35 protein-coding genes and 1 pseudogene (2 of these 36 cut by a window edge) are annotated in these 57,671 nt (G+C 60.9%); 12 read left to right on the forward strand and 24 right to left on the reverse strand.

The window, feature by feature from the left end; genetic code table 11:
- The 6 genes from KDX39_RS03675 to KDX39_RS03700 form a co-directional block, all read right to left on the reverse strand.
- On the reverse strand, positions 1-830 hold the 5' end (the start) of the coding sequence (locus KDX39_RS03675) for a methyl-accepting chemotaxis protein (protein WP_442964521.1). Its footprint begins 832 nt before the window's first position; the window shows 830 of its 1,662 coding nt (coding positions 1-830); it begins with the start codon at positions 828-830; its stop codon lies off the left edge, out of view.
- A gap of 213 nt (positions 831-1,043) precedes the next feature.
- Positions 1,044-2,255, reverse strand: a complete 1,212-nt coding sequence (locus KDX39_RS03680; RefSeq protein ID WP_231659425.1) for a multidrug effflux MFS transporter — start codon at positions 2,253-2,255, stop codon at positions 1,044-1,046.
- A 132-nt stretch (positions 2,256-2,387) separates the two neighbouring features.
- Positions 2,388-3,668: a beta-ketoacyl-ACP synthase II gene (gene fabF / locus KDX39_RS03685; RefSeq protein WP_231659426.1), complete on the reverse strand. Its 1,281-nt coding sequence runs from the start codon at positions 3,666-3,668 to the stop codon at positions 2,388-2,390.
- Positions 3,669-3,670: 2 nt separating this feature from the next.
- Positions 3,671-6,781, reverse strand: a complete 3,111-nt coding sequence (locus KDX39_RS03690) for an efflux RND transporter permease subunit (RefSeq protein ID WP_231659427.1) — start codon at positions 6,779-6,781, stop codon at positions 3,671-3,673.
- Positions 6,778-7,884 carry an efflux RND transporter periplasmic adaptor subunit gene (locus tag KDX39_RS03695; protein ID WP_231659428.1) on the reverse strand — a complete coding sequence of 369 codons (1,107 nt, stop codon included), beginning with the start codon at positions 7,882-7,884 and terminating at the stop codon, positions 6,778-6,780. Before KDX39_RS03695 ends, KDX39_RS03690 begins: the two co-directional genes overlap by 4 nt.
- 75 nt (positions 7,885-7,959) lie before the next feature.
- On the reverse strand, positions 7,960-8,574 hold the full coding sequence (locus KDX39_RS03700) for a TetR/AcrR family transcriptional regulator (RefSeq protein WP_231659429.1): 615 nt from the start codon (positions 8,572-8,574) through the stop codon (positions 7,960-7,962).
- Between the two features lie 87 nt (positions 8,575-8,661).
- Here KDX39_RS03700 and KDX39_RS03705 point away from each other — a divergent pair, with 87 nt between their 5' ends.
- The 4 genes from KDX39_RS03705 (at position 8,662) to KDX39_RS03720 (ending at position 12,760) form a co-directional block, all read left to right on the forward strand.
- Positions 8,662-10,119: an efflux transporter outer membrane subunit gene (locus KDX39_RS03705; RefSeq protein WP_231659430.1), complete on the forward strand. Its 1,458-nt coding sequence runs from the start codon at positions 8,662-8,664 to the stop codon at positions 10,117-10,119.
- A gap of 156 nt (positions 10,120-10,275) precedes the next feature.
- Positions 10,276-11,022 carry a substrate-binding periplasmic protein gene (locus KDX39_RS03710; protein WP_231659431.1) on the forward strand — a complete coding sequence of 249 codons (747 nt, stop codon included), beginning with the start codon at positions 10,276-10,278 and terminating at the stop codon, positions 11,020-11,022.
- Between the two features lie 98 nt (positions 11,023-11,120).
- Positions 11,121-12,053 carry an NAD(P)-dependent alcohol dehydrogenase gene (locus KDX39_RS03715; protein ID WP_231659432.1) on the forward strand — a complete coding sequence of 311 codons (933 nt, stop codon included), beginning with the start codon at positions 11,121-11,123 and terminating at the stop codon, positions 12,051-12,053.
- A 2-nt stretch (positions 12,054-12,055) separates the two neighbouring features.
- Positions 12,056-12,760 carry a helix-turn-helix transcriptional regulator gene (locus KDX39_RS03720; RefSeq protein WP_231659433.1) on the forward strand — a complete coding sequence of 235 codons (705 nt, stop codon included), beginning with the start codon at positions 12,056-12,058 and terminating at the stop codon, positions 12,758-12,760.
- Between the two features lie 17 nt (positions 12,761-12,777).
- On the opposite strand, the gene gcvA is transcribed toward KDX39_RS03720, so the two are convergent.
- Positions 12,778-13,653 carry a transcriptional regulator GcvA gene (gene gcvA / locus KDX39_RS03725; protein WP_231659434.1) on the reverse strand — a complete coding sequence of 292 codons (876 nt, stop codon included), beginning with the start codon at positions 13,651-13,653 and terminating at the stop codon, positions 12,778-12,780.
- A 147-nt stretch (positions 13,654-13,800) separates the two neighbouring features.
- Between gcvA and KDX39_RS03730 the strand changes: the two genes are divergently transcribed.
- A complete protein-coding gene (locus KDX39_RS03730; RefSeq protein WP_231659435.1) occupies positions 13,801-14,643 on the forward strand; it encodes an EamA family transporter in 843 nt (280 codons plus the stop codon).
- Here KDX39_RS03730 and KDX39_RS03735 read toward each other — a convergent pair.
- From KDX39_RS03735 to KDX39_RS03770, 8 genes are all read right to left on the reverse strand, one after another.
- A complete protein-coding gene (locus KDX39_RS03735) occupies positions 14,640-15,335 on the reverse strand; it encodes a tRNA (adenine(22)-N(1))-methyltransferase (protein WP_231659436.1) in 696 nt (231 codons plus the stop codon). The two genes, KDX39_RS03730 and KDX39_RS03735, sit on opposite strands and share 4 nt — an antisense overlap.
- Positions 15,336-15,496: 161 nt before the next feature.
- On the reverse strand, positions 15,497-15,865 hold the full coding sequence (locus KDX39_RS03740; protein WP_231659437.1) for an antibiotic biosynthesis monooxygenase family protein: 369 nt from the start codon (positions 15,863-15,865) through the stop codon (positions 15,497-15,499).
- 401 nt (positions 15,866-16,266) lie between these two features.
- Positions 16,267-17,508, reverse strand: a complete 1,242-nt coding sequence (locus KDX39_RS03745; RefSeq protein WP_231659438.1) for an OprD family porin — start codon at positions 17,506-17,508, stop codon at positions 16,267-16,269.
- A 150-nt stretch (positions 17,509-17,658) separates the two neighbouring features.
- On the reverse strand, positions 17,659-19,395 hold the full coding sequence (locus tag KDX39_RS03750; RefSeq protein WP_184319526.1) for an ATP-binding protein: 1,737 nt from the start codon (positions 19,393-19,395) through the stop codon (positions 17,659-17,661).
- Positions 19,392-20,993, reverse strand: a complete 1,602-nt coding sequence (locus KDX39_RS03755; RefSeq protein WP_231659439.1) for an urea amidolyase family protein — start codon at positions 20,991-20,993, stop codon at positions 19,392-19,394. Before KDX39_RS03755 ends, KDX39_RS03750 begins: the two co-directional genes overlap by 4 nt.
- A gap of 9 nt (positions 20,994-21,002) precedes the next feature.
- Positions 21,003-21,797 carry a putative hydro-lyase gene (locus KDX39_RS03760; RefSeq protein WP_099228234.1) on the reverse strand — a complete coding sequence of 265 codons (795 nt, stop codon included), beginning with the start codon at positions 21,795-21,797 and terminating at the stop codon, positions 21,003-21,005.
- A complete protein-coding gene (locus tag KDX39_RS03765) occupies positions 21,794-22,564 on the reverse strand; it encodes a LamB/YcsF family protein (protein ID WP_231659440.1) in 771 nt (256 codons plus the stop codon). Before KDX39_RS03765 ends, KDX39_RS03760 begins: the two co-directional genes overlap by 4 nt.
- An 18-nt stretch (positions 22,565-22,582) precedes the next feature.
- Positions 22,583-23,815 carry an NRAMP family divalent metal transporter gene (locus KDX39_RS03770; RefSeq protein WP_231659441.1) on the reverse strand — a complete coding sequence of 411 codons (1,233 nt, stop codon included), beginning with the start codon at positions 23,813-23,815 and terminating at the stop codon, positions 22,583-22,585.
- 253 nt (positions 23,816-24,068) lie between these two features.
- On the opposite strand from KDX39_RS03770, the gene KDX39_RS03775 reads away from it, so the two are divergent.
- Positions 24,069-24,737, forward strand: a complete 669-nt coding sequence (locus KDX39_RS03775) for a GntR family transcriptional regulator (RefSeq protein WP_099228231.1) — start codon at positions 24,069-24,071, stop codon at positions 24,735-24,737.
- Between the two features lie 45 nt (positions 24,738-24,782).
- Positions 24,783-26,141, forward strand: coding sequence for a chromate efflux transporter (gene chrA / locus KDX39_RS03780; RefSeq protein WP_231659442.1), 1,359 nt, complete (start codon positions 24,783-24,785; stop codon positions 26,139-26,141).
- A 149-nt stretch (positions 26,142-26,290) separates the two neighbouring features.
- Here the strand turns inward: chrA and KDX39_RS03785 are convergent, their stop codons facing one another.
- Together KDX39_RS03785 and KDX39_RS03790 are read right to left on the reverse strand one after the other, a co-directional pair.
- Positions 26,291-27,079, reverse strand: a complete 789-nt coding sequence (locus tag KDX39_RS03785; RefSeq protein ID WP_231659443.1) for a hypothetical protein — start codon at positions 27,077-27,079, stop codon at positions 26,291-26,293.
- An 82-nt stretch (positions 27,080-27,161) separates the two neighbouring features.
- A complete protein-coding gene (locus KDX39_RS03790; protein WP_231659444.1) occupies positions 27,162-27,359 on the reverse strand; it encodes a hypothetical protein in 198 nt (65 codons plus the stop codon).
- On the opposite strand from KDX39_RS03790, the pseudogene KDX39_RS03795 reads away from it, so the two are divergent.
- The 3 genes and pseudogenes from KDX39_RS03795 to KDX39_RS03805 all read left to right on the forward strand — a co-directional run.
- Positions 27,358-27,544, forward strand: a pseudogene (locus KDX39_RS03795) (hypothetical protein); the annotation flags it as partial. The gene KDX39_RS03790 and the pseudogene KDX39_RS03795 overlap by 2 nt on opposite strands.
- 299 nt (positions 27,545-27,843) lie before the next feature.
- Positions 27,844-28,080: a hypothetical protein gene (locus tag KDX39_RS03800; protein WP_231659445.1), complete on the forward strand. Its 237-nt coding sequence runs from the start codon at positions 27,844-27,846 to the stop codon at positions 28,078-28,080.
- Positions 28,025-29,398 carry an IS1182 family transposase gene (locus KDX39_RS03805; protein WP_231659446.1) on the forward strand — a complete coding sequence of 458 codons (1,374 nt, stop codon included), beginning with the start codon at positions 28,025-28,027 and terminating at the stop codon, positions 29,396-29,398. Before KDX39_RS03800 ends, KDX39_RS03805 begins: the two co-directional genes overlap by 56 nt.
- Positions 29,399-29,639: 241 nt before the next feature.
- On the opposite strand, the gene KDX39_RS03810 is transcribed toward KDX39_RS03805, so the two are convergent.
- Positions 29,640-30,122, reverse strand: a complete 483-nt coding sequence (locus tag KDX39_RS03810) for a GNAT family N-acetyltransferase (RefSeq protein ID WP_231659447.1) — start codon at positions 30,120-30,122, stop codon at positions 29,640-29,642.
- 756 nt (positions 30,123-30,878) lie between these two features.
- Between KDX39_RS03810 and KDX39_RS03815 the strand changes: the two genes are divergently transcribed.
- On the forward strand, positions 30,879-33,878 hold the full coding sequence (locus KDX39_RS03815) for a type III effector HrpK domain-containing protein (RefSeq protein ID WP_231659448.1): 3,000 nt from the start codon (positions 30,879-30,881) through the stop codon (positions 33,876-33,878).
- Positions 33,879-33,945: 67 nt separating this feature from the next.
- On the opposite strand, the gene KDX39_RS03820 is transcribed toward KDX39_RS03815, so the two are convergent.
- Positions 33,946-34,917: an alpha/beta hydrolase gene (locus tag KDX39_RS03820; protein ID WP_231659449.1), complete on the reverse strand. Its 972-nt coding sequence runs from the start codon at positions 34,915-34,917 to the stop codon at positions 33,946-33,948.
- A gap of 216 nt (positions 34,918-35,133) precedes the next feature.
- On the opposite strand from KDX39_RS03820, the gene KDX39_RS03825 reads away from it, so the two are divergent.
- Positions 35,134-35,676, forward strand: a complete 543-nt coding sequence (locus KDX39_RS03825; protein ID WP_231659450.1) for a GNAT family N-acetyltransferase — start codon at positions 35,134-35,136, stop codon at positions 35,674-35,676.
- Positions 35,677-35,726: 50 nt separating this feature from the next.
- Here the strand turns inward: KDX39_RS03825 and KDX39_RS03830 are convergent, their stop codons facing one another.
- The 5 genes in view from KDX39_RS03830 to KDX39_RS03850 are tightly spaced (at most 55 nt apart) and all read right to left on the reverse strand, a layout consistent with a single transcriptional unit that may run on beyond the window.
- Positions 35,727-36,596, reverse strand: coding sequence for a TauD/TfdA dioxygenase family protein (locus tag KDX39_RS03830; RefSeq protein ID WP_231659451.1), 870 nt, complete (start codon positions 36,594-36,596; stop codon positions 35,727-35,729).
- A 55-nt stretch (positions 36,597-36,651) separates the two neighbouring features.
- Positions 36,652-36,840: an MbtH family protein gene (locus KDX39_RS03835; RefSeq protein ID WP_184319474.1), complete on the reverse strand. Its 189-nt coding sequence runs from the start codon at positions 36,838-36,840 to the stop codon at positions 36,652-36,654.
- Positions 36,827-46,030, reverse strand: a complete 9,204-nt coding sequence (locus tag KDX39_RS03840; protein ID WP_231659452.1) for a non-ribosomal peptide synthetase — start codon at positions 46,028-46,030, stop codon at positions 36,827-36,829. Before KDX39_RS03840 ends, KDX39_RS03835 begins: the two co-directional genes overlap by 14 nt.
- Positions 46,030-50,142 (reverse strand): non-ribosomal peptide synthetase, encoded by a 4,113-nt coding sequence (locus KDX39_RS03845; protein ID WP_231659453.1) that lies wholly within the window; start codon positions 50,140-50,142, stop codon positions 46,030-46,032. The genes KDX39_RS03840 and KDX39_RS03845 overlap by 1 nt, the downstream gene beginning before the upstream one ends.
- On the reverse strand, positions 50,139-57,671 hold the 3' portion of the coding sequence (locus KDX39_RS03850) for a non-ribosomal peptide synthetase (RefSeq protein ID WP_231659454.1). The gene runs 2,175 nt beyond the window's last position; only the last 7,533 of its 9,708 coding nucleotides appear in the window; its start codon lies off the right edge, out of view; it ends in the stop codon at positions 50,139-50,141. The genes KDX39_RS03845 and KDX39_RS03850 overlap by 4 nt, the downstream gene beginning before the upstream one ends.

Below are 57,671 nucleotides of genomic sequence, written 5' to 3' on the forward strand. Positions count from 1 at the left end.
TGCATGATCGTGGTACGAAGGTTTGTCTGCATCTGCGCCAGCGCTTTCAACAGTCGCCCGGCTTCATCAGTCCCGCTGACCAACACCTCCCTGGAGAGGTCACTGGCTGCAATGCGTTCTGCGACAGACAAGGCATCGTTGATGGGCGAAGTAATGCTTTTTGTCAGCAGCAGTGCAAAACCGATCGTCAGGATAACGACAACCGTGATAAGCCCGATAACAAGCCAGAGGCCACTCTCATAAAGATCAGTTGCGGTTTGGCCGGCCTGAGCGGCACCTTCGTTGTTGAAGTTGGTGAGGTCTTTGATCTGATCCTCCATCGCATTGGTGAGAGGACGAATACCTGTTCTGACCAATTGCACGGCCCCTGCAATATCACCCTGCTTCATCAACGGTTCTAGAAGATCCAATTGCCTGGAATAGGCATCGGCACTGTTTTTCACCGGTGTGTAGAACGAACGTTCCTTTTCGCTTGAGATGAGGGGTTCATAATTTGTCACCGCATCCGTGAACGCTTTACGGTAGCCAGGGAAGTCGTCAATCGTTTTCTGAATGGATTGAGGGTCAGCAAGGCCACGCTGTGTTTCAAGCCTCAGGCGAAGGACAGAAGAGTTCATCAACGCCGTTTGTCGGATGCTGGCCATCCAGTTGAGTTCGACATCTTTTTCAGCGTCCCTCAGCTTGCCCATTTGCACCACGGCAAATGCACCGAGCACAAAAACAAGGGCAATGATCAGTGCGAAAAACAGGGCAGCTCGGGGAACTACGTTGAGATTTCTTAGGCGCATGCTGGATTCCTGTCTTTCGTCGAATGAATGACACTTCATCATGCTATCGACTCAACGCTGGAAACTTTAGGCAAGCTTCAACGGTCTGGCACCGGGTGGATCACTAAAGGCGCCTCTGGCCGCGTCTCCCCTTCAAGGCGTGATTGCGCAACGAAGTACTCAGCGCGTACCGGACACGCATGGCAGATCTGGACCGGCGCGTTGAAGTGTGCAAACGCTTTGCAGCCTGCTGGCAGAACTGAAGAAACCCAACGATCAGGCAGAGCCCTTCATTCCTCTGCCACTCACCACAAATACCCCCAACGCCACACCACACACCACCACCTGAATTCCACCCAGCGTGGTCACCGCCGGAAAGGTCAGTGCCGATCCCAGCCAGGTGGTAACCGCCGCGCAGCCCATGGTCAGGAACCCCAGCAGCGCGGAGGCGAGACCGGCCTGTGCGCCGTAAGGCCCCATGGTGACGGCGGTACCCAGCGGATTGGCCAGGCCCATGCCCCACAGGAAGATGACCATCGAAAGGGTGTAGCGACTCAGGCTCGGGTTCACCGGGCCCAGCAACAGCACCAGTCCGCCGATCAATGCGATGGCGAAGCCTGTCGCAGTTACGGTTCGAATGTCGAATCGATGGACCAGTCTGGGGGCTGCGATGCCTGCAGTGAAGACCACGAAAACGGTCGCGGCGAAGTAGAACCCTGCTTCCAGAGACGTCAGCCCTATCCCGTTCATCAAAATCGCAGGTGCAGCGCCGAAAGAGGCGAACAGCCCGCTCATCAACAGGCTTACCGACAGACCGGACAGGATAAATCGACGGTCCCGCATCAGCTTGCCGTAGGCGACACAGACTTCAGGCACAGAGCGTGAAACGCGGCTGGCAGCCGGCAGCGTTTCGCCCAGCGTACGGCTGTAGATCAGCGCGACCAATAGCGCGGCAAGCGCGACGATGACGAAGATCGCCCGCCACCCCAGCGCAGTCGTCAACACGCTGCCCAGCAGCGGCGAGAAGCCAGGCGCCGCTGCGGTGGCGACCATGATCAGTGACATCGCTCGCGCCAGGGCCTCGCCCTGAAAAAGGTCCCGCGCAATGGCTCGGGCCAGCACTGCGGCCGCGCATATCCCGAGGGCCTGGATCACACGCCCGGCGATCAGCATGTCGAACGACTGAGCAAAGCCACACACGGCGGTGCCGATCACGAAGACTGAAAGACCACCCAATACCAGCTTCTTTCGTCCGTAACGATCTGCCAATGGGCCGACGACCAGTTGGGCCAGAGCGAAGGTGATGAAGAAGCTGGAAAATGTCAGCCCCAGCTCGCGTGACGAGACGCCCAGTCGGGCTGCCATCTCCGGAAAGGCAGGCAGGATGATATTGGTGGACAGGATGCTGAGCGCCGACAGGCCCGCCAGCAGTGCAATCACCTTGCCCGTGTGTGCCACGTTCACATCGTTATCCGTCACGCGGGTCATTGATGGCTCTCTTATCAAAAAAGGGCTTGCCGAGTTACCGCCATTCCCTGCAGGAGGCGGCTCGCCGGCGATCTGCCGGGAACCGGCATAACGCTTCGCTGTGGATCAATGCGGCGTTCCATACAGCAGTTGCTACCACCGCCGAAACAACGCACTGGCATTAACGCCACCAAAACCAAACCCGTTCGACAGCGCATGGGTGATGGGCATCTTGCGGGCGGTCAGGGCCACCAGATCCAGGCCTTCTGCCGCTTCATCCGGATGGATGAGGTTCAGGGTCGGCGGCACGATCTGGTCGCGCAGTGCCAGGACGGTGAACACCGCCTCGATCCCGCCTGCAGCACCGAGCAGATGCCCGGTGGCAGACTTTGTCGAGGTGATTGCGACCTTCGCACCGGCACCGAACACCGCCCGAATGGCAGCAAGTTCGCCTTTGTCACCAACCTGTGTCGAAGTGGCGTGGGCGTTGATGTGTTGCACGTCGGCCGCATCGACGCCGCCCTGACGCAGCGCCTGTTCCATGGCCCGACGTGCGCCATTGCCGTCTTCGGGGCCTGCGGTCAGGTGATGGGCATCGGCGCTGGTGCCGTATCCCACCAGTTCCGCAATCGGCGTCGCGCCTCTCGCCAATGCGTGTTCCAGCGATTCGATCACCAGCAGCCCTGCCCCTTCAGCCATGACGAACCCGTCGCGGTCACGGTCGAACGGGCGCGAGACCTCTTGAGGCCGGTCGGCAACCCCGGTAGACAGTGCCCGCGCAGCGGCAAAACAACCCAGCGTGACGCGATCGATTGCCGCTTCAGTTCCTCCGCAAATCGCAACGTCCGCCTCGCCACTTCTGATCAGCCGTGCTGCATCGCCAATCGCTTGCACGCCGGCTGCGCAAGCCGTCACCGGCGCGCCCAGCGGCCCCTTGAAACCGTAGCGGATCGAGACATGTCCCGCCGCCATGTTGGCCAGAAAGGCCGGAGCCGTGAACGGCGACAGACGACGTGGCCCGCGTGCGTCAGTGGTGCGCACGGCATCGGCAATCACACCGAACCCGCCGACGCCGGAGGCGATGATGGTGGCCGTGCGTTGTTGCTCTGCTTCGGTTTCGGGATGCCAGCCCGCCTGCTCCAAAGCCTCATGGGCAGCCACCAGCGCGAACTCGATAAACCGGTCCATCTTCTTGCGCTCTTTGGGAGCGATGACGCGATCCGGGTCGTAACCCGCGATCGGGTCCTGCTCAAGCGTTGGCACCTGGCCTGCGACCGAAACACCTGTGCCGTCACTGACCGCATCATCAAGCGGACGAATACCTGACTGTCCCTCCAGCAACCTGCGCCAGACTTCCTCGGCACCGCAGCCCAACGGCCCGACTACTCCGCAGCCGGTGACGACAACGCGCTTTTGTCCTTGGTGATGATTCATGCTCAGGTCCTCGTCATGGGTGAGTCAGTGGAGATGTGTTGCGCGACTTGCGGCTGTTGATCGGGGTGGATCTTGTACCAGATGGAATACATGGCTGGCAGGAACACCAGGGTCATGACCGTGCCGCCCAGCGTGCCGCCGATCAGTGTGTAAGCCAGCGTGCCCCAGAACACCGAATGCGTGAGCGGGATGAAGGCCAGGATGGCGGCCAGCGCCGTTAGCAACACCGGACGCGCTCGCTGCACAGTGGCTTCCACCACGGCATGGAAAGGGTCGAGCCCTTCCTTTTCGTTCTGATCGATCTGTCCGATCAGGATCAGGGTGTTGCGCATCAGAATGCCGGACAGCGCGATCAGCCCGACCAGAGCATTGATGCCGAACGGTTGGTTGAACAGCAGCAAGGTCGGCACCACGCCGACAAGCCCCAGCGGCGCGGTCATGAACACCATGACCATCGCCGACATCGAGCGCACCTGCAGGATGATGATCAGCAGGGTGACCGCGATCATGATCGGGAACAGCGGCAGCAACGCCACAGTCGCCTTGGCCGACTCCTCGATCGACCCGGCCTGATCGATGCGGTAACCGGCCGGCAGGCTGTCAATGATCGGCTGCAACTCCTTGATGATTGTCGATGACACATCCGGCGGCTGCAGATGCTCGGCAATATCACCGCGCACAGTGATGGTGGGCACACGGTCGCGACGACGCAGAATCGGGTCTTCCATGCGCACGCCGACTTCGCCGATCTGCGAGAGCGGGATGCGCTGGCCGCCGGAACCCACGAGGGTAAAGCCTGCAATTTTCGCCGGGTCCAGACGGATATCACCTGCCGCCCTGCCCATGACTTCGACCGAGCGAATGTCTTCGCGCACCGAAGTGATCGGCACACCGGAGAGCAGGAACTGCAACTGCTGGGCGGCTGCGCTGGAGGTCAGTCCGACCGCCTGCAGGCGATCCTGATTCAGCGAGAAATGCAGCGTCGGGACGCGCGAGCCCCAATCCGTGTTGACGGTGCGCATCATCGGGCTGTTCTGCATGACAGTCTGTACCTGCTGCGCAATCTCGCGCAGTTTTTCAGGGTCAGGACCGGCAACCCGGTACGCGACCGGAAACGGCGAATAAGGCCCGAACACGAGTTGCGTCACCCGCACCCGCGCTTCGGGTGCAAGCCCCTGCGCGACCGCTTCGCGAATGCTGTGCTTGAGCGCCTCACGCGATTCCTGACTGTCCGTCAGCACGACAATCTTGGCGAACGATGGATCAGGCAACTCAGGCGCCATGGCCAGATAAAAACGCGGCGAGCCCTGGCCGATATAGGCCGTCACGATCTTCGCCGCGTCCTGCTTTTGCAGCCAGGCCTCAACCTTGGCCGTGGTGGCGCTGGTCTGCTCGATAGAGGTGCCGTAAGGCATCTGCACTTCGATCAGCACTTCCGGGCGATCCGACGTGGGGAAGAACTGTTTTTTGACCAGCCCCATGCCCAGCACCGCGACGACAAACGTAACGATTACCACAATTGCGACCAGCCATTTGCGGGCGATGACACGAGCCAGAATCCGGCGAAAACGATTGTAGTGTGGCGTGTTGTAAATCGCGGCGTGACCGCCTTCGACCGGCTTTATGTCAGGCAGCAGTTTCACGCCCAGGTAAGGTGTGAATACGACCGCGACGACCCAGGAAGCAATCAGCGCGATGCCGACGATCCAGAACATGTTGCTGGTGTATTCGCCCGCCGTGGACTGGGCAAAACCGTTGGGCATGAAGCCCACTGCCGTGACCAGCGTGCCTGCAAGCATGGGCGCTGCGGTGTGGCTCCAGGCGTAGGCCGACGCCTTGATACGGTCGTAGCCTTCCTCCATTTTCACCACCATCATTTCGATGGCGATGATCGCGTCATCCACCAACAGGCCCAGCGCCAGAATCAGCGAGCCCAGGGTGATGCGGTCGAAGTTCTTCCCCGTGGCCTCCATGACCACGAACACAATCGCCAGGGTCAACGGTACTGCGGCAGCCACCACCACCCCCACTCGCCAGCCCATGCTGAGGAAGCAGACCAGCATCACCACCAGCAGCGCGACAAAGAACTTGATCATGAACTCGTCGACCGATGAAGCGATGTTCACAGACTGGTCAGTGACCTTGGAAAGCGTCATGCCCAGCGGCATGGTCGCGTTGATGCTGGCGGTCTCGGCATCCAGTGACTTGCCAAGGTCCAGCCCGTTCCAGCCGTCGCGCATCACAACGCCCAGCAACAAGGCAGGCTCGCCCTGGCTGCGGACCATAAACGTTGCCGGATCCTCGTAACCGCGCTCGACGGTCGCGACGTCCGACAGCTTGAGGGTTCTGCCCTGCACGACAATCGGCGTATTGCGGATTTTTTCGAGCTTGTCGAATGCGCCGTCCAGACGCAGAAACACCTGAGGACCATGGGTCTCGATGGAGCCCGCCGGCGTCAGCACGTTCTGCGTATTGAGCGCAGCGAAAATGTCCTGCGGCGAGACGCCCAGCGTCGCCAGACGCTCGTGGGAAAACGACACGAAAATGCGCTCGGCCTGTTCGCCGACGATATTGATCTTCTTCACACCGGGCACGTGCAGCAGCCGTTGGCGAAGGGCTTCGGCATCGCGCACCAGCAGCCGCTGCGGCTCACCCTTGGCCTTCAAGGCGAAGAGCGCAAAGGTCACGTCCGAGAACTCATCGTTGACCATCGGACCGATGACGCCTGCCGGCAATGTCTTGGCGGCATCGTCGATTTTCTTGCGTGCCTGATAGAACTCTTCCTGCACTTGGGACGGCGGAGTCTTATCCAGCAGCGAGACCATGGTGAACGCCAGACCGGCGCGAGTGTACGTCTCGCTTCGGTCGTACCACTTCAGCTCCTGCATGCGCTTTTCAAGCGGCTCGGCAACCTGATCCTGCATTTCCTGCGCGGTCGCGCCGGGCCATGCCGAAATGATCGTCAGTTGCTTGACCGTGAACGGCGGGTCTTCCGCACGCCCCAGCTTGAAGAATGAGAGCGTCCCGGCAACGCCGATCAGGAAGATAAGAAAGAGCGTGATGGACCGCTCGCGAACGGCCAGCGCCGAGAGGTTGAAACGGCCCGTGCTCATGGCTTCGCTCCGGCAACGACATCACGCGGCTGCAGTATCAGCACTTCTTCGCCTTCGTGAAGCAGATGGGCACCGAGCGCCACGACGTGCTCGCCTGGCTTCAAGCCACCTGTCACCCGGGCTGAATCGTCGCTCAGGCCCAGCAACTGCACGCCGCGCCACGACACTTTTGCCGGTGTCCCGGCGATCACCCACACGCCCGCCCCCTGCCCAGCGTCATGCAGCGCGCCAATGGGCACCGCGAGCGCTTGCACGGAGGTTTTGCCATCATCGATGTCGAGCGTGACAGTCGAACCCAACGGAGCGACGGCATTGGCACCGTCGAGCACGTACCGCGCCTCAAAGGTCCGGGTCAGCGGATCGGCCGAATCGGACAGCAGCCGCAGTTTCGCGGGGACCATGTCGGCGTCGTTTCCGTACATCCGCGCCTGCGCCTGAGAACCGACGGCAGGCCGCACTGTTTCCGGCAAGTGGACAATGGCCTCACGCTGGCCCGACCTGGCCAGTCTGACCACCGGTTGCCCTGCGCTGACGACCTGTCCGGGCTCGGCCAGCGTATCAACCACAACCCCGTCGGCATCGGCCAGCAACACCGCATAGCCGGTGGCATTGCGTGCGACAGCAGCCTGGGCCTGCGCAGCGCTGAGCTCGGCCCTGGCCGTATCAGCCAGCGATTTGATCCGGTCGTAAGCCGACGCAGAAATGGCGCCGGCAGCGACCAGATCCCGGTTACGCGCTTCGTCGTCCGCCGTCTGTCTGGCACGCGCCACGGCAGCTGCCACAGACTGTTGCTGGGCTTGCGCTTGAAGGCCGAGGTCGACCGGGTCCAGACGCATGAGCGGCTGGCCGCGCTTGACCGTCTGCCCCGTGTCTACCAGACGTTCCAGAATCTTCCCGGAGACGCGGAACCCCAGATCGCTCTGCACACGAGCGACCACCACGCCTGTGAACGAACGAGCGTCGTCACTGGCGTTCGCGACGGCAGCGCTTCTCACCAACGGAGGTTGCGTACGAGGATCGCGCACGCCCGAAGAGTCGCCACACGCGGTCAGAACGAAAGGCAGAGCACAAACGGCGAGCGTTGCAGGTATGAGCCGGAGCATGGGATCCCTAACTTTTAAAAGTGAGCAGGAATCCGATTCTCTATATAGTGACCAATTTAGTCAATAGTCACAAACTCAAGGAGCGAGACTTCTCAGTATCAACGCGGACAGGTGAACAGGCGCTGTGGCGACGATTTCTAGGTTGTACTGCAACTGGACCGGGCTGATGTAAGGGCGCATGACCAGATGAATGGCCTGAACAGTTTCATCGAGTGGCGTCTTGCGCTCGAACTCACCGGACTCACGCCCTTCGAGGACGATCTGCTGGATCAGCTCTCGCAACCGGGCGTCGTGCGCTTGTGCGGACGGCCACTTGTCACGGGTGGCGACGGCGGCAATGTCGTGCAGCTTGCGGTCGTGAAAGAACAGATCGCTTCCCGCCTCGACCACTGCGCGGAACAGGCGCCGCAGCTTTTCCGAGGCCGTTGGCGCGTCTGCGATGGCCGCGTCGACGATGGTCATGATCATGGCCAGGCGATTGGAGCAGATCACCTCACCGATAGCCTGCTTGGAATCGAAGAACTTGTAGATATAGGCCTTGGAAAAGCCAATGGCCTTGGCCAGGTCGGATACTGTGGTTTTCTCGAAACCGTAGTGACCGAAATGCTCGGTGGCCGCTTCCACGACCTGATCGCGAACGCTGTGCTCTGACGGTCCGCGTGATGGGGTCGAATCAATGTGCTTAGTCATGTTTCCAGCTTAGCTCCGCAAGCCTTGATTGACAACAAGTGACCAAATTGTAATATGGTCACATCCGTTCATTCCAAGGAAATCTCAATGCGCCCGCTCTCCACGTACGCACTATTGATGAGTGCCAGCCTGATGGCGGGCTGCGCTGTAGGTCCGGATTACCAACGTCCGGACGCTCCTGTGTCGGCTCATTATCTGGCTCGACCTGATGCAAGGCCGGATTCTACAGCGCTCCCGCTGGATAATGCGGCCTGGTGGCAGGGTTTTGCCGACCCGTTGCTGAATGAATGTGTTTCCAGTGCGCTGGCGCAGAACCTCACTCTGGCTCAGGCCACCGCGCAACTCACTCAGGCGCGTGCAGGACTCAGCGCCGCCACGGCAGCGCTATTGCCATCGGGCAATGTCAGCGGTCAGGCTTCGCGCGCGTATCAGTCAGTCGAAACGCCACTCGGGCAGGTGTTGGACTCAGCCCCGGGCTTTGACCGCTATGGCAATGCGTACGAAGCCAACCTCAATGCAGCCTGGGAACTGGACGTGTTCGGCGGATTGAGGCGCGGCCGCGAAGCCGCACTGGCTGACTATCAGGCATCCGAGGCAGGCGTTGCGGCCACACGGTTGGCGGTTGCCGCGCAGACGGCCGACACCTACATCACGATTCGCGGGCTGCAGACACGACTGGACATTGCGCAACGGCAGGTCAAGACCCGGCAGGATCTGCTGGAGAAGGTGCAGATGCTTTATGACAGAGGCCTGTCGCCCGAGTACGAACTGCGCCAGACCGAAGGCGAACTTGCTCAGGTTCAGGCAACCGTACCGGTTCTTCAGTCGGGACTGGACGCCGCCATGAACGCCCTCGACGTCATGCTGGGCGTGCCGCCCGGCACCAACCGCACGAAACTGGCGGCGGCCAAATCGATCCCGACCGCCCCGCAACTGACCGCGACCGGAACACCTGCCGATCTTTTGCGCCGTCGACCAGACCTCATGGTTGCTGAACGTCGCCTTGCCGCTTCCAGCGCCCGTATCGGTGTGGCGGTCAGCGAGTACTACCCCAAGCTCTCGCTGAGCGCCCTGCTCGGCAGTGCGACAGCGGTGTCCAGCGGCAACCTGTTCAGCAGCGGTGCCAGCCAGTCGGCAGGCGTACTCGGGCTGCGCTGGAGGCTGTTCGATTTCGGTCGCGTAAATGCGCAGATCAATCAGGCCAAGGGCGCCGAAGCAGAAGCTCTGGCTGCTTATCGACAGTCCGTTTTGCGAGCCACCGAAGATGTCGAGAATGCGTTTTCGTCGCTGATCAATCGCAGCACTCAGACGAACATTCTCAGCCGGGGCGAAAAGGCTCTGACTGCGGCGAGGCAATCGTCCTTCGCGGGCTATCGGAACGGGGCGGCCAGCCTCATCGACGTGTTGCGCGCTGACGAAACAATGCTCCAGACGTCGGACGCCAGAGCCCAGGCCCAGACTGAAACCGCCCGTGCCGCCGTGGCTGCCTTCAAGGCACTCGGCGGTGGCTGGCAAACGCCGGAGCCGGAGGTTGCCGTCCGATAACATGCCTGTGTGGCGCCACGACCTAGCAGAGACTGATGGATAGAATCGAACTGCACATTTTCTCGCCCGCTGGGCTCCAGACCAGGCGACCGGGTCTATGCTGCAATCGACTGTTCATTCGCTCTGAATGATCGAACAGCCCATCAGGCAGGCCATGTGAATTATTCGACACTGATTTCGGTGCTGTTGTGTCTGTTGCTCAGCGCACCAGCCAGAGCCGACCACTACCAGGTCGTGACGGAAGAGTGGCCGCCTTACAACTATTCAGAGAATGGTCAGATTACCGGCATGACCACCGAGATTGTCCGGGCCATCATGAAGGTCACCGGCCACGATCTCACCATCGTGCTGGCGCCCAGCATGAGGGCGAGTCTTATATTGAAGATGCGACCCAGAACCATCATGTACTCAATGTTTCGCACGCCGGAGCGCGAGCATTTGTACAAATGGGTCGGCCCCATCCTCGAAGAGGCGATACACCCTTATCAATTGGCAACCGCACCACCGGTCACCTCTCTCGAACAGTTGCTGCATGCGCCGCAGATCACCACCCGGCACGCAGGCCTGCTGCCCGATATGCTGCAGTCACTGGGCTTCAAAAACCTCGATAAAAGCGCCACCGAAAGCGTACAGCTCTACCGCATGCTGCTGAGCGACCGCACTGCAATCATCATCGGCGACACCGATGCAGGCGTTGCCTACCAGAGCCGACAACTGAACATCGCTCCCGGAACCCTGCGACAAATACCTATCGAGCTGTATCGTTCATCGCTGTACATTGCCTTCAGCCGCGACTGTGAAGACGATGTGGTTGACTCCTGGGCCAGTGCACTGGAAACCCTGCGTCAGTCAGGTGAGCTGGAGCGTATTCAGCGAAGGTACACGCAGCCTGTACCGCAGTGACCGATCATCAATGCGTCGACAGCCCGCCTACCATGGTGACAAAAACTGTCCCTGTCGCTGTGTAGTGTCATCCCCACACTCACCGGGGAAGGCATCTCATGAAACGCATTCAATACAGCACATACGGCGGTCCGGAGTTAATGCGGCTTGAAGATTTCGAGCTACCCAGCCCCGGAAAGGACGAAGTGGCGGTGCAGGTCAAGTATGCCGCCATCAACCCGATCGACTGGAAACTGCGCAATGGGGCGATGCAGATCGTCACGGGCAAAGCGTTCCCGCGCGCCATGGGCATGGACTTCTCAGGCACCGTCATTGCGGTCGGCGCGAATGTCACCAGGCTCAAGGTGGGCGATGCAGTGCTGGGGCTGGCGCGCTTCAAGGAAAGCGGCGCGTTTGCTCAGGCCGTCGTGACCAGGGAAGCCTTTCTGGCCAAAAAGCCCGACTCGCTCTCGTTCGAGGATGCCGCCTGCATTGGTACGCCGGGTATCACGGCCTGGAACGGACTGGTCGACAAGGCAAAGCTGCAGGCCGGCCAGCATGTGTTCATCAATGGCTGCTCGGGGGGAGTCGGCGAAGCGGCTGTGCAGATCGCGCGTTATTTCGGTGCCACGGTCTCGGGCAGTTGCAGCGCACAGGATATCCAGAAGGCCAAGGCGCTGGGTGTGGATGCGGTTTACGATTATCGGACGACGCCTGTTTCAGCCATCAGCACCCGTTTTGATGGGGTGCTGGACACCGCTGCCACCCTGAGCGTATCGCAAGGCCTGTCGATGTTGCGATCCGGCGGCGTATTCCTTGACCTGAACCCCGGCCCCGGCAAATTCATACGTGCCCTCTTCGACCGCAGGCTGAAGCCCATCATAGGTTCGCCACGCGTGGAGATTCTGGATAAGCTGGCCGAAGCCGCCAGCCGGGGCAGATTCAGGATCCCGGTGGGTGAAGTGGTTCCCTTGAGCAGCGCGATCAACCTGATCACCGACATTGAACAAGGACGCAAACTCGGTGGCAAAGGTGTTATCGCGATGGAGTAGGCATGGCCAGAAGTCATCGTTTGTTTGAATTGATGCAAGCGCTTCGCCGACATCGCAGAACCGTCTCGGGCGCGTCTCTTGCGCAGGAACTGGGCGTCTCGCTGCGCACCATCCGCCGCGACGTCGCAACGCTGCAAGGCATGGGAGCCGACATCGATGGCGAACCGGGCCTGGGCTATATCCTCAAACCCGGTTTTCTGCTGCCTCCGCTGTCGTTCACGGAGGAAGAAATTCAGGCGCTGATGATGGGTGCGCAGTGGGTCAGCCGCCAGACCGACGACAAATTCGCCTTCGCCGTGAAAAACGCCCTGGCCAAGATCAGTGCCGTTCTGCCTGTGGAAATGCGGCCGACGCTGGAGGACGAGACGTTCTACATCAGCAAACCTTTCAGCGTGTCATCCAGCATCGACCTGAGCGAGATCCGCCGTGCGCTGCGTGATCAGTGCAAGCTGAGCATCACGCTTTCAATCGAACATGCGCCCAGGGATCCGCAGATCATCTGGCCGATCATGCTCGGCTTTATCGAATCCAGGCGTCACCTGGCGGCGTGGTGCGAAGGCGACAGCAAGTACCGGATCATCAACATGGACGACATTGCAGAAGCGCAGGTCTTGAGCGAACGCTACACACGCAACCGCCGCCAGATGATCAAGGAATGGCGTGCGCTGGAGGTACTGCCCTGCAACGTCCGGGGCGAGACCTGCTGACACAGACAGGACCTTCCTCAGCCATCACCCTGCCCCTCAAGCCACGAACAGAATAACTGCACCGTTTCATCGGCCAGTTTTTCGTCAGGCACGTAAGCGCAGTAGCTGCGCGACTTGAGACGCGGACCCTCGAAAGGCATCACCAGCCGCCCGGCCTGCAGGTCGCTGGCAACCAGCGCTGCGGGCCCCATCGCGATGCCCAACCCGTCGATGGCAGCCTGCAGGGTCAGATAGAAATGGTCGAACACCACACCTGCGGCTGGCTGCAACGCAGCGATATTGGCGCTCGCCAGCCAGTCCGGCCACAGCCTTGGCAGGCTCGAGGTATGTAACAGCGTGTGGCGTCTCAGGTCCTCGGGGGTATTCAACGGCAGTCGCTTCAGAAGCGCCGGGCTACACACAGGGATTCTGTCTTCACGCAGGAACACCCGGGTCCGATAGCCGTAAAGTGTGTCCGGCCCACCCCGAATGATGAGGTCGTAGGGCTCCTTCAGACTTTCCACGGACTTGTTCGAGGTGTGCACCTGTACGTCGATGCCGGGATGACTGGCGCGAAACGCATCGAGTCGCGGCACCAGCCAGCGCAACGTGAAGGTCGCAAGCGCGTTCACCAGCAACGTACGAGGGGCCGGATCAGGCAAACCGAACCTCGCTGTCACCAGTGCGATCCGCTCCAGCAGCGGCCCGATCTCAGCCAGATAGGCTCTGGCAGCTGTGGTCAGGATCACCCGACGATTGTGTCGTTCGAACAATGCAGAGCCCAGCCAGTCCTCGAGCAGACGAACACTCTGACTGATCGCTCCGGACGTGACATGCAGTTCGGTTGCGGCCTCCTTGAAACTGCCCAGACGGCCAGCCGCCTCGAAAGCGCGCAACGCATTGAGTGGGGGCAATTCTCGTTTCATTCGCAATAGCTACGCTAACGTGAGCAGCCAATTTATCTGGTTTGTCAGGCGGTACCAAGATAGATATTTTGCCGAGCAGATAAACACTGCCTTTACTTCTGGCGCCTCCTTCGCACTGCCCACTCGGAAAACACCATGCTCAGTTACGCAGGCGGTCTGGTTCTACTCGCTGCCGTGCTTCATGCAGGCTGGAACGCGATGCTGCACGGCAACCGCGACCGCCATCTGTCCATGGCCTGGATGGGCATCATGATCGCGTCCGTGTCGACCGTCGCGGTCGTGATACTGCCCTTGCCAGCTGCCGGAGCCTGGCCCTATCTGATCGCCTCCGGGCTGGTGCACATCGTCTACAACATCAGTCTGGTGCGCTCGTATCGCAACAGTGATCTGGCGGTGGCCTACCCGATCGCCCGGGGTTCCTCGCCCCTGCTCGTCACTCTCGGGGCCGCACTGTTCGCCAACGAAACGCTAAGCGTTGTGCATGTTCTGGGGATTGTCATGATATCGGGCGGCATTCTTACGCTCGCCTTCCTTGACCGGCATGTCTCCCGCTCCGGCGTGTTTGCGGCACTTGCCACAGGCGTGCTGATCGCGCTCTACACCGTGATCGACGGCATCGGCGTGCGGCAATCGGAGGGTCAGGCGCTGGCCTACACCGCCTGGATGTTCATGTCGTTCTGGGCGATGCCGTTGTTGTTTGTGGCGAGCCGCGGGATCAACGAACTGGCCGCGTCCTTGAAAAAGCACCCGTCTGCCGTCAGCTCCTCGGCACTCGGCGGGCTGGTGTCCATCGCCGCCTACGGCATTGTCATCTGGGCCATGCAGTCAGGCGCCATGGGCGGCGTGTCGGCCTTGCGCGAGACCAGCGTGGTGTTCGCGGCGCTGATCGGGAAGATGTTTCTGGGCGAAGAGATGAGTACGAAGCGCTGGGCTGTTTGCGGACTGGTGGCGGCCGGGGCCATTTGTCTTGGGCTCTAAGCCAACAGCTCAGTGATCCAGCGTATCTGCCGCTCGATCTCCTGCAACTTCTCTTCAGGCACGCCCTGTTTTGCACGGGCGAAACTGGTCAGGGTTTTCTGCCGCTGCTGCAGCAAACGCTGCCACTTGGCCAGGAATGCCGGGCTGCGTGTCTGCAGTTGTAACGGGCCGAAGTACAGCTCTTCTGCGGTGTAGGTCACCGGGCCGGTGCGCTCGGCGACGATGATTTCATAGTCGAAGCGGTTCTCACGCAGCACTTCTTCACAGACGATGCGGTAACCGTTGTCCATCAGCCATTGGCGCAACGGTTGCTCGCCACCGTTGGGCTGCATGATGAGCAACTCAGTGCCGCTCAAACGTGCTTTGCCAGCGTCGAGGATGTCGCGAATGGTCTCGCCGCCCATGCCGCACAGGCTGATCGCGGTAATGCCGTCGTCCGGCTCGATGGCTGCAAGACCATTGGCCAGGCGCACAGTGATCCGTTGTTCAAACCCGTTTTCACGCACAACGCGCTGGGCCGAGTAAAACGGCGTGACAGCGACTTCGCCCGCAACCGCAGCAGCAACCACGCCACGACGCATCAGTGCCACCGGCAGATAGCCGTGATCCGAACCGATATCGGCCAGCCGCGCATCGGCGGGCACGTGCGCTGCCACGCGCTCCAGGCGCATGGACAATGTCTGTTCGTTCAACGACAACCCCTTTCATCAAAACGTCCGCACGCACTGGCCGGATCGGGGCGCGATTCTGTCGGGGTATGACGTGGATTTCAACTGTACGGCTTTCATACGCATTCCTCTTGCAGCACAAACAACTGCCCCAGCGGCCATTCAACGGCAACCGATTGCAATCACTAGGCTGTGCACAGATTGGCTACAGCGACTTTTTGAAAGAGGTGCGGCCGAAACACGGCCGACGGCGGATGCCCTTTGGCGATCTCGCGAAACTCCGGGTGCTTGAAAGCAGTGCGCCAGGCTTGTGCGGATTCGAAAACCGCGTAGTTGAGGTAGGTGGGGCTGTCGCCCAGCGCGCGATGAAGCTGGGTCGAGATAAAACCGGGTTGGCGTTTCATGAAAGCGGCATCTGCTGCCCATGCAACCAGAAAGGCTGCTTCGTCCTCAGGTGACATGGTGCAGACATTGACCAACACAATGGGTGCGGCATCGATCCCCATTTGCTGGCTCAACGGAAACGACGGATCAAGCGGCTCGACACTGGACATGATGTATCTCCTCGATCAGCTCTGATTCATTTGCCAAGGCATGAAACAGTCTCCGCTGCGCCAATCGCTCATCCAGGATTTTGCCTTGTCTGCGCCATGATAAATGGGCAGGCGGACAGTTTCTGTCACCAGGGTGCCGGGCTGTTCATCGCCCTAGGCTCTGTACGAAAAGTGGCTGCGCTCGGTGATGCTGCGTTAAAAACAGGCTCGTGCGCGAGTCCGATCGGAATGCTCATTTACAACACGTAGACTCCGCTTCCTCGCCTGTTTTTGCCTTGCCTGACCTTCGCTCGCCGACTTTTCGTAAAAAACCTAAACACCCCGGCTCCCGGTGCTTCGAACTATCAAGCCGCCTTCCACAACCTGGCGTTTTTACAGAACGTTATCTTTCCGACAATCTGTCACCACAACGGCAGTGTGTAACTCACGATCAAACGCGTTTCATCCAGATCGTTGCCGAAGTTGGAACGGACTGTGGCGTTCCTGAGCCTGAGGCTCACATTCTTCAACGAGCCACTCTGGATGACGTATGCCAGATCAGTGTTGCGTTCCCACTCCTTGCCCGTATTACTGCCTGCTACCAGAGCATTATCCCCGCTGACATAGCGGGACATGAACGTCAGTCCGGGAATACCCAGTGCGACAAAGTTGTAGTCGTAGCGCAACTGCCAGGACTTTTCCTGCGTGTTGGCAAAGTCGTTGATCTGAACGAAGTTCACCAGATACGGATCGGAGTTGGCAATATAAGGAAACGGATCGTCACCGCTCATGCGCTGATACGCGGCCATGAACACGCTGCTGCCCAGCGTGTAGGACACCTGCCCGTTGGCAGCGCGGTTGTCGAGGTGACGAAAGTTACCGTCCTCGGTACTTTTCGAATAACGCAGGTCAAACTTCAGTGACTGACGATCCGCAAGCGGAATCTCGTAAACAATGCCACCGTAGTACTGCCGATAAACATTCTCCAGATTGCCGTAATACAGACTGGTGCTCAGCGTCTTGCTGAAACTGTAAGTGCCACCGCCAAAAGTAAAGTCATCACTGGTACCGCCAATGCGGTTGCCGGTGAAGTCCTGATAGTTAGAGGAGCTATTGAACTTGATCTGTTCCAGCTTGCCACCCTGCAGGCTGAGGTTGCTGATATCTTTCGACGTCAGCATTGCACCTTCGAAAGTGGCGGGTAACAGGCGAGTGTCATTGCTCGACACCACCGGACTGCGAAACGCCAGAGAGCCGACCTTGAGTATCGTCTCGGAGACTTTCGCCTTCGCCGTCAACTCAAGTTTCGAGTATTCGTCCTGCGAGCCACGGCCGTTTCTGGAGCTGAGGTCAGCAGGAAGCAGCCCCGTGCCGCCTGAGCCGTCCCCACCATCCAGCTTCAGGCCCAGCATGCCAAGCGCATCGAGACCGAACCCCACCGTACCGGCGGTGTAACCGGACTCGACCCTGAACAGCGCCCCTTGCGCCCATTCTTTCGCCGAGTCCCGCTGAGCGGTCGGCGGTCCGTTACGAAAGTCCCGGTTGAAATAGAAGTTGCGCAACTCCATGCTGGCCTTGCTATCGGCAATGAAATCCGCCGAGGCCAACAATGGGTACGTCAGTGCACAAGTACTGATTAAGCAAAAAGCCTTATTGATCGACATTCCCGTCATGCTCCGGATAAGGGCAGGTTGAATCGATTGGTTTTATTTTTATAAGCCGTGCGGTGGTACGTGAAACGAATTTCTGGCGGCAGGACGCAACAGCCGGGTCATTGACCCGACTGTGTTAGTACCGAAAGAAGGTGTTGCTGATCAGCTATCGGTGTTGATGCGCCCGATCTGGAACTTTGCGTTCAGATAACTTCCGGGCTGTTCGGTAATCTGCAGTTGACCGGCACAGGGCGCCAGAACCGATGTTTCCATTTTCATCGCTTCTACCACTGCGATGACCTGACCGGCCTCCACCGACTCACCGTCCTTGGCCACCCAACTGTGCAGATTGCCTGCGACCGGCGTCAGGACAGCCTGCGGATCTACCGCTTCGGCCGATGCAGGTGCTACCACAGCCTCATTTGCCCCCACGCTGACGCCACGCAGCAGCGCTGCCGGCAGACCCAGTTCATGGCGCTTGCCGTCGATCTCGACGAAGGTACGCAACACGCCTGGATCAGCCGACTCGACGCTGCGCGGGGCCAGGGTGATCTGCTCGGCAAAGTCTGTCTCGATCCAGCGGGTGTGCACGTCGAATGTGTCGGCGGCAGTGAAGTCGTCATGGTCCATGACCGCGCGGTGGAACGGCAACACGGTTGCCACGCCCTCGACACGAAACTCGGCCAGCGCACGGCGGGCACGACGAATCGCCTGCTCGCGGGTGGTACCTGTGACGATCAGTTTGGCGATCATCGAATCGAAGTTCGGCGATACGCGAGAGCCCTGCTCGACGCCGGTTTCCAGACGAACGCCCGGACCGGACGGCGGTTGAAATACGTCGATGGAGCCAGGCGTCGGCAGAAAGCCGTTACCCGCATCCTCGGCGTTGATACGAAATTCAAAGCTGTGGCCACGCGGAACCGGTGTGCCCTCAAACGACAACGGCAGACCGTCAGCCACACGCAATTGCTCGATCACCAGGTCAATGCCGCTGGTTTCTTCGGTAACCGGGTGCTCGACCTGCAAGCGGGTGTTGACCTCAAGGAAGGACAGCGTGCCGTCGGCGCTGAGCAGAAACTCCACCGTGCCCGCACCGACATAGCCCGCCTCGGCGCAGATGTCGCGGGCCGAGTCATGAATGCGCTGACGCAGCGCGTCATCCAGATAAGGCGCAGGCGCTTCTTCAATCAGCTTCTGGTTACGGCGCTGCAACGAGCAGTCGCGGGTGCCGGCCACCACAACACGACCGTGGCGGTCTGCGATGATCTGCGCTTCGATATGGCGGGGTTTGTCCAGAAAGCGCTCGACAAAGCATTCACCGCGCCCGAACGCCACCACCGCTTCGCGCACGGCCGATTCATACAGCTCGCTGACTTCATCCAGTTTCCACGCCACTTTCAGACCGCGACCGCCGCCGCCGAACGCAGCCTTGATCGCAATCGGCAGGCCGAACTGTTCGGCAAAGGCGACTACTTCGCGGGCATCGTTGACCGGGCCTTCAGTACCGGCCACCAAAGGCGCACCGACTTTCTGGGCGATGCGTCTGGCCTGGACCTTGTCGCCCAGCGCATCGATGGTGCTCGGGTCCGGGCCGATCCAGGTCAGGCCTGCATCGATCACGGCGCGGGCGAAATCGGCGCGTTCGGACAGAAAACCATAGCCTGGATGAACAGCGTCGGCACCGGCACGAGCCGCTACCGCAAGCAGCTTTTCAATGTTCAGGTAAGTGTCGGCAGGCCGCTCGCCATTCAGCCCATAAGCCTCGTCGGCCTGGCGTACGTGCAGCGCATCGATGTCGGCGTCGGCATACACCGCCACCGAAGCCACGCCATAGTCGCGGCAGGCGCGGGCGATACGGATGGCAATTTCGCCACGGTTGGCAATCAGAACCTTTTTCATTGGTTATTGGTCTCGTCTGAAAGAGCTGGGCACACGGGCTCGAACGCGCCCAGCGGATTGAAGCGAATGCGGGAGTTGATCGGAATCTGACCGGCCAGATCCAAGTGATGCGGCGCAACCACGGCAATCACCGGATAGCCACCGGTCAACGGGTGGTCCGCCAGAAACAGCACCGGCTGGCCACTGGGCGGCACCTGAATAGCGCCAACGGCAGTACCCTCGCTGGGCAGTTCGCCATGAACCGAACGCTCCAGTGCCTGATCACCCGCCAACCGCACGCCGATGCGGTTCGATTGCGGCGTGACTTGCCAGGTCTGCCCGGCCAAAACAGCCTGAGCGTCTGCGGTGAACCAGTCACTGCGCGGCCCCATGACCACATCCAGCACAATCACCTGATCGGAACGGGGCATGTCGAACGGTTGTTCTTCGCTGAGCGACACCGACGCGCCGCCCGGCTTGTGATGAAAGCCCAGACGATCGCCCGATGTCAGTGGCGCAGGTCCGACCTGAGCCAATGTGTCGGTGGACAGGCTGCCCAGCACCAGTTCCTGCGTGAAGCCGCCGCGAATCGCCACATAGTTGCGCAGACCGGCAGAGGGCGAGTCGATACTCACCTGATCGCCTTCCTGCAGGGCGAACGGCGTGTAAAGCGCCGGGCGCAGCCGCTGGCCTTCGGCAGTGAGGACTTCCACAGCAGCCGTTGCACCAGTGACGGCCGCTACCGTCTGGCCGTGACAGGTGAACGTCAGGCCGCCCATCAGCACTTCAAGGCAGGCGCTCGCCGGGTCGTTGCCCACTGCGCGGTTGGCGGCGCGCAACGCACCCCGGTCCATGGCACCGGAAGCCGAAACCCCCTGCCCTGCGCGACCGGGACGTCCGAGGTCCTGAAACAGGGTCTGCAAACCCGGCGACAGCACTTCCAGATAGTTTTCAGTGGCGTGAGACGCCTGACGATGTACCGGTGTGGCTACAGAAACGGTTTCGGTGACAGGACCAACGTCTACAAAGCGCACCCGATAGCCCGGTTGCAGTAATGCAGGTTCGTCGCGCTCCAGATCCCACATCCGGGCGTTGGTGATGCCAATGATCTGCCAGCCGCCGGGACTGGCCTGCGGATAGACGCCGCTGAAACCGCCCGCCAGCGCCACGGCACCGGCAGGAATACGGGTGCGCGGCGTACTGCGGCGCGGTACCACAAATTCCGGGCCGCCACTCAGGTACGCAAAGCCCGGCGCAAAGCCACAAAACGCCACGTTGTAATCGCTGCCGGTATGGCGCCGGATCACTTCTTCAGGACTGATGCCCAGTTCGCGGGCGACGTCATCCAGGTCCTCGCCGTTGTAATGCACGGGGATTTCGATCAGCTTGCCCGCTGCGCGAGCCTTGCCATGCACGTCACGCGTGGCGATCTGCGCAGCAAGCGCTTCGCGGCTGACCGCGCCGGGACGAAAATGCACCAGCACCGTCCGGGCGGCGGGAACGAGTTCCTCCACGCCATGGATGGGCTGTTGCTGCAAAGAGTCGAACAGGGCAAGGGTCTCGTCCAGGTTCGCCAATTCAACCAGGAGCGCGTCCTGGCTGACCGGGTAGAAACGCATGATCCTCTCCTATACGTGGTAGTGGCTGTCGGGCACATCGGTGATGAACATGTAACCCGGTGCATGGGAAATCGCAAAAGGTACTCCGGACGCCATGACCACAGCCTGCGGTGTCACACCGCAGGCCCAGAACACCGGGACTTCGCCGGGTTTTACAGTGACGGCATCGCCGAAGTCCGGTCGGGAAATGTCCGCGATACCCAGCAAACCAGGCTCGCCTACATGGACCGGAGCGCCATGCACGTTGGGATAGCGTGCGGTGATCTTGACGGCATCGGCCACCCGGTCGGCGGGGATGGGCCGCATCGACACCACCGTCTCACCTTTCAGACGCCCGGCCGGACGGCAGAGGCGGTTGCTGCGATACATCGGCACGTTGCAGCCCTCACTGATGTGACGCACATCGATGCCGGCTTCCAGCAAAGGGGTCTCGAAGGTGAAGCTGCAACCAATCAGAAAAGTGACCAGATCCGTATGCTCGGTCCAGAGATCCCGCACATCGGTCACTTCATCGGCCAGCTTGCCGTCGCGCCAGACGCGATACAGCGGAATGTCAGTACGCAGGTCAGCGCCCTCGGCCAGAACGGTGCTGTAACTGCCGGCCTCAGTGACGTCCAGAATCGGACAGGCTTGAGGATTGCGCTGAGCGAACAGCAGAAAATCGTAGGCCCATTCGCGCGGCAGGCAAATCATGTTGGCCTGGGTCAGACCCGGTGCATGGCCCGCAGTGGGAGACACCATGCCTTCGCGATACTGGGCACGGGCGGCAATGGCTGCCTGACGGGCGTCGTTGAAGGAATTCATGGCTGACCTCGGGTAAATGCACGAATGTTGACCCCTGCCTCAAGCAGACGTCGTTTGAGGGCGTGGGCGATATTCACCGCGCCCGGGCTGTCGCCATGCACGCAGATCGAATCGGCTTCCAGTTCGATCAGGCTGCCGTCCTCGGCCTCGATGACGCCATCACGCACCAGACGCAGCATGCGCGTGGTGATCAACTCGACATCGTGCAACACGGCACCGGGACGCGAGCGGGACACCAGCGTGCCTTGAGCGGTATACGCCCGGTCCGCAAAGGCTTCGGACACACAGGTCAGACCCGCATCACGCGCCCAGCCGAGCAACTTCGAATTGGCGAGGCAGACCAGCTTGAGCTGCGGGTCGATGCGCAGGATCGCCTGAATCACCGCCGCGGCCTGAACCGGGTCGCCTGCGATGGTGTTGTACAGCGCGCCGTGAGGCTTGACATAGGTCACTGTCGTCCCCGCGCTGCGGGCCAGGCCTTGAAGCGCGCCGATCTGATAGATGACATCGGCAGTGAGTTGCCCGGTCGGCACGTCCATGTTGCGCCGACCGAAGCCGACGAGGTCCGGGTAGGCCACATGGGCACCGACGGCCACATCACGCGCCGCAGCGGCTTCAAGCGTGCGCAGTATTCCGGCCGGATCACCGGCATGAAAGCCGCACGCCACGTTGGCGCTGCTGACCACTTCAAGAATCGCCGCATCGTCACCCATGCTCCAGGCGCCGAAGCTTTCTCCCAGGTCGCTGTTAAGGTCAATTGCACGCATCAGAAAATCTCCTTTGGATCAGGCCGCGCCGATGAAGGCAAAAATGGCGCCTGCCGATTTGTAAGCCATGAACCACGACAGCAGACAGGTCAGCACGCCCAGCACCAGCAGCCAGCGAGGATAGTGGTAGCCGTCCATGAGGTCCGAACGGCGCCAGCCCACGTACATGAAAATACTCAGGCCCAGCGGCAGGATAAGGCCGTTGAAACCACCTGCGAACACCAGCAGTGCCGCTGGCGGCTTGCCGATCATCAGATACACCGCCATGCAGATGACGATGAAAACCACGGTGGCGAGGTGACGAGCGCGCTCGGTAATCTTCCTGGAGAACACCGTTATGAAGGACATCGATGTATAAGACGCGCCGATCACACTGCTGATACCCGCTGCCCATAGCACCAGACCGAACATCATCATGCCGATATCGCCTGCTGCCGCCTGGAAAGCTTGACCGGCAGGGTTTGCGCCCTTGCCAGACACGTCGATGACCACGCCGCTCGCCACCACACCCAGAATAGCGAGAAACAATATGTAGCGAGCGATGCCAGTGACCAGGATACCGGTCAGTGCAGCGCGGGATACGGCCTGAATGTTTTCTACGCCAACGGTGCCACGATCAAGCAGACGGTGAGCGCCTGCATAGGTGATGTAACCGCCTACCGTGCCGCCCACAATAGTCGTAATCGAGGCAAAGTCGATGAAGTCAGGCCACACCGACTGACGCAGGGCCTCGCCCAGCGGAGGATGGGTCGCGAAGCAAGCGAACACGATCAGGCATATTTTCAGAATGCCCAGCCCCATCATGATCCGGTCCATCGCCATCCCTGCGCGATGAGACGAGAAGATCGCAATGGCGAGCAGCGCACTCAAGGCGCCCCCCCATTTGGGATCGAGGCCGGTCAGCGCATTCAAACCCAGACCTGCACCGGCAATGTTACCCAGCATGAACACCAGACCACCGCACAGCACTAACACCGTCAGCAAGTAGCCACTGCCCGGAATAGCAGCATTGGCCAGATCGGCCGCGCGCATTTTGGTCAGCGACACGATACGCCAGACGTTCAGCTGGACCACGAAGTCGATCAGGATCGACGCCAGAATACCAAACGCAAACGCTGCACCCAGCGTGGCGGTAAAGGTCGCCGTCTGAGTGAGGAAGCCTGGACCGATGGCGGACGTTGCCATCATGAATATCGCGGCGATCAACGAAGCGCGCCGGGCTTTTGTAAACTCTTGAGTGGTCTGTGTCACGGCAACATTCCTACGGTGAGTGATACCTGAGCAGAGCAATGTGCATGCCAAGACTCAACCAGCCAGCCCAAGATGTAGGTGCCAAGCGGATTTATTGTTGAACAATCCTATTACTATTGATCACTCAATTGCACCAACTTGTTACTCCAACACCCAGCGGCGCTACTTAATGAAGCACGCAACGCGCTTCTTTCTTGCCACGCACTAAGCTCTCAGGGAATATCGTCGCGGCTTTTCCCACCCTGGACCCCTTATGAACGACGCAGTACCCCCTTCTCCCGCCCGCACGCTGGGAGAATCCATCACTCAAGAAATTCGCAGGATGCTGGTCGAAGGCGAACTGGTGCCAGGTCAGCGCCTGTCCGAAGCAGCGCTGGCCGAGAATCTGGACATCTCGCGCAATACGCTGAGAGAAGCGTTCAGGGTGCTGACGCGCGAAGGCCTGCTCAAGCACGAACCCAATCGCGGCGTGACGGTGGCCGAGCCGGACATGGCCTCGATCATCGACATCTACCGCGTGCGCCGCTTCATCGAATGCAATGCCATCGCCCAGGGCTATCCACAGCACCCCGGAGCGCTGCGCATGCGTGAAGCGGTCGACGCCAGTGTGCGTGCGCGTGAAGCCAAGGACTGGGTGGCCGTGGGTACCGCCAACATGATGTTCCACCAGGGCATTGTCGAACTGGCCGACAGCCCGCGTCTGGTGGTGTTCTACGGACAAATCTCGGCAGAGCTGCGGCTGGCCTTCGGGTTGCTCAACGCGCCGGAGTTCCTGCACGTTCCGTACATCGACATGAACGCCGGGATTCTTGAATGCGTTGAAGCGGGCCAGTCTGAAAAGGCTACTGCGATGCTTGAGTCGTATCTGGTGCAATCGGAGCGGACGGTACTGGCTGCTTACGAGCGCAGCCTGAAACGGTAACCCGTAAGCATTGGCGCGCCCTGGAACGTTCTGAGGAATCTGCCGGTGAACACAGTTGGCCCGTCACTTGTTGAACAAGACCTTTCCAGGCCGGAACCCGTCAGCCTTCGCGAAGCCTTCCGGTTCTGGCTCAAACTGGGTTTCATCAGCTTTGGCGGTCCGGCCGGACAGATTTCAATCATGCATCAGGAACTGGTGGAGCGCAGACGCTGGATCTCGGAGCGCCGGTTCCTGCATGCCCTCAACTACTGCATGTTGCTCCCCGGCCCGGAGGCGCAGCAGCTGGCGACCTACATTGGCTGGCTGATGCACCGGACATGGGGCGGTGTCATCGCCGGTGCCCTGTTTGTGCTGCCCTCACTGTTCATCCTGATTGCGTTGTCGTGGATGTATATCGAGCTGGGTGATGTGCCTGTCGTGGCCGGACTTTTTTACGGCATCAAACCCGCCGTGACTGCCATCGTGGTGCAGGCGGCTCACCGGATCGGCTCAAGGGCTTTGAAGAACAACGCGCTGTGGGCAATTGCAGCCGCGTCGTTCACCGCCATCTTCGCCTTCAATGTGCCGTTCCCCTTGATCGTGTTCGCCGCTGCCATCATCGGCTACGCCGGAGGTCGCCTCGCCCCGGAGTACTTCCGCGTTGGCGGGCACACGACAGCGGACAAGACCTTTGGCGCGGCATTGATCGACGACGACACACCGACGCCCGAACACGCCCGATTCAGCGCCTCGACGCTGATGAAACTGATCGTGATCGGTCTGGTGCTGTGGACGCTGCCCATGACGATACTGACCGCCCTTTTCGGCTGGACCGGCACCCTGACGCAAATGAGCTGGTTCTTCACCAAGGCGGCGTTGCTGACCTTCGGCGGTGCCTACGCGGTGCTTCCCTACGTGTATCAGGGCGCAGTCGGACATTACGGATGGCTGACTCCGACCCAGATGATCGACGGTCTGGCACTGGGTGAAACCACGCCAGGACCGTTGATCATGGTGGTGGCCTTCGTCGGATTTGTCGGTGCCTACGTGATGCAGGTCTTCGGGCCGGATCAAGTGTTTCTGGCAGGTGCGGTCGCCGCCGCGCTGGTGACCTGGTTCACCTTCCTGCCGTCGTTCCTGTTTATTCTGGCGGGCGGTCCGCTGGTGGAATCGACCCACAATGAGCTCAGACTGACCGCCCCGCTCACCGCCATCACCGCCGCAGTGGTCGGGGTCATCCTCAACCTTGCCTGTTTCTTCGGCTACCACGTGTTGTGGCCCCAAAGCTTCGGAGACAGGATCGACTGGCCCTCAGCGCTGATCGCCATTGCCGCCGCCATCGCCCTGTTTCGCTTCAAACGAGGCGTCATACATGTGCTGATCGCGTGCGCGCTTGCCGGGTTAGCGGTGCACCTGTTGCGCTAGCTGACGGGGGGTATTGAGATCAGTCCGGCTTCCTGATAATCGAGAATCAGGTCGTCGAACTGGCTGATGTCCAGGCGGGTTCGGGCAATCAACTGCGCCCCGGCCACACGCGGTTTTATATGGATTGAAATCGCCCTTCGACGTAGAACCTAACCTGCCAGATCCGCTCGTTCGAGCAAAGCCCTGACAAATCTTTTTCTGGTCAGGTCAGCACATTTGCCTCGATACCTCTCGCTGATCAATTCCGAGATACCGACAACCATCGTCAATAACATCCCGGTAGTCAAAACCAGCGTGATCGCGACAAGGAAAAGGGTAAGGGAATATTTTGCAGCATTGCCTGCAAGCACTGAGATATCAATATCAGCCGCCGTGAAATGAACGCCTGGAACTCTCAACGCAAAATTCAGCAACGCCAAAATGACTGGAATGGATAGCACGCTTTGAAGCGGCTTGAGGCTGAAGAACCCCATCAGGAATCGATCGCCCAGCTGTCTGTTCTTTCTGGACTCAACCAGCATTCCCTGGACCTCATAGAAGGTTTTCGTTACCTCAAGATACTTCTCAGGCGAGACCGGTAGATTCTGTTTAAGCCAGATACTTTTGACAGTCTCCCTGTCCTGTTTTTGGCAAAGCGAATCGGGGATGCCTGACCTTTTAAGCTTGTCAGATCTGTACACAGGTTCATAAAAAACCATCCAGACGATCAATCCGAGAAGCTCAAACAGAACGGCCACCGCCGCCAGCGCTGTACTCGCCTCACGTCCTGACATCCAGGCGCCTACACTGCTGAACATAAAAAGTAGCGTGAGCATGAAGAACACGTTCGATGTCCAGTAAGCCATATTCTTCGGACCGCCCTTGAGAGAGCGAAAATAGAACAACTCCGAATACTTGACCGCCATTTTTTCGAAATCTGAAATTGTAAGAACCTGCACGACGTCCTCGCTTGACGTATTTATCCTGAGCTCTTTATCGAGCAGCGCGCATTATATATTGGAAACTTCTGAAATCTAATACTCAGGCAAGGAGCTGTACATCCGTTACACAACAGATGCAAGGACGTTGACCCGATTGCCGGCTAGCCAGTGCAATCGAAGGCGTGTAAAGCGAAATGGTATGCAGCGCCAATAATGAGTCGAGCAGCTCCCTCATCCACACGCGATGAAACAGCTTAATATCAGGCGATATGGTTAAACCGAAGGAGACGATTTTCATGGAGATTCCCTACTCCCCAATCAAAGAGCGTTTGAACAATCGCCGATTCACGGTAGCGAGCCACACCCACGGGCTATCCGGCGAAGGTACCATCTTTCATTACCATGTCGAAGGTGATGCCATTTGGGGCACTTACCAAGTGCGGCCGCATCCGCATGGGCAATAAAGTCGGACGGGGGACTGGCACGGGTAAAGCGAGAGCATATTTTTTAAGGTCCCAGACTATGAATAGTCAGTAATGTCCAATGTTGGCCGGTTACTGCCAAGAACTGCCTCAGCCAGCTGGTTATCGAAGTATTCGGTGTCATCGCGGGGCTCTGAATCCAATCGCCGCTTGGCCTCGGCCAACATTTGAGGAAATGCGACTCGCTGGTTCAGAAAAGTAGCGACCATGAGATCTGACAGTTCTTTAAGAGGCGTGTCCCAGGCAGCTCGACAATGCTGTAGTAAAGTTGTCGGAGCCTCTCCTTTCCAAGGGCCAACGATGTTGGCTACTGTCATCGGCTGGACCATTAGCATCCATTCGTACTGGTTGGAAAAAGGGATTCTACCCACAGATCACACGCCGTGCGAAGAGCAGCTGTGGGTCGATTCTGTTGAAAAAGTAGCTCTCCTGTTTGGCCTGGGGCAAAATCACTCCATCGGCCAGCGGGAGAATACGCAGCATGATGGGACAGTTATCGAGTGGGCAGGAGCGGCTGTTTTACTCGTTCAACATTGAAGATCACATCCCAGCCAATCACCTCCTGCGCAGCATTGATCGATGCCTTGATCTCAGCGATCTGCGCCATTATCTCGCCGATTTTTATAGCCCAATCGGGCGCCCATCGATTGATCCCGAACTGATGATTCGCCTGTTGGTGGTGGGCTACTGCTACGGTATTCGCTCCGAACGTCGATTGTGCGAAGAGGCTCATTTGAACCTGGCGTATCGCTGGTTCTGCCGCTTAAGCCTCGAAGACGAAGTCCCCAATCACTCTACGTTCTCCAAGAATCGGCATGGTCGCTTTCGTGACAGCTCGCTGTTTCGCTGGCTGTTCAACGAGGTGCTGCGTCGCTGCATGGACGCAGGTCTGGTCAAGGGCGAAGGATTTGCGGTCGACGCCAGCGTCATCAAGGCAGATGCCAGTCGGCAACGTGGCGTACCTGGCGATGATGAAATCAACTGGCGCGATCCGGCGCTGAGTACTCGCGCCGTGCGTGAGTACCTTGAAGCGCTGGATGAAGAAGCGTTACGCGAAGCACTGCCTAAGCGCCTGTCATTGACTGATCCACTTTCTCGTTGGACCGCAGCGCCAGGAGGCCCGGCGTTTTTCGCCTACTCGACGAACTATCTGATTGATGTCGAGCATGGCGTGATCATGGATGTGGAGCCGACCCCAGCGCATCGAACCGCCGAGGTCGAGAGCACCAAGACCATGATCGAGCGGGTCGAAGAACAGTTCGACATCAAGCCGGATCGGCTCATCGGCGATACCGCTTACGGAACCGCACCGATGCTGGCCTGGATGGTGAACGAAAAAGACATCGAGCCGCATGTGCCGGTTTGGGACAAAACCGAGCGTAAGAACGAGAGTCTCTCGATCAGTGATTTTCAATGGAGTGAAGAAGCGCAGGAATATCGTTGCCCCACGGGGCACGCCCTGCGCAGCGAGTGGCGGGCCTTCAAGAACCAGCGCTCACATGTCACGAAAGCCGACACCATCATCTTTCGATCTCGGCAAGCAGACTGCTCTAGATGCTCAATGAAAGAGCGCTGCTGCCCAAACACCTCGTTCAGAAAAATCGCCCGTAGCGTCCATGAGGCGGCACGCAATGTTGCTCGGCGAATTGCCGCAACACCTCAATACGTGTGCTCTCGCCATGAGCGTAAAAAGGTCGAAATGTTGTTCGCTCATCTCAAACGAATCCTGAAACTGGATCGACTAAGGCTACGAGGAATGACCGGTGCGAACGACGAATTCACCTTGGCGGCTGCGGTACAGAACCTAAGACGACTGGCGAAACTGACCTCTCAAGGGCCACCGACTACGGGATAGGTGCGCCCGGAATCAGCAAAAACCCTCAAATTAACCTATTAACCAAGCCGCGACGGTCAACGCAGAACTGGAAAGCCACGCAACGTGGTGACCAGGTTCTGAAACGAGGGCCAATGTCGCCTTCTTCCAGCCTGAAATTCTGACTTTTTCAACAGAATCGGTCGAAAGCGGCCAATCGCGGAAGGCAGCTATCGACTCAAAGCGATCACTGAGTCTTCATCTTCACGACGCGAGTGCCTCATCAGAGACGCATCCCCATCTCGAATGCTCGGGTCTCGAAACCCAACTCTGTATACAAACGAGCCGCGCGTGCATTGAATGCCCATACCGCCAGCCTTATATCGTTGGCATCATTTTCAAGTGCCCAGTTTTGAACGAGTCGTACAAGGCTTCGTCCAATACCGTTCCCCCAAAACTGCTCGTCTACGCACACAGATCCGATACGAACGAAATCCAGAGGTTGCATCAGGGGCCCGGTGCTTGATGACAGACTGGCAGTAATGAAACCTGCGGCTTGGTGGCCAACATCCGCAATGAAAACAACCTGATCTGGCCTTTCGAAAAAACTCGTCCAGTGTGGGAGGTCACGCGAAAAATCTGGGGTGGCGGCTGTATAGATATCTGGACGGGCAGCGTGGTGAACCGCATTCAGCAGTTGTCCCAGCTCACAAATCGCTAATGCATCCCTTACGGTGGCCCTCCGGTACGTAACTGCTTCATCCATAACGCGCAATCCTCCTTGAATGTAATAGCTCCGCAGCTCGTCATCTTTATCTCACATCAGTGTGATATTCAAACAATCATCTATCGGCTTCATTGAAGCTCTAGGTATGGGGAGCGTTTGCTGGCTGGTAAATTTTATGAATGATCCCAGCTATCGCTGTTCGAAGGACCACGACCGAACGAAGGCTACCGGTCGTAAAAACCCACTATCGACTCATACTGTTTTAAACCCCAGGTCTTGAACTGCTCGGCGGTGTTTTCACACAGCCTGGGCCGAAAGCCCCCTTTCGCACCACGCCACATCCGACCAAAGCCCCAACGCGCTGGAGAAGCTGTAAACCTCTAACCCCCCTTTGAAAACTTCCTTTGCCGCCAAGCATTTCAGTACCAGATATGTACCCTTCCGGCAAAACCCGATGCCATAAGCAGCGAGCCTTCTGTCACTGATTTTCTCTTCCAGTCAGGCGCTTTTCAAAAAGCGTCGTTCACTTTCCGGACTGCTGGTCATCTTCACAGGCCCGTCGTCTGCCAACAGAAGCACGCTTCAACCTCCCCGAGTCACCGACACTCCCCTTCCCCCCACCTGTGTAAATTCACAACATTTCACAGCCCGTGTCACATCCACCTCATGTGCGCTCCCTACCCTCGGGTGTGTTCGAGCCTTACCCCTCTCTACCCTGTCAGTCAGCCGGTCAGCGCTCGACGTCGCTTTTACGCGACGTTGTTCTGGCGGGGTTTATTACCAAGGAGCCTGCACATGTCCGTTTCCGTAGAAAACATATCCAAGAACCGCACGGCGGAGTCGAATTCGCAAAGTCAGTGGAGCCATTCGGTTGACCGCGCCAAGGCCAGGGACGCGGGTATCGAGTGGGAGCTGCCCGGCGATGACAAGCGATCGGCGCAGGAGATCATCGACGCGAGCCCGTTGCTGAAGAATCTGGGCAATCAGAGCGGCGTGAAGGACAAGCTCAAGGAGCGTGTCGGTGACTTCGAGCATGATCGTGACGCTGCGTATCGCGCTGTTCAGGTGCTGGACCATGTGGAGTTGCTGAACGAGGACGGCGTGCGCATTGTGAATGGCAATGACGGCAATGGCCGGGTCGATGGGTTCACCAAGGGAGGTGACGCCAGGCACGGCACCGAAGCCGGTCGTTTGCAGGACTTCGGCAAGTACGGCTGGGAGAATCTCAAGGGCGAGCTCAAGCATGTGGACAGCGCCGGTGACAACAGCGCTGCGCGCGAGCAGGCAGAGGCTGCGGGCATCCAGTGGGTTCGGCCGGAGGGCGATACCCGTTCGGCTCAGGACATCATTGACGATAATCCACTGCTCAAGCATCTGGGCAACCAGAGTGGCGTGAAGGACATGCTCAAGGAGCAAGTGGGTGACTTCGAAAACGATCCCGACGCGGCTTTCCGTGCGGGCCAGGTGATGGACCGTATCGTCGGTTACGACGGAGGTGGCAAACCGCTGACGGGCAAGGACGTGGCTGACACCCGGATCAATGGCTTCACCAAAGGTGGCGAAGCCAAACACGGCACCGAAGCCGGACGTCTGCAGGACTTCGGCAAGTACGGTTTCTCGTCCCTGCCCAAGGCGCAGGCCAGTCATGACATCGCCGGGTATAAAACCTACGTTGAAACCAACAAGAACGCCGACGAGGGTTCCAGGCAGATTGCGCAATACACGGCGATTCTGGAGCAGATGTACGACTCCATTCGTGGCAAGACTGGCGCCGACGGCACCCTGACCGCTCAGAACATCAAGGACTACAAAGACAGCAACCCGCAACTGGGTGGACTTGAGAAAGATGCCTTGAGCTTCTGGTCGCAACCGGGCGCCTTCAAGCTGCTCGACACGGCCAGCGGTAATCTGGCGAAGTCGGCCGACGGCAAGGTCAGCAGCGGCGACCTGCAGGCCTTTCTGAAAAGTGGTGCTCCGGTGGACGCCATGACCCTGAGCAGCCTGTTGTCCAGCGTGGTCTCCGCAAACCTGACCAGCAACGTGGACACCCGCAAACTCGGCAAAGACGTGTTCGAACACCCAGAGCACTACACGGCCGAGGAAAAGGTCGCGGTGCTGCTGGATTTGCAAAAATCCCAGAAGCTGGTGGTAGACGGCGCCAACGCCGGAATGTGGGGCGATGATTACGGCAAGGTCGCCATCGCCAATGGGTCGGGCGCTATCTGGGAACCGGAGAAGCTGCTCAAGGATATCGGCGACCACATGGCCATTCTGCAGAACGACCCCGAGACCGCAGCCTTTCTCAAAGACAGCAGCGCCAAGGGCATGAAGGACCTGTTCGCGGCCAGTCCGGGCCTCAAGGATGCGGTCAGCAAAACCTACGAAGACGAGATCAAGTCCGGCAAGGCGCTGGACAAGGCCTGGGAGGCCAACACCAAGGATGGCAAGACCGATCAGACCGCCGCGCTGACGCAGTTCTACGCCACGGCTCAGAGCGTTCAAGGCATCCTGGGGATCAATAACGCTGCCGAGATCCAGGCTGGCGTAGGCAAGTCTTCCCACAGCGAGGCCCTGAAGACCTATTACAAGGATTCTCTGGCCTCCGGCGAGCGTTTGCGCGAGTTGCTCAAGACCAACGCACCTGAAGCAGCCGCCAGTGCTTTCAGCATGGAAGTCGCGCTCTATAACGCCACGCTGGACCCGACCTTTACCGGAGGCTTCGACAAGCAGCTCAACGACAATTTCTCGACGATATCCCAGGAAAACCTCTTCAAGGACGCCACCTTCGAAGACATGCAAAAAGCCTTCGGCAAGGACGGCGGCAAGGACCTTGACGAGGACAAAGTGCGCAAGCTGATCGATCAGATGCGCCAGGAATCCCCGGAATTGCTGCTGAACAAGGATGGCACTGTCGCCACTACCGATCAGGTGCTTTCGGGCTTCAGAGGTAACTGGGACATGTTCCGCCAGGGCACCAAAGCGTTGGACAAGATGGACATGCTAAGCAAGTTCGACACGGGTGGCGATGCCAAAGGGGCCTATGGCAGCGGTGTGCTTCACGGGGTCAGCGGTCTTTTCATGGCGGGCATGACCATCGCTCGGGGCGCGCAGGGTTCGGGCAAGCTGACCGACCGCAACATCGTCGACATCACCACCGGCTCGGTGCAGGCCGCCACGCTGTTCACCGAAGGCGGCACCAAGGCTTATCAGGTCTCGATGAACGAGTCGCTCGCCAAACGGGAAAAGACCCTGACCGACAACCCTGACAACCTGTCCCGCGAGCAGCTCGATAAACTCAAGGACAACATCAAAGACGGCAAGAACGCGATCGCTGTCGCCAAGCAGTATGAGGAAGCGGCCAAGGGCCTGGGCGGTCTGGCTAATATCGCGGCAGGTGCCTACGGGATTTTCGATGGCGTGAACGCGATCCGTCGAGGCGACAACCTCACTGGCGGCTTCGGCGTGACTGCCGGGTCTCTGGGCGTTCTTTCCGGTTCGGCCTCGGCCCTTGAGGGCACACTGGGCCTGCTGAGCGCCAACCTGCCGCGCTTCATCCCGGCGCTGGCTGCAGCCGCCGGTACGCTGGGCTTCCTGGCTGGCGGCGTGGCGGTTCTGGGGGCGATCATTCCCGGTCTGGTCAGGGAAGGCCAGCAACAGGCCAAAGCCGATGACTTCGCACAGGTGCTGGGGGACAGCATCAGACGCTACGCCATCGACGGTGTGAAGGATGGCACCATCGACGACATTCCAATCAAGGACTGGCCGGGCGGTGAAGACTCCACCGTCGCGTCCTGACGCAACGCGGGGCGCAAGCCCCGTGACGTGCGCTGACCCTCACACCCGGTCTCGCCGGATGTGAGGATCAGTCCTCAGCCTTGATCATCCCGCTCAGCCACTCCCGGCTGCGTGCCAGCACCCTCCCCGACATCGCCGTAGGGAAGTGAACGAACCCGTGCGGCAAGTCCGGCAGCCGGTGCATTTCCACCTCCGCCACGGTTTTCCAGCGTTCGGCCATTTGCAGCGTGTCGTCCAGCAACGGATCGATGTCGCCGACGAACATCAGCGCAGGCGGCATGCCGGAAAGATCGCCGTACAAGGGCGACAGCGTGGGTTGCTGGCGCTGCTCGTCGGTCAGACCAGGCGTGAGCAGACGCAAGGCCTCGACCATGCCGGGGCCGTCGAGAACGAGCGTTTCGGGGCCGGCGGCGCGCACGCTGGGGGTTCCGGTGAGGTCGTAGACGCCGTAGTAAAGCAGCGCGCCTTTGATGCGTTGCAGCAGCTCGGGCTTTTCTTTCAGTTTCAGCAGCGTCGTGGCCGCCAGGTGGCCACCGGCGGATTCACCGACGACGATGACAGGCAGGCCCGCGAACTCAGGGCAATTGTCTCCCAGCAGCCAGCACGCGGCCGAGAAACAGTCGTCCATCACCCCTTCAACGGGCGTGGACACGGCGAGCCGGTAATCCACCGACACCACGGCCACGTCGCATTCGTTGACCATCGCGACGTTGAGGTCATCGTTCATCTGCGCATTGCCGATCACCCAGCCGCCACCGTGGAAGTCGAGCACAACGCCTTTTGGCTGGCCCTTGGGCCTGATGATGCGCACACGTACAGGTACACCATTGGTACTGACGATTTTCTTTTCGGCTTGAAGTCCGTGTCGAGTGAGCTTGCCCCCGCCGCCGATCTGGCTGACGCGCAACAGTGACTGAATCAGCACGGGCATGACGCGGTTGCGTATTTTGAAACGCGGAAAGCGGGCAAGCTTCCTGTTTAACTGGCGGGCCTCGGCCCGCTCCTGCTCGCTGAAAGACAAGAATTGTCTGTTATCCAAATGCTTGCGCTCCTGTCAGGCCGATGGTCGTCGTGATGATTGATGGGGTGCCGTCATGAATAGAGTCGCGCCTTGCGGCAGCGTTCATTGCATGAAATGACGATGCGATGTTGCCCCGGGTAGTGTTAAAGGCTGATGTACGTATTCATTGATTGCTCAATGCGGCAGCGCCGGGTAAAAAACCTTGTGCCTTTCTGAACGTGCAAGGAGCACCGGATGCTGGAGTTGAACACTGAACGGCTGTACCTGAGGACCATGGTCGAGGCGGACTGGCCGCTGTTTCTCAGGCTGCACCGTGAACCGCAGACCATGCAGTATGTGTTCGGAGACATCGGCGAAGAGATGATTCGCAGAGGCTTCGATCATCGGCTGCCTGCATGGACCCCGCAGTCGGATCACTGGCTGTGTCTGGTGGTGATCGACAGGCAGAGCCGTCAGGAGCTGGGCGTGAGCGGCTTTCGTATCCTGTCGCCGGGGCATGCCGAGATCGGTGGTCTGTTATTGCCGGAGCATCAGGGCCAGGGTTACGGCACCGAGTCCTGGCACGCCGTCATCGACTACGCCGCCGCCATCGGGCTGGAGTCGCTGGAGGCGACCGTGACCGATGGCAACATCGCATCCTGCAGGCTGCAGGAGAAATGCGGCTTCACCTTTGAGCGTCGTGTACCGCAGGCGTATCAGATCGGTGATCAGTGGTTTGATGACCTGATTTACGGGTTACAGCTGGGGCCGCTGCGCAGCCCGTCGCTGCCGTCGTAACCTGCGAGAGCTCCCACGCCCTCCGGACAGACGCCGGGTTGGCCAACGGCTCACGCCCTCGGCCGTGTCCCCAGAATCGTGACGCGCTCGCCATAGCGTGAATGGGGAAAGTAGTCCCAGACCGCGTGGTGCTGCGTGGAGCGGTTGTCCCAGAACACAAGGGTGTTGGGTGCCCAGCGGACTCGGCAACTGAGGATCGGCTCGCGGGCCACCAGGTCGAAGAGCATGTTCAGCAAGGCCTGACTTTCACTGCCTGACAGTTGAACGATGTGCGAGGTGAAACCCGAGTTGACGAACAGCGTCGGCCTGCCGGTTTCCGGGTGGCGGACCACAACCGGGTGTTCGCTTTTGGGCAGGCCTTCGGGCGGCGTGAAGCCTTTCCAGGGGATTTCGCCGTCATGGATGGCGGTCAGTCCGGACAGGAACTGCTGCATGGCCGGGGACAGCATCTCGATCGCCAGGTGCATGTTGGCAAACAGCGTATCGCCGCCAGTGCCGATGGCCGGGGTTTCCTTGACGTAGAGCATCGAGCCCATAGAGGGCTCGAGGTCGGCGGTGCCGTCTGTGTGCCAGGTTTCACCCGCGACGAAACGTGACCGGGCGTTGGCGCGAACCACCACCAGTTCCGGGTCATCGCCATCAATGCTGTCCACCGGCAGCGCACGCAGCTCGCCGAACAGTCGGCCGAAGGCTTTGTGCTGTTCCACGCTCAGGTGCTGATCACGAAACACCAGCACATGATTCTCCAGAAGCGCACGGCGGATTTCGTTGAGTTGTTCGTCATTCAGCGGCTGCGACAGGTCCACGCCGCTGATCTCGGCACCGATGACAGGCGTCAGCCTGTCGATACCGATGCTGTGATACGGCGCACGCGACGCGCCCGCAATACGCTCGATGGCTTTGAGTGCCAATTGATCCATGTTCCTTCATCCTCTTGTTGTCATATCCGATTGCCAGGCTGGTCAGTGCGACCGATCACCCTTCGCGCAGCGAGCGCGGCCGCATGTCGGTCCAGTGCTCGGCGATGTAGTCCAGACAGGTTTGACGCTCTCCACACACCCCCGCTTTGTTCCAGCCGGCGGCCATCGGTTTACCCACCGGCCAGATGGAATACTGGCCTTCATCATTGGTGACCACTTCGAACTGCGCATCAGGTTCGTTCATGTCGCTCTCCGCATGTCTGCTCAATCAAGTCGGCATTGATGATCATGGCGATGGTCTGCGCCCAAGGGCTGGCGACGATGCCGTAATGGTCGGTGTCCAGCGCCTGCCAGCTCAGCATGTTCGGCACCAGGGCCTGCCACGCGGTCTTGAGCGCTGGCAGTTGCCACTTGCTGCCCATGCCGTAGGGATTGGGCTGCGTGGCGATGAACAGGCGCGTCGCCGTCACAGGCAATTGCTCGGGTCGATGGTCCGCCATGCTGGCCATGTTGTTCTGGCAACAGACGATCAGGCGCTGCAAGTAGCGCGGCGTGTCCTCGCTTGCCATATCAGCGGGCCGACGCGCCGAAAACTCACGCTGGAAGACCTGCCGAATGTGCTGCTCGTCAATCTGCGCCAGCTCGGCGCCGGCGTCCGGTGCGGGCGGATCGATCAGGTACAGCGTCGGCTGCGACAACGCGCAGTTCTGCGCCAGGCTGCACATCGCCTGCGCAATCCAGGCGCCGAACGACCACCCAGCCAGACGCCAGGGCGTGCCGTCAGGGTGACCGTCCTGCACAGCCCGCCAATACAGTTGGGCACGCTCAACAAGACTGATGGCTGGCAAATCGGGCAAACGCAGCGCCGGATCGGCAATGACTCGCACGCCAAGCGCCGGATCCAGCGCCGAAACCAGTTCCCGATAAGCCTGAACATCGCCGCCCACCGGGTGAATCAGGTACAGCCAGTCGCGGCCTGCACCCGGACTCCACTCATCGATGCGGACGGCTTCAGCCCAGGCAGCTCCGGCGGCTTCGCCGGGGTCAGGGCTGTCGGTCTGCACCAGTGCAAGCACCTCGCGCAGGCTGACCTTGTGACTGAACCGTGACAGCTCGACCACCACACCCGTCGCCGCCTGCAGTTCGTCGATCAGGTCCAGCAAAGTCAGTGAGTCGGCGCCTAGTTCGTAGAGCGAGTCATCTTCGTCCAGCGCTGGCACACCGAGCCATTTGCACAGGCAGTCATGCAAGCGAGCCCGCAGCCCTGCGCCCTGCTCTTGCGCGTGCGATGCCGCCGACGTCGATGCCTGAGCGGCAGGTTGCGCCGCAGCCGCCCCCTGACCATGACGAACCGGATAGAACTGTCGTGCCGTCTCGATGGATGTCGTCGAGATCAGCAGTTGTGGCAGTTGAGCACTGAGCGCCAGATCAAACACCTGACAGCCTTCCTGCGCCGACATGCCGACGGCCAGATGCCGCTGATGCACGGCATCCCCTGCTCCGGCGCTCGTGGCCATGCCGATGTCACGCCAGATGTCCCAATTGATGCCGAGCCGCACACAATCGCTGGCGGCGTTCGGGCGGTAATGGGTGAAGCCATCCAGGGTACCGCTGGCGGCGGCGTAGTCCAGATGACCGGCACCGCCGAACAGCGCAGCCATCGAGGAGCAGTACAGCACGAACTTCGGCGTCATCTGCTCAATCAGCTCTTCGACCGCCAGCATGCCGAGGGTCTTGGCAGCCATGGTTTCAGACAACGCGCGGGCATCGCGATGACGAATCAGGCTGCCAGCGCCAACGCCTGCGGCGTGAATCACCCCGTCAAAGGTTGCATAACGTCGCTCGAGTTGCTCGAGCACTGTCGGCCAGGCTGTTCGATCAGCGATGTCGGCCTGAACAAGATCAATGCACGCGCGGTAAGCCAGCAACGCCTCAGGACATTCCCCATGACGCGACAGCAGCACCACCCGCCGCTGAGCATTGTTTCGTAACAGGTGCTCGCACAACGTACGGCCAATGCCACCGCTGCCACCGATCACCAGAAATACGCCATCCGGTGGCAGCAGATCGGGATCGACGGTTGATGTCATGACGGGACTGGTCTGCAGATGCGGCTGCCACAGGTAGTGGTCGCGGATGGCCATGCGTCTCGGTGCTGCCGCAGGGTCTGCCAGCAGCGCGGCCAGCGCTTCAGGTCGGGCGGCCAGTTGCGCGCTGTTCAGGTCCAGCCAGTGGCAACGCACCGGGTATTCCTGCGGCACTACTTCGGTGATTCCGGCCAGGGCCGCCAGTTCCGGACGCTTCGACTCGCCATACACGGGGCATGCCTGCCAGGACACCAGCCACAACCTCAACGTGGGCACACGAGGCGCCTGACCCCAGCTCTGCAACAGCGCACTGACGGTATCCAGACACGCCCACTGCGCGGCTGCCAGGCTTTGCTCGTTGACCCTGCCGGTGACCGACAACGGCAAGGCATGCAGCCAGTCCAGTTCAAGCGGTATCGGCTGATCCCCGTCCGGGCTGGTCAAAAGATCCAGCAGGCGAGCAAGGGCCGGGGTGTCCAGCGGATCCATCACGAAGCGGTCGGTGGCGAGCCGCTGAAAGCCATTCCCCGCCTTGACTTCGACCACTCGCCGATAGACCTCTTGCAGGCAGGTGCGCAGTGTCTCGTCGAGGGTCTCGTGGCTGCACACCACCAGCAGGTCCCGAGCGTGAGCCGACGGGCGCGAACTCACGCGCCTTACCCGCTGCCATTGCCGTTGATAGAACCAGTCAGCGACCGGCTGTCGTTCGGCAATTGTTTCGGGCGTGGACAATGCCTGAAAACGGTAGGTCTGCAGATCGAAGGCCGACGGCGGCAGATCCCAGGGCGGTGGCGCTGAACGTGTCGGCCAGTCAATCGTCGCCCCGCCATACCAGGCATCGAGCAAGGCGTGCGGCGACTGCTCGCTGGCTGTCACGCGAGTGTCCGATGGCACAACCTCCTTGATCAACGAAGGCGGCAGGCTCACTGCATCATTGACCGGGCAGATCATCGCGAAGCGCCAGCGCAAGGCGCGGCGCCCGGACTGCAGATGACGCAGCACAGCGACCCGCTGTTCAGGAAAGGTGTTGAGCCAGGTTTCGATCACCGCCATGTCCCGTTCCAGCGCCGATCGGCTGTGCGCCGAAAGCAGCAGGCACGGCGTGTGATCTTGCGAGGTGCTTTCGTCCTGCGCAGCAGCGCCGACAATCACATGGGCATTGGTGCCGCCGATGCCAAAACTGCTGACCCCGGCCAGCCGTCTACGCCCTTCGGGCCATGGCCGGGACGTGGTCGGGATATAGAACGGCGAGTGTTCAAGGTCGATCTGCGGGTTGATCCGGGAGAAGCCGAGGTTGGGCGGGATCACGCCATGGAATACCGCGAGCGTCGCACGGATCAGCCCGACCACGCCTGCCGCTGCACCCAGGTGACCGATCTGGCTTTTCACCGAGGCCAGCGCACAGCTGGCAGCCGGAGCAGGGCCAAATGCCTTGCTCAACGCCGCGACCTCCACCGGATCACCCAGCAGGGTGCCGGTGCCGTGGGCTTCGACGTAGCCCATGTCGGTTCCGCCTACGCCTGCCTTGCCCATGGCATCGCGAATCACTGCCGTCTGCCCCGCTACAGACGGCGCGGTGTAGCTCATCTTGCTGCGACCGTCGTTGTTCAGCGCCGTGGCTTCGACCACTGCGTAGATCCGGTCACCATCGGCCCTGGCGCGAGCCAGCGGTTTGAGCACGACGACGCCATAACCACTGGCGCCAATGGTGCCGCTGGCGTCCTCGCTGAACGGCCGACAGAGCCCATCGCGAGAAAAGATGTGCTGGGAACGATGGCGATACCCTTCGGTCAGCGTCGGATCGACCAGCACGCCAGCGGCCAGCATCACGTCGCTGTCACCCTGACGCAGCATGGCACCGGCCAGATGGACTGCTATCAGCGAACTGCCGCACGCGGCCTGAACACTCATGGCCGGGCCGGTGAGGTCCAGATGATAAGCGACCTTGGTGGCCAGAAAATCCTTGTCGTGGTGCAGCGCCATTTGAAAGCCGTCCGGCAGATCGCCGTCGGCGCTCTCGCGCAGCATCTGCTGGAAGTACGTGGTTTCGCCGCAACTGGCAATCAGGCCGATGCGTGGACCGTCGACCTTTGGAACCATCCCCGCGTGCTGCAACGCCTGCACACAGGCCATCAGCAAGTGCCGCTGCTGCGGGTCCATCAGACGGGCTTCCTGGCGGCTGATGCCGAAATACTCGGGGTCGAAATCCAGCAGACCCGCAAGCTGACTGCGAGCCCCCACCTGCCCCTCGGCGGCGGCAAACTGCTCGATGCCCACGTGGTTATCCTGAATCATCGTCCAGAACTCGGCGAGGTTCTGCGCGCCAGCCACATTGACCGTCATGCCAATGATTGCCATGGGTTCTTCGCTGGCATCAATGGCATCGACGTCCTGCTCGCGCTCGACGGGCGCTGACAGGGAATTGCCCAGATGGTGCGCCAGACGCCGTACGGTCACGTGCTCGAACAGGTCAGACATCGAAACGGCCTGCGGCAGCGCCTGCGCATAGCGAGCGTGCAGCCGCATGAGGCCGAGACTGGTCGCACCGGCCTCGAAAAACGTTTGATCCGGATCGATGGGACGCCCGATCACCGCCATGAACAGCTCGCTCAGTTGCTGCTCCAGCGGGCTGAGTGTCGCCGCGGGTGCCGCAGTGAACGAACGTTCCAGCGCCACGCCCAGCCCGTTCAACGCCTTGCGATCGATCTTGCCGCTGGGCGTGCGTGGCCAGACGTCGAGCTGGCGGTATTCATTGATGCGCACATGGGCTGGCAGGTGCAGCGCAACCTGGCGATCCAGCGTCTGAAGATCGGGCGGCGGGGTACCGTCCAGGTGTAGAAAAGCCGTGAGGCGCTGCGGCTCGTCCTGAAGGGTCACGACTGCATTGATCACCGAAGAGTGCTGCATCAAGGCCGCTTCAATCTGCCCCAGCTCCAGGCGCTGACCGCTGATCTTGACCTGCTGGTCGTCACGCCCCAGATAGTGCAAAAGACCCTCCGCGTCGGCGCAGGCCAGATCGCCGGTGCGATAAAACAATGCCGTGCTGCCGTCAGGCCGTCGCAGTTCGACAAAGCGCGTGGTGTTCAGCGCAGGATCGGCGAGGTAGCAGCGGGAAATCATCGGCCCGGCCACCAGCAGATAGCCCCGATTACCAACCGGCACAGGACGGTCGAAGTCATCCACCAGCAGCAACAGCGCGTTGCTCACAGCCCGCCCGATGGGCGCACGTAACGGCCAGTCCCGAACGGACGCGGGCAAGCGCCAGGCGCTGACCACATGGGTTTCAGTCGGGCCGTAATGGTTGAACAACCGCGCCTGCGGCATGCCGCCAAACCAGTCGCGCAGCGCATCGGTGCACAGCAGTTGTTCACCGGCTGTTATCACCTCGCGCAGAACCTGCGGGTACACCTGCCGGCTGACGGCGGTTTGTGCCAGATGCTGCAGCGCCACACACGGCAGGAACAACCGATCGATACGTGCCTCGAGCAGATAGTCCAGCAATGCCTGCGCATCCTGACGCCAGCGCGGCTTGATCAGGTGATAGGTTCCGCCGCCGCACAGGGTGCTGAAAATCTCCTGAAACGACACGTCGAAGGACAGCATGGAGAATTGCAGGGTGACGGATCGTGCAGGAAGCTGCCCTTGGGTTCGTTGCCATTGCAGCAGGTTGCAGAGTGTCAGGTCCGGCACCTGCACACCTTTTGGCGTGCCGGTAGAGCCCGACGTAAACAGGGTGTAGAGCGGCCGTTCGCCATGGTGTCGCGTGCGTTGCAAGGTTTGTGGCGCGGCATCAAGGTCGATGCAATGGCAGACGAAACGGTCGGCAGCCAGTTCATTCAGTGCCGTTTCGGTCGCGGTGCTGAACAGCAGGCAGTGCGGCTGCGCCTGTTGCAACACCTGACGCTGAACGGCCAGCGGATAGCCGGGGTCGAGCGGTACGGCGGTCAGGTTGAGTTTGGCCAGAGCCAGCAAGGCAACGATGTGTTCGACCGAAGCGTCCAGATACAGCACCACTTGCAGCGACTCGTTTGCCTGATCGCTCGCCGGGTATTGCTCGGCCAGAAGCGCGGCCAGGGTATCGGCCAGGGTATTCAGCTCGGCGTAACTCACCTGGCGCCGGTCGTCGACCAGTGCGATGGATTGCGGTGTGAAATGCACCTGATGTTCGAACCAGTCGGCCAGGGTCGTGAATGGCGGCTCGGCACTGTCGCCGACACTGGCAGGCGGCAGCCCGAGGCGATGCGGCTCAAGCACGTCATGCAGCGTCGCGCTCGGGCGCTCCAGCAGCACGTCCAGAGCTCGCTGAAACAGGGTGTTTATGGCGTCGATCTGTGCCGCATCGAAATGACTGCTCTGGTATTCCCACCAGCATTCAAGCTGCGACCCGCCCTCCACCACCAGCAACGTCAGCGGACACTTGGCCTGCAAGGTTTCGTTGAATTCAAGCGTGGCGTGCAGCGGCCCGTCAGCGAGGCTGGCGTAGTCGGTGTTTTCCAGCACGAACATGAAATCGAACAGGGCCGAACCGGACGACAGCCGCAGATCTTCGACCAGATCGGCCAGAGCCACATCCTGCAACGCCAGCACCTCGCGCACGAGGTCGGTCTGAATGCGCAGTTGCTCGCTCAACGTCACCTCATGGTTAAACGCAGCGGGAATCAGCACGGTGTTGGCGAACATGCCTGGCGCATGCTCGAACTCCGCCAGAGGCCGGTTCGATACCGGACTGGCGATCCTTGGCCGCTCGCAACCGGTCAGGGCATACAGGCTCCAAGCGTAGACACTGAACAGCACGTCGAAACGGGTAAAACGCTGGCGACTGCAGAAGCGATCCAGCGCGACGCTGCGCAACTCGCCCAGCGACTGCCGGTAAAGACGGGCGTGTGGGCTCATGGCACGCACCGGCAACAGCGCCGGTGACGGCGTTTCCTGGCGACGGTGCAGTTCGGCCAGCGCCCGACGCTGATCACGGTATTGCGGGGCTACGCGCCACTGACGCTGCCATTGGGCGAATTCCAGCGTGGTCAGGCTCGGCATTGCATCGGATGTGCTTCTACTACCTTGTGCCGCCTCCTCGTACAACTGCGCCAGATCATCGAACAGCAGGTTCATCGACCAGCCATCGGTGATGATGTGGTGCAGGTTCATCAACAGCCGGCAACTGCCATCGGCAAAGGGCAGCAGCCATGCGCGACACAGGGTCGGCGTCGCCAGATCGAACGGCGTGTCGAAGACCAGCGTCGCGAAGCTGCGCCAGGTGTCCTGCGTGAAATGCCCGGCCGCAAACACATGGCATTGCGTGCCCTGCTCGGCCACCACCTGGTACAGCCCGTCAGGACCGGACTCGAACGCCATGCGCAACGCCGGATGCCGAGCCACTAGGCGATCCACTGCATCGGCCAGTGCCTGAACCTGAATCCCGTTCGCCAGGTGCAGGATGATCGGCACGTTGTAGGCGGTCGAGTCCGGCGTGCGTTGCTGCAGCAGCCACAAACGGCTTTGCTCGGCGGTAGCAGGCTGACGCCGTGCGTTGCTGATGACAGGTGCGACGGGATAACCGGAGGCGATGTGCTGCTCGGCATTCAAGCGTTCGGCGAGCGCTGCAAAGGGTTCGCTGAGCAGCACGCCCAAGGTGATATCCCGCTGCCATCGGGTGCGAATCATTGAACGAAGACGCATGGCTTTCAGTGAATCGCCGCCACTGCCCAGCCAGTCATCCTGAGCGCACAGCGCAGGTTGCGACAACAACATGCGAACCTGACTCAGCAGCCAATCCAGCGCCACTGACTGCGCCTCGTCGACAGGCTCTTCGATGTCCGCGCGCCAGGGATCAAGGGGCTGGGCCAGCAGTGCGGCGCGGTCGATCTTGCCATTGGCGGTCAACGGCAGTCGCTGCACCACGAACAATTGATGCGGACGCATCCACGGCGCGAGTTGTGCACGCAGATGAGTGTCGAAGTCGCGATAGTCCAGCCGGTTTCGCGGCACGATGAACGCCATCAACTGATGGTCTTCAGCTGCATGTCGTCGCGTGCAGACGTAGGCCTGGGCGACGCCTGAGTGTTCCAGCAGACGCTGCTCGACTTCGCCTGGTTCGATACGAAAGCCGCGAACCTTGACCTGACGATCCATGCGCCCCAGGTACTCGATCAGTCCATCGCTGTTGAGCCGCACCTGATCGCCGGTTCGGTAATAGCGCCGCTCTGCACCGGCGGGGTCGCGAAGTTGCACGAAACTGTGCGCCGTGTCGTACGGGCGATTGCGGTAGCCACGCGCCACGCCGCTGCCGCTCAGGTACAGCTCGCCAGCTTCGCCCTGCTCGATCGCGCGTTGCTGTGGGTCCAGAACGCACAACCCTGTGTCTGGCAACGGACGGCCGATCGGCACCGAATCACCCTGAAAACTTCTGGGGATCGGGTACGCCAACGCGAAGGTGGTGCACTCGGTAGGTCCGTAGGCGTTGAAGATCCGGCACTGGCTGTCGGGATTGGCTCGATACCAGGCGCGGACGGCGGCAGCGCTGACCTGTTCGCCGCCGATCAGCACCTGACGCAGACTGGCGAAGCAGGCAGGGAAATCGGCGCTCAAGGTATTGAACAGCGAAACCGTCATGAACAGGTTGTTCACCCGCTGCGTTTCGAGCACCTCGGCGAATCGTTGTGCGTCGTGAAGGTCGTCGTCGGCAATGATCACGCAGCAGCCGCCGTTGAGCAACGGTGCCCATACCTCGAAACTGCACGCATCGAATGCCGGATTGGACAGACAGGCGAACCGGTCGGCAGCACGAATCTCGATGTAACCATCAGGCTCGGCAAGCCGCAGCAGACCGCGCTCGCCGACTTCGACCGCTTTCGGTGTGCCCGTGGTGCCTGAGGTGTAGAACAGGAACGTCACCTCGGCGAAGTGTTCGGCGAGCGGCTGGATGGGCTCATCGGGATACGTCAGCAGCGCCTCGACGCCGACCTGCCAGACCGACGGCGTCCAGTCCAGATCATCCGTCAGGGTTACCAGACCGACACACCCCGCATCAGCCAGCATCAGCTCCCGACGCCCTTGCGGACTGGCCGAGTCCAGTGGCACCACCACGGCGCCGACCTTCAAGGCACCCAGCATGGCCGCCAGCCATTGCCAGCTACGCGGCATGCTCAGCGCGAGTGATTCGCCGGGTTTCACGCCGCGCGCTTCGAGCCCACGGGCGATACGCTCACTGGTACTGGCCAGTTGTGCGTAGCTCAGATGTGTCTGCCGGTCGATCACCGCCAGCGCTTGCGGCTGGCGGCGGACCTGCCCGGCAAAACGACCCAGCAAGGTTGCCGGGTTTGGAATACCGCTTTCGTGACCGCTCATCAATTCGCCTCCTGCGTATCGAAACGCTGCAGCTCGTGCCTGAGCGCCTGAGAGACGCGATGCACTTCAGCGCTTTCCAGCATGTCCCAGTGCCCGCCATGCACCAGCCTGGCCAGATAGCCGTTTCCTGCACGGCGGCGCCAGAACGCGCGCAACTCATGGAGTTGCCGGCGACTGAAGCCTTCACGCGCCTGAATCAGCACGATACGGCCGGCTTGCGGCGCACAGTCATAGGCCGCCATGGCGAGCCTGTTATGGTTGTAGAGATGGAAATAGCGCTCGACCTGAGCGTCTTCGATGCCCGGATACATACCGTTGAAGCGCACCAGCTTGTCGCGAAACTCGGCCATGTCCACGGTGCCGATCTGCTGTCGGAAACCCGGATCGTCAGAGCCCTGGGTGTCGAGCAGCACCACGGTTACCTGGCGATGCCCCGCCGCTGTGAGGCGCCGGGCCATTTCATACGCCACCAGCCCACCGAAGGACAGGCCGGTGAGAATCAGCGGCCGAGTGGTCATCGGTTCGATCAGACGCAGGTATGCATCGGCCATGGCTTCGACAGTCGGCTCGGTGCTTTCCCCAGGGTTCAGGCCCGGCGACTGAACGCCGTAGACTCCGACGTGCTCCGGCAGGACTTTGGCCAGCGACAGGTAACAGAACGCCGTCCCGCCCGCCGGGTGAATGCACACCACATTGCGTCGCCCTTCGCCCCGGCGAAACTCGATCAGGTTGCCTTGCGCAGCGGCAAGGTCGGCGCCGGTGCGCAACCAGCCGCCAAGGGCTTCGATGGTCGGGTGGGCCATGATCACCCGCACCGGCACTTCGACGGCGAAGGTCTGACCGATCTGATACGCCATCTTGATGGCCGCAATCGAGGTGCCACCAACGTTGAAAAAGTTGTCGCGAATGCCGATCTGCGGTGCGAGCAACAGACTCTTCCAGATCTGATAGAGCGCCAGTTCGATGTGATCCCGAGGACTGCCGAGGTTCACCTTGCGCGCAGCCAGATCCTGATCCGCCAGGGTCGCCAGCGCATCACGGTCCACCTTGCCATTGGCAGTCAGCGGCAGCTTCTCCAGCCAGAGGTAGGCGCTGGGCAACACCGCGCTTGAGAGTGTCACCGCCAGATGCGCGTGCAATGTGGCTTCGTCCAGCGGTTCGTCAGCCACGTAACACGCGACCAGACGATGATTCTGCGCCGTATCGCCGACCATCAGCACCACGCAGGCACGCAAGGTGGGGAACATGTCCAGTCGCGCTTCGATCTCGCTCAGCTCAAGGCGCACGCCGCGCAGCTTGACCTGAAAATCGTTGCGACCGAGAAACTCCACCTGACCGTCCGCCCGATAGCGCGCCAGATCGCCGCTGCGGTACAAGCGATCCCCAGCCACGAACGGGCTGTCGATGAAGCGCTCGGCCGTCAGCGCATCCAGTCCGAGATAGCCCCGCGCAACGCCCACGCCACCGATGTGCAGTTGGCCGGTGACACCGACCGGCACCGGCGCATCGTGTGCATCCAGCACGTGCAGGCGGTTGTTGGCGATGGGTCGGCCGATCGGCAACTGACGGGCCGGTACTTCGGCGCCGGGCTCAAGGGTCCAGATGCTGTTGATGACCGTGGTTTCGGTGGGGCCGTACACGTTGTGCAGGCGGGCATTGGGCAAGCGTTCCTGAAAACGCCGGGCCAGGGCCGGTGACAGTTCGCCGCCACCGCTGAACACGTCCGTCAGTGAGTGGCATGCCGTCACCTCATCGACGTCCAGAAACAGTTGCAGCATGGCAGGCACGAACACCATGGCCGTGACCTGCTGTTCACGAACGGCCTGTGCCAGATAGCCCGGTTCAAAATGCCCGCCGGGACGTGCAATGACCAGCCGCCCGCCCGTGGCCAGCGGCCAGAAGGTTTCCCAGGCCGAAGCGTCGAACCCGAACGGAATCTTGTGCAGCATCGCGCCGGATTCGCCGCAGACCTGCAGGCACCACAGCAGCAGATTGCTCAGGCCGCGATGCGCCACCATGACGCCCTTGGGCAGCCCGGTGGTGCCCGAGGTGTAGATCACGTAGGCGAGATGATCAGCGGTCAGTCCGATACTGCGCGGATCGATATTCTGTGTGGCGCGCCCGGCCCAGCGTCCGGCGTCGGCCTGGACGTCGAGCACCGGAACGTCCCAACCGGCATCCTGCTGCGCCTGCCGCAGAATCGAATGGGCGTTGCCCAGAGTCAGCAGCACGGCCGGACGGCTGTCGCTGAGCATGTGGCCGAGGCGGCCGACCGGGTAATCCGGGTCCAGCGGCACATAGGCGCCGCCCGCCTTGAGCACCGCCAGCAGGGCCACCGGCAATTCCAGCGAACGCTCGATGCACACCGCCACGCGAACATCCGGACCGACGCCCTGCTCGCGCAGATAGTGCGCCAGCCGGTTGGCTCGGGTATTGAGCTCGGCATAGCTCAGCGACTGGTCCTCGAAAACCACCGCACGGGCGTCTGGATGCAAAGCGGCCTGAGCCTCGACCAGGCTGTGTACGCATTCAGCGACCTGGCCCAGCGGCGTGGAACGGTTCCATTCGTTCAGCACCTGCTCACGCTCTGCCTCGGTCAGCAATTGCAGTGCGGCAATCGGCTGCTTGGCATCCTGCGCAATCTGCTCCAGCAAATGCCGGTAATGCGTGCTCAAACGTTCGATGGTGGTGACGTGGAACAGGTCGGTGTTGTATTCGACCAGCAGGTTCAGCCTGCCATCGCGCTCGACCCATTCGAAGGCCAGATCGAATTTGGCCGTTGCGCTGCCGGTGATGTAGGGCGCCATCTCGACGCCCGGCAACTGCACCGCAGCACCGGGCGTGTTCTGCAGCACCAGCATGACCTGAAACAGCGGCGAATACGCCGTATCGCGCTGCGGGTTGACCGCTTCGACGACCCGGTCGAACGGCACGTCCTGATGGGTATGCACATCCAGCAGCGTGGTGCGTACCTCACGCAGCAATTCGGCAAAGGTCTGCTGCGGGTCAACGCGCTGGCGAATCACCAGCGTATTGACGAAATGTCCGATCAGCGGCTCGACCTCGGGACGGGCCCGGTTGGCGAACGGCGTGCCGATGCACAGATCCTGCTGACCGCTGTAGCGCCACAGCAGCACAGAAAGCGCGGCCGTGAGCACATTGAACAGCGTGCCGCGGGTTTCCCGGCCCAACGAGGTGAGTGCGCGCAAGGTCGTGGCGTCGAGCGATGAACTGAAAGTGGCTCCTGCATAACGCTGCACCCGGGGCCGTGGCCGGTCGGTGGGCAGGGTCAGCAACGGCGGCGCATCGCTCAGCGTACGCCGCCAGAAATCGAGTTGCTGTTCCAGCGCCCCGCCGCCAAGACGTTGCTGCTGCCAGCAGGCGTAATCGGCGTATTGCACCGCAAGCGGCGGCAGGCTTGAAGGTTGCCCGCCCAGAAAATCAGCGTACAGCGCCGTGACTTCCTGCAGTACCACGCCCATGGACCAGCCATCGGCAACGATGTGATGCACGCAGTACAACCACAGGTATTCGTCGTCGGCCAGTTGCAGCAGCGAGGCGCGAAATAACGGCCCCTGAGCGAGATCAAACGGCGCCTTGGCGTCACGCTCGACAGCCGCCCTGACAGTCGCCTCGCGCTCGGCCTCTTCCACGTCACACAGATCGGTCACGGCCAGCGCCAGCGGCATGGCCGCATGCACCACCTGACGCGGCTCGCCGTCAGTGCTGCGAAACGTGGTACGCAGCATTTCATGACGTGCGATCAGCCCATTCAACGCCCGCTCCAGCGTCGCCACATCAAGCGGCCCTTTCAGGCTGACGGCCGTCGGCACGTTATAGAACGCACTGCCCGGTTCAAGCTGGTCGAGGAACCACAACTGGCGCTGTGAGAACGACAAGGGAAAGTCCGCCTGGCCTTCACGGCGTCGAGGGATCGCGGCCGGATCGGCACCGTTCAACCGGGCGATCAGTTCCAGCTTGTGACGCTTGAGCGCCTGCAGCATTTCTTCCGTGAGAAAACCACGCGGCGCCTTGCAACGCAGTTTGTCGCCATCCACTTCGAGCGCAACGGCATGGCGGTCGAACAGTTCCAGTAATTGACAGGCGTTCATATTTCAACCTCTTCCATGTCGCAGTCGTCAGGCAGTTCAGCGCGTGGATCAGACGCGAACGCTTCGATGTGAACCCTGTGTTGCTCACCAACGGCACGCAGACCGCCCACCATCGAGTAGATCAGCCGGTGACTCGCGCCCAGGTCGAACAGCGTGGGCAATTGCTGTTCTTCAAGCGACCCCATGCCACAAAGCCCGAGACCCTGGTCGGCTGCCGTCATGGTCAGCAACTGCGCCATCGCACCGGTTTCGATGTGGCAGAAGTCGCGGCTGCGCTCGCCGTACAACGGCTCGATGGCCGCCATATCGGCGATGAAGAACAGCGAGAACGCAGCGTTTTCATACACCGGCCGATTGACGAAGTAGTCGTAGGTGTCCGGGTCGAGCACCCCGCTGTCCAGCGCCAGCAAACGGTGCTGCACAGGGTCGTAGTAATACGCGCCGCCGGGCACGCCGTTGACCCGTTGCGGCTTGATATAGAGGTAGGCCTGAATCGGGTAGAGACCGCCTGCGGACGGAAACTGGTATTTGACCTGAGCGTCCAGCTGCCCCTGCGCCAGACTGGCCAGCAACCCGGCAAAGGCCGCTGCCTCGACCGGCTGCGGCGCGTACTGACGCACCGAGCGGTAATCACTGAAACGCTGTGTGTAGCGGCTGTCGTCGGGCCGTTGCAGCCGCACTTGCGGCAGATCCCGGTCGAAGGCGCGACGGCCGCGCTGGTCGGCCTTGAAGCGCGCCCGCTGATCGGGGTCTTCGATGACGTTAACGACAGCTTGCTCAGGTTGAACCACTCGCTCCCGAGCGTGGCGGGCGACAGTACTCCGCGCTTCACGCTGCCGATACAGAGCAAGCAGATTCAGCAGCGTCGGCTGCGCGAGCAATTGCGCGACATTGGGACGGAAATGCAGTTCGCCGGACAACGCGTTACTGATTCTGACGATGTCGATGGACGTCGCGCCCAGGCTCAGCAGGTTGGCATCGGCGCTGATCGCCGAGCGTTTGAGCACCTCCTGCACGATGGCAACCAGACGTTCTTCCTGCGCGCCCTCAACCTGCAGAACCGGGCCTGACAGAGGTGCTTGCTCGGGTTCTGGCAGACGCTTTTTATCGACCTTGCCATTGGACGACAGCGGCCATTCCTGCACGAAGGTGAACGACGACGGCACCATGTAGGCCGGCAACTTGTCGGCCAGATATTGAGTGAAGTCACCTTCCTGCAACGCCGCATCGTCCTTGAGCACATAACCGGCAAGACGTTTTTCGCCCAGCGTGTCACCGAGAATTCTCACCACGGCGCTCTGCACGCCAGGATGTCGATTGAGCACCGCTTCGATTTCGCCCAGTTCGATGCGATAGCCCTGAACCTTGACCTGCGTATCTTCGCGCCCCAGAAACTCGATGTTGCCATCGGGCAGCAAACGCCCCAGATCACCGGTCCGGTACAGACGCTCTCCGGTCAACGGATGGGCGAAGAAGCTGCCAGCGCTCAGCACCTCATCACGCCAGTACCCTTTGGCCAGGCCGATGCCACCGATGTACAACTGCCCGGTCACCCAGGTCGGCCGAAGCTGCAGTGCTTCGTCGAGTACATGGAAGCGCTGATTATGCAGCGCCTTGCCATAGGGAATGCTGCGCCACGCGGGGTCGACACGTTGCAGCGGATAGTGGATCGACCAGATCGACGCCTCGGTCGCACCGCCCAGGCTGTTCAGGCTCAGATCCGGCCATAACGCCCAGGCACGTTCGGGCAGCGTCAGGGGAATCCAGTCGCCGGACAGCATCGCCACACGCAGGCTCGTCGGCAATGCACCGCGCTCACTTTCCACGTATTCCAGCAGCATGCCGAACAGCGCGGGCACCGAGTTCCACAGGCTGACCCGATGCTCGCGAATCAGCGTCATCCAGTGCGCAGGATCGAGCGCCTGTTGCGGATCGAGCACCACCACCGCAGCGCCTGCCGCCAGCGTGCCGAAGAAGTCATAGACCGATAGATCGAAGCTCAGGGACGAGATCGCCAGCACCCGGTCCGCCGGGCCGACGGCAAAGCGACGGTTGATGTCGAGCAATGTGTTGACCGCGCCGCAATGGTCGATGACCACACCCTTGGGCATGCCGGTGGAGCCCGAGGTGTAGATCACGTAGGCCAGATCAGTGGGGGCACGATTGACGGGCTGCAATGGGGTTCGATCTGTCGCAACCTCATCGGTCACGGCCAATACGTTGATCCGCGATGGCCACTCGATGCGCCTGACCATGGCGGGCTGGGTCAAGGCCAGACTCGCCTCGGCACGCTCCAGAATGTGCCGAAGGCGTTCGGCGGGAAGCGTCGGATCGATGGGCAGGTAGGCACCGCCCGCATAGTGAATCGCCAGCGTCGCCACCACCTGTTCCCAGCCGCGTTCCATCACCACCGCGACCAGTTGATTGGGCACGACGCCTAAGCCTTGCAGCCGTGCGCCCAGCGTTTTTGCCTCTGCGCGCAGCTGCCGGTAGCTCAACTGCCGCTGCACCCCGATCACCGCCAGCGCGTCGGGTGTGGCCAGCGCCTGCCGGTCGAACAGTTCATGCATCAATGGCGATTCGACCGGGAGGTCAACTGGCGCTGGCAAGCGGACCATCGGCAGCAGTTGCGGCGTGCTGGCGCTCCAGGCGGAGGGTTCGAGCAGCGCATCCAGCAATGCGTTGTAGGCCACGAACATCTGCTCGATCAGGCCGTCGGGAAACAGCTCGTCGATGCTGTCCCAATTGAACAACAGGCGCCCTTCCAGCTCCAGCAAGGTATGGTCGAGCCACACCTGCGGGGTCTGGGTGATGCTGTGCATGTGCCGGGCATTCAATGCATCGGCGAGGTTGAATTCCGCCAGTTCCGGCGCGGCTTCCGACAGGGTGCTGTTGAACACGATGGGCATCGCGGTCTGCTGCACGCCACGGGCCTGGGACAGTTCACGCAACACACGCACGCCGCTGACCGCCGAATGATCGATGTCCTGCCACAGCCGCGCCTGCACCGAACGGGCCTTGTCGGTGAAGCTCGCATTGCCGTCGATGCTGACTTCCAGCAACACCAGCGAAGTGAAGTCGCCGATGATTGCATCGACGTCCGGGTGCAGCGGCATACGGTTGAACAGCGGCAGGCTGAGGGTGAAGCGTGGTTGACGACTCCACAGCGCAAGCACTTCGCTGAACGCGGTCAGCAGCATCACCGACGGGGTGACGGCAAACTGTTTGGCGACGGCCTTGAGCCGTGACCATTGCCCGGCCGACAGTTCGCGGTCGCGGCGGGTGAAGTGTGGCCGGGCGATGCTGTCCGGCTGACAGACCAGAGGCAGGTCAGGCGCAGGCGCCAGCGTGGCCACGCGTTCGCGCCAGTAATTGAGCGCCTGCCCGTAGCGGCGTTCACTGCGCAGTGCGTGTTCGGCCAGCACGTAGTCTCGGAACGTCAGGCGCGGCTCAGGCAGAACCCGCTGAGGATCGGCGTAGAACGCCATCAATTCACGCGCCAGAATCTGCGTACTCGCGGCATCCACGATCAAGGCGTCGAGGCTGATGTGCAGATGGCTGATACCGTCATCGAGCAGCGACAGACTGAATTCGAACAACGGCCAGCGACTGGCATCCAGCACCTGATGCGACTGGCGCTCGCGGGTTGTTTGCAAGGTCTGTAGCGCAGCGTCTGCAGGCAGTCCGCGCAGATCACTGCGTGGCATGTGATAAGTGGGTACGGTTTCCAGCACCTGTTGCGTACCGTCACTGAGAAACACCACACGCAGCATGTCGTGACGCTGGATCATGCGATTGAGCGCCTGCTCGAAGCGTGCAATATCGAGGTTCGGAATGCGCAGCTCTTCGTAGCCGTGAGCGCTGACACCGCCAAGGCTTACCGAGGCTTCGCGGCCGAACCAGTAGGCCTGCTGAATATCGGTGAGTGGAAAAGGCTCATGCCGCGCAGCAGGATCCGCTTCGATGCGCAGCGGGATCGCTGGCGGCTGGCAGTCATCCTCGCGAGTGTTCTTTACCTGCGCCGCCAGGTCCATCAGAACCGGCGTTTTGAAAAGGCTGCTCAAGGACAATTGCGCACCCATGCGCTGATTGATCGCGTAGATCATCCGGGTGGCCAACAGCGAGTGCCCGCCCAGATCGAAGAAGTTGTCGTGAATACCGACCCGCTCGCACTTGAGCACTTCGGCCCAGATCAGCGCCATCTGATGCTCGATCTCGTTGCGTGGTGCCTCGTAGCAGGCAGAAGACTGACGCTCGGGCGCAGGCAACGCCTGGCGGTCCAGCTTGCCATTGCGGGTCAGTGGCAGTTGCGCCAGCGGTACCCAGGCCGTCGGAATCATGTGTTCAGGCAGATGACGCTGCAGCGCGTTGCGCAGGGTTTCAGGGGCTGCGCTGCCGACCATGTACGCCACCAGAAGCTTGTCGCCCGGCACGTCTTCGCGCAACAGCACGACCACTTCCTGCACGCCGGGTTGCTGGTGCAGCAGGCTTTCGATCTCGCCAAGTTCGATACGGAACCCACGCAGCTTGACCTGCTGATCGATCCGGCCCAGGTACTGCACGTTGCCGTCGGCCTGGAAACACGCCAGATCACCACTGCGATACATGCGTGCGCCGGGTTGCGGGCTGAAAGGATCGGGCAGGAAACGTTCGGCGGTCAGGTCGGGGCGGTTCAGGTAACCACGCGCCAGACAGGCACCGGCGATGTACAACTCCCCCGCTACACCGACAGGTTGCGGATTCAGGTCGCGGTCCAGCACGTAGAGCCGCGTGTTCGCGACAGGACGCCCGATGGGTGGCGCGTCCGGCCAGTGAGCGGCGTCACTGCACGCCAGGCTGAACTGGCTGACTACATGGGTCTCGGTCGGGCCGTACTGGTTGTGCAGCCATGTACCGCCGAGCCCTCGAACAAAGGCGCGTAGTTCATCATTGACCTGCAACGCCTCGCCTGCGGTGATGATTTCGCAACCGCCCTCCGGCATGGGCGCATCGGCCTCGGTCAGGCCCGCCAGTTGCTGCAGCACGGCGAAAGGCAGAAACGCCCGTTGCACGCCCTCCACAACCAGTGTCGAGCGCAACGAAGCCAGTTCCTTGCGGCTGGTTTCGCTCATCAACACCAGGCTGCCGCCCTGGCAAAGCGTGCTGCAGATTTCCTGAAACGATACGTCAAAATTAAGCGAGGCAAACTGCAGCACCCGACGCGGCGTGTGTACATCGTCGAGCTGCCAGGCAATCAGGTTGTCCAGCGCGCGACGGCTGTGCGCAACGCCCTTGGGCCGTCCGGTGGAACCTGAGGTGTAGAGCACGTACGCCAGATTGTCCGGGCTGACCCTGACCTGCGGATCGGCGTCCGAACGCTGCGCCCAGCCTTGCGCGTCGATGTCCAGGCAGCAGACCGGCAGATGACTGCCGGGCAGCGGCAACGCGTCGACAAGTGAAGACTGGGTAAGCAGCAGGCTCGGACTGGCGTCGCTGAACATGAAGGAAAGGCGCTCCGGCGGATAGGCCGGGTCGAACGGGACGTAAGCGGCACCTGTCTTGAGAATGGCCAGCAAACCAATGACCATCTGCGGCGAACGCTCCAGACACAAACCGACGCGCTGTTCAGGTCCCACACCTTTTTCGATCAGGTAACAGGCCAGTCGGTTGGCGGCGCGATTCAGCTCGCCGTAGGTCAGCGTCCGGCCATCGGCACGAAGCGCCTCGGCGTCGGGCGTACGCCGAGCCATCGCTTCGAAACGCTGCACACAGTCGACTGTCGGTAGACCTCGCTCGGTGCGGTTCCAGTCGTTGATGATCCGATGCCGCTCCTGTGGACTGAGCAAATCGAGGCTCGACAACGACCGCTCGCTGTCATTGGCCATCTGCGTCAGCACGCGGCTCAGATACTCCCCGAACTGCGCCACCGTTTCGGGCTCGAACAGACCGGACGCATATTCAAGCCCACCGACGATCTGCCCGTCCTGTTCGCTGAGTGCCAACTGCAGGTCGAACTTGGCCACCTGTTGATGAGCGAGGATCGGGCTGATGTCCAGACCTGGCAGGATCAGGTCCGAGTCCTGATCCTGCTCCCAGGCGAACAGCACCTGAAACAGCGGGCTGTACGCCAGACTGCGCGGCGGATTGAGCAACTCCACCACATGATCGAACGGCAGGTCCTGATGCTCCTGCGCATCCAGGGCAACGCGCCGCGCCTGTTGCAGCCAGTTCGCGACCGACTGCGCCGCCGTAGCGTTCTCGGACCGGGTCATGCGCAGCGCGAGGGTGTTGACGAAGAAGCCAATCAGGCCATCCAGTTCCTGCTGGTTGCGGTTCGCCGAAGGCACGCCGATCACCACATCGTGCTGTCCGGACAAGCGCATCAGCACCAGCGACCAGGCGGCCAGAAGTGTCATGAACAACGTGGTGCCCTGCTGCATACCCAACGCCTTGAGCCGGGCCGTCAACGCACGGTCAACTATCAGCGGCACAAACCCGCCTCGGTAATCCTGTACCGCAGGGCGTTTGTGATCGGTGGGCAGCTCCAGCAGCACGGGTGCACCGGTGAGGGTTTCGCGCCAGTAGCGACGTTGCGCGTCCATGACGTCACTGGACAACCATTGCCTTTGCCAGGCGGCGTAATCGACGTACTGCACCGGCAACGGCGGTAAGTCTGCGTCGCGATCCTGCAAGGCGGCCTCGTACAACAGGGCAAGGTCGCGGGTGAGCACGCCCACGGACCAGCCATCCGAGATGATGTGATGCTGGGTCAGCAGCAGCGCGTGATCGTCGTCCGCCAGCCTGATCAGGCTGGCGCGCATCAATGGCCCGCGAGTGAGGTCGAACGGCTTGGCGCCCTCTTCGTCCATCAGCTCGACAAGGCGCGCCTCGGCATCCGCGTGACTGCGCAGATCGATCACCGGCAGCAGCATGCCCGAGTCCGGCGCGGCGACTCGCTGTCGCCCTTCGCCTTCAACCGCCACGAACGTGGTGCGCAGCGCCTCATGACGCGCGACCAATTGAGTGAAGCTGCGTTCCAGTGCCGCGACGTGCAAGGTGCCGCGCAGACGCAGGTTCAGCGGCATGTGATAAGCCGCGTTGCCGCCATCCATCTGTGCCAGAAACCACAGCCGCTGCTGGGCGGACGACAGCGTTTGCGCATCGCCTCGATCAACGACCGTTATCGCCGGACGCGCAGCGCTTTGCCGGGAATGCAAACGCTCGGCGAACTGATACAGCACGGGCGTGGCAAACAGCTCAGCGGGTGACGCCTCTATGCCCAGTTTCTGCCGGACCTGAGCCAGCACACGCATCACCAGCAACGAATGACCGCCCAAGGCAAAAAAGTGATCGTCACGGCCGACGCGTTCGACCGCCAGCACATCGCGCCAGATGGCCGCGAGCGCGGTTTCCAACGGTCCTTGGGCTGCCTGAAATTCACGCCGATCAAAAGCATCAGCGTCCGGCGCAGGCAACGCGGTGCGGTCAATTTTTCCGTTGGGGGTCAGCGGCAAGGCAGCCAGACGCACGAACGCGGCGGGCACCATGTA

Source organism: Pseudomonas sp. CDFA 610, assembly GCF_021147865.1.
Lineage (GTDB): Bacteria > Pseudomonadota > Gammaproteobacteria > Pseudomonadales > Pseudomonadaceae > Aquipseudomonas > Aquipseudomonas alliivorans.

Coding starts and splice junctions, on each gene's coding strand:
- KDX39_RS03715 (WP_231659432.1), top strand. CDS start 11,121: ATGAAACGCATTCAATACAGCACATACGGCGGTCCGGAGTTAATGCGG.
- KDX39_RS03690 (WP_231659427.1), bottom strand. CDS start 6,781: ATGAGCACGGGCCGTTTCAACCTCTCGGCGCTGGCCGTTCGCGAGCGG.
- KDX39_RS03730 (WP_231659435.1), top strand. CDS start 13,801: ATGCTCAGTTACGCAGGCGGTCTGGTTCTACTCGCTGCCGTGCTTCAT.
- KDX39_RS03830 (WP_231659451.1), bottom strand. CDS start 36,596: ATGGATCAATTGGCACTCAAAGCCATCGAGCGTATTGCGGGCGCGTCG.
- fabF (WP_231659426.1), bottom strand. CDS start 3,668: ATGAATCATCACCAAGGACAAAAGCGCGTTGTCGTCACCGGCTGCGGA.
- KDX39_RS03825 (WP_231659450.1), top strand. CDS start 35,134: ATGCTGGAGTTGAACACTGAACGGCTGTACCTGAGGACCATGGTCGAG.
- KDX39_RS03810 (WP_231659447.1), bottom strand. CDS start 30,122: ATGGATGAAGCAGTTACGTACCGGAGGGCCACCGTAAGGGATGCATTA.
- KDX39_RS03800 (WP_231659445.1), top strand. CDS start 27,844: ATGTTGGCTACTGTCATCGGCTGGACCATTAGCATCCATTCGTACTGG.
- KDX39_RS03740 (WP_231659437.1), bottom strand. CDS start 15,865: ATGTCCAGTGTCGAGCCGCTTGATCCGTCGTTTCCGTTGAGCCAGCAA.
- KDX39_RS03755 (WP_231659439.1), bottom strand. CDS start 20,993: ATGCGTTTCTACCCGGTCAGCCAGGACGCGCTCCTGGTTGAATTGGCG.
- KDX39_RS03845 (WP_231659453.1), bottom strand. CDS start 50,142: ATGAACGCCTGTCAATTACTGGAACTGTTCGACCGCCATGCCGTTGCG.
- KDX39_RS03680 (WP_231659425.1), bottom strand. CDS start 2,255: ATGACCCGCGTGACGGATAACGATGTGAACGTGGCACACACGGGCAAG.
- KDX39_RS03750 (WP_184319526.1), bottom strand. CDS start 19,395: ATGAAAAAGGTTCTGATTGCCAACCGTGGCGAAATTGCCATCCGTATC.
- KDX39_RS03815 (WP_231659448.1), top strand. CDS start 30,879: ATGTCCGTTTCCGTAGAAAACATATCCAAGAACCGCACGGCGGAGTCG.
- KDX39_RS03790 (WP_231659444.1), bottom strand. CDS start 27,359: ATGAAAATCGTCTCCTTCGGTTTAACCATATCGCCTGATATTAAGCTG.
- KDX39_RS03705 (WP_231659430.1), top strand. CDS start 8,662: ATGCGCCCGCTCTCCACGTACGCACTATTGATGAGTGCCAGCCTGATG.
- KDX39_RS03805 (WP_231659446.1), top strand. CDS start 28,025: ATGATGGGACAGTTATCGAGTGGGCAGGAGCGGCTGTTTTACTCGTTC.
- KDX39_RS03765 (WP_231659440.1), bottom strand. CDS start 22,564: ATGCGTGCAATTGACCTTAACAGCGACCTGGGAGAAAGCTTCGGCGCC.
- KDX39_RS03760 (WP_099228234.1), bottom strand. CDS start 21,797: ATGAATTCCTTCAACGACGCCCGTCAGGCAGCCATTGCCGCCCGTGCC.
- KDX39_RS03835 (WP_184319474.1), bottom strand. CDS start 36,840: ATGAACGAACCTGATGCGCAGTTCGAAGTGGTCACCAATGATGAAGGC.
- KDX39_RS03840 (WP_231659452.1), bottom strand. CDS start 46,030: ATGAGCGGTCACGAAAGCGGTATTCCAAACCCGGCAACCTTGCTGGGT.
- KDX39_RS03745 (WP_231659438.1), bottom strand. CDS start 17,508: ATGTCGATCAATAAGGCTTTTTGCTTAATCAGTACTTGTGCACTGACG.
- KDX39_RS03695 (WP_231659428.1), bottom strand. CDS start 7,884: ATGCTCCGGCTCATACCTGCAACGCTCGCCGTTTGTGCTCTGCCTTTC.
- KDX39_RS03720 (WP_231659433.1), top strand. CDS start 12,056: ATGGCCAGAAGTCATCGTTTGTTTGAATTGATGCAAGCGCTTCGCCGA.
- KDX39_RS03700 (WP_231659429.1), bottom strand. CDS start 8,574: ATGACTAAGCACATTGATTCGACCCCATCACGCGGACCGTCAGAGCAC.
- KDX39_RS03775 (WP_099228231.1), top strand. CDS start 24,069: ATGAACGACGCAGTACCCCCTTCTCCCGCCCGCACGCTGGGAGAATCC.